44 protein-coding genes, 1 tRNA gene and 1 pseudogene are annotated in these 50,722 nt (G+C 27.3%); 15 read left to right on the plus strand and 31 right to left on the minus strand.

The genetic code is table 11. The features are described from left to right. Positions 1-51: 51 nt before the first annotated feature. The 6 genes from cdd to EGD97_RS08165 form a co-directional block, all read right to left on the minus strand. Positions 52-456 (minus strand): cytidine deaminase, encoded by a 405-nt coding sequence (gene cdd / locus EGD97_RS08140; protein ID WP_078682070.1) that lies wholly within the window; start codon positions 454-456, stop codon positions 52-54. Beyond that, a complete protein-coding gene (udp, locus tag EGD97_RS08145; protein ID WP_127837017.1) occupies positions 453-1,262 on the minus strand; it encodes a uridine phosphorylase in 810 nt (269 codons plus the stop codon). Before udp ends, cdd begins: the two co-directional genes overlap by 4 nt. Before the next feature lie 465 nt (positions 1,263-1,727). Then, on the minus strand, positions 1,728-2,462 hold the full coding sequence (locus tag EGD97_RS08150) for a GntR family transcriptional regulator (RefSeq protein ID WP_127837018.1): 735 nt from the start codon (positions 2,460-2,462) through the stop codon (positions 1,728-1,730). Between the two features lie 267 nt (positions 2,463-2,729). Further along, complete coding sequence (gene trpS / locus EGD97_RS08155) at positions 2,730-3,734, minus strand: tryptophan--tRNA ligase (protein WP_127837019.1); 1,005 nt, start codon at positions 3,732-3,734, stop codon at positions 2,730-2,732. A gap of 416 nt (positions 3,735-4,150) precedes the next feature. After that, entirely contained in the window at positions 4,151-4,525 is a 375-nt protein-coding gene (locus EGD97_RS08160) for a desulfoferrodoxin (RefSeq protein WP_127837020.1), read from the minus strand. 415 nt (positions 4,526-4,940) lie between these two features. Beyond that, complete coding sequence (locus tag EGD97_RS08165; protein ID WP_127837021.1) at positions 4,941-13,589, minus strand: GH36-type glycosyl hydrolase domain-containing protein; 8,649 nt, start codon at positions 13,587-13,589, stop codon at positions 4,941-4,943. A 227-nt stretch (positions 13,590-13,816) separates the two neighbouring features. Here EGD97_RS08165 and EGD97_RS08170 point away from each other — a divergent pair, with 227 nt between their 5' ends. The 7 genes from EGD97_RS08170 to EGD97_RS08200 all read left to right on the plus strand — a co-directional run bounded on the left by EGD97_RS08170 (position 13,817) and on the right by EGD97_RS08200 (position 20,798). Beyond that, positions 13,817-15,517, plus strand: coding sequence for a methyl-accepting chemotaxis protein (locus EGD97_RS08170; RefSeq protein ID WP_078682077.1), 1,701 nt, complete (start codon positions 13,817-13,819; stop codon positions 15,515-15,517). A gap of 337 nt (positions 15,518-15,854) precedes the next feature. Then, positions 15,855-17,180: an electron transport complex subunit RsxC gene (gene rsxC / locus EGD97_RS08175; protein WP_127837022.1), complete on the plus strand. Its 1,326-nt coding sequence runs from the start codon at positions 15,855-15,857 to the stop codon at positions 17,178-17,180. 19 nt (positions 17,181-17,199) lie between these two features. Then, positions 17,200-18,132 (plus strand): RnfABCDGE type electron transport complex subunit D, encoded by a 933-nt coding sequence (locus EGD97_RS08180; protein ID WP_078682079.1) that lies wholly within the window; start codon positions 17,200-17,202, stop codon positions 18,130-18,132. After that, complete coding sequence (locus tag EGD97_RS08185) at positions 18,132-18,692, plus strand: RnfABCDGE type electron transport complex subunit G (protein ID WP_078682080.1); 561 nt, start codon at positions 18,132-18,134, stop codon at positions 18,690-18,692. The genes EGD97_RS08180 and EGD97_RS08185 overlap by 1 nt, the downstream gene beginning before the upstream one ends. Positions 18,693-18,696: 4 nt before the next feature. Then, the gene (rsxE, locus tag EGD97_RS08190) at positions 18,697-19,383 is read left to right on the plus strand and encodes an electron transport complex subunit RsxE (RefSeq protein WP_078682081.1); all 687 of its coding nucleotides are present in this window, start codon (positions 18,697-18,699) and stop codon (positions 19,381-19,383) included. A 23-nt stretch (positions 19,384-19,406) separates the two neighbouring features. Beyond that, positions 19,407-19,985: an electron transport complex subunit RsxA gene (rsxA, locus tag EGD97_RS08195; protein WP_127837023.1), complete on the plus strand. Its 579-nt coding sequence runs from the start codon at positions 19,407-19,409 to the stop codon at positions 19,983-19,985. A gap of 12 nt (positions 19,986-19,997) precedes the next feature. After that, entirely contained in the window at positions 19,998-20,798 is an 801-nt protein-coding gene (locus EGD97_RS08200) for an RnfABCDGE type electron transport complex subunit B (protein ID WP_078682083.1), read from the plus strand. 294 nt (positions 20,799-21,092) lie between these two features. Here the strand turns inward: EGD97_RS08200 and EGD97_RS08205 are convergent, their stop codons facing one another. From EGD97_RS08205 to EGD97_RS08230, 6 genes are all read right to left on the minus strand, one after another. Further along, the gene (locus EGD97_RS08205) at positions 21,093-21,560 is read right to left on the minus strand and encodes a TspO/MBR family protein (RefSeq protein WP_127837024.1); all 468 of its coding nucleotides are present in this window, start codon (positions 21,558-21,560) and stop codon (positions 21,093-21,095) included. 68 nt (positions 21,561-21,628) lie between these two features. Next, positions 21,629-22,282 (minus strand): DUF3298 and DUF4163 domain-containing protein, encoded by a 654-nt coding sequence (locus EGD97_RS08210; RefSeq protein WP_127837025.1) that lies wholly within the window; start codon positions 22,280-22,282, stop codon positions 21,629-21,631. 249 nt (positions 22,283-22,531) lie between these two features. After that, positions 22,532-23,272: an elongation factor P 5-aminopentanone reductase gene (gene ymfI, locus EGD97_RS08215; protein ID WP_078682086.1), complete on the minus strand. Its 741-nt coding sequence runs from the start codon at positions 23,270-23,272 to the stop codon at positions 22,532-22,534. Positions 23,273-23,361: 89 nt separating this feature from the next. After that, positions 23,362-23,997, minus strand: a complete 636-nt coding sequence (gene trmB / locus EGD97_RS08220; RefSeq protein WP_127837026.1) for a tRNA (guanosine(46)-N7)-methyltransferase TrmB — start codon at positions 23,995-23,997, stop codon at positions 23,362-23,364. A gap of 334 nt (positions 23,998-24,331) precedes the next feature. Continuing rightward, positions 24,332-24,976: a site-2 protease family protein gene (locus EGD97_RS08225; protein WP_078682184.1), complete on the minus strand. Its 645-nt coding sequence runs from the start codon at positions 24,974-24,976 to the stop codon at positions 24,332-24,334. 136 nt (positions 24,977-25,112) lie between these two features. Beyond that, a complete protein-coding gene (locus tag EGD97_RS08230; RefSeq protein ID WP_078682088.1) occupies positions 25,113-26,489 on the minus strand; it encodes a PhoH family protein in 1,377 nt (458 codons plus the stop codon). 435 nt (positions 26,490-26,924) lie between these two features. Here EGD97_RS08230 and EGD97_RS08235 point away from each other — a divergent pair, with 435 nt between their 5' ends. Beyond that, positions 26,925-27,359 carry a transcriptional regulator PerR gene (locus tag EGD97_RS08235; RefSeq protein WP_078682089.1) on the plus strand — a complete coding sequence of 145 codons (435 nt, stop codon included), beginning with the start codon at positions 26,925-26,927 and terminating at the stop codon, positions 27,357-27,359. Between the two features lie 43 nt (positions 27,360-27,402). Here the strand turns inward: EGD97_RS08235 and EGD97_RS08240 are convergent, their stop codons facing one another. Further along, complete coding sequence (locus EGD97_RS08240) at positions 27,403-28,641, minus strand: ABC transporter substrate-binding protein (RefSeq protein WP_127837027.1); 1,239 nt, start codon at positions 28,639-28,641, stop codon at positions 27,403-27,405. A gap of 156 nt (positions 28,642-28,797) precedes the next feature. On the opposite strand from EGD97_RS08240, the gene EGD97_RS08245 reads away from it, so the two are divergent. Together EGD97_RS08245 and EGD97_RS08250 are read left to right on the plus strand one after the other, a co-directional pair. Beyond that, positions 28,798-29,742 carry an FG-GAP repeat domain-containing protein gene (locus tag EGD97_RS08245; RefSeq protein WP_164850185.1) on the plus strand — a complete coding sequence of 315 codons (945 nt, stop codon included), beginning with the start codon at positions 28,798-28,800 and terminating at the stop codon, positions 29,740-29,742. 227 nt (positions 29,743-29,969) lie between these two features. Then, a complete protein-coding gene (locus EGD97_RS08250; RefSeq protein ID WP_078682092.1) occupies positions 29,970-30,338 on the plus strand; it encodes a bactofilin family protein in 369 nt (122 codons plus the stop codon). A 54-nt stretch (positions 30,339-30,392) separates the two neighbouring features. Here EGD97_RS08250 and EGD97_RS08255 read toward each other — a convergent pair whose 3' ends face one another. The 11 genes from EGD97_RS08255 to EGD97_RS08305 form a co-directional block, all read right to left on the minus strand. Beyond that, positions 30,393-30,590 (minus strand): hypothetical protein, encoded by a 198-nt coding sequence (locus EGD97_RS08255; RefSeq protein WP_078682093.1) that lies wholly within the window; start codon positions 30,588-30,590, stop codon positions 30,393-30,395. A gap of 253 nt (positions 30,591-30,843) precedes the next feature. Beyond that, the gene (locus tag EGD97_RS08260; RefSeq protein WP_127837029.1) at positions 30,844-31,170 is read right to left on the minus strand and encodes a hypothetical protein; all 327 of its coding nucleotides are present in this window, start codon (positions 31,168-31,170) and stop codon (positions 30,844-30,846) included. A 65-nt stretch (positions 31,171-31,235) separates the two neighbouring features. After that, positions 31,236-31,505 carry a hypothetical protein gene (locus EGD97_RS08265; RefSeq protein ID WP_205693969.1) on the minus strand — a complete coding sequence of 90 codons (270 nt, stop codon included), beginning with the start codon at positions 31,503-31,505 and terminating at the stop codon, positions 31,236-31,238. Between the two features lie 74 nt (positions 31,506-31,579). Next, complete coding sequence (locus EGD97_RS08270; protein WP_078682095.1) at positions 31,580-31,912, minus strand: hypothetical protein; 333 nt, start codon at positions 31,910-31,912, stop codon at positions 31,580-31,582. Positions 31,913-32,043: 131 nt separating this feature from the next. Continuing rightward, entirely contained in the window at positions 32,044-32,634 is a 591-nt protein-coding gene (gene yihA, locus EGD97_RS08275; RefSeq protein WP_078682096.1) for a ribosome biogenesis GTP-binding protein YihA/YsxC, read from the minus strand. Continuing rightward, the gene (gene lon, locus EGD97_RS08280) at positions 32,624-34,954 is read right to left on the minus strand and encodes an endopeptidase La (protein WP_127837030.1); all 2,331 of its coding nucleotides are present in this window, start codon (positions 34,952-34,954) and stop codon (positions 32,624-32,626) included. Before lon ends, yihA begins: the two co-directional genes overlap by 11 nt. A 304-nt stretch (positions 34,955-35,258) precedes the next feature. After that, positions 35,259-36,941, minus strand: coding sequence for an ATP-dependent protease LonB (gene lonB, locus EGD97_RS08285; protein WP_078682098.1), 1,683 nt, complete (start codon positions 36,939-36,941; stop codon positions 35,259-35,261). Between the two features lie 209 nt (positions 36,942-37,150). Then, the gene (gene clpX / locus EGD97_RS08290) at positions 37,151-38,443 is read right to left on the minus strand and encodes an ATP-dependent Clp protease ATP-binding subunit ClpX (RefSeq protein WP_078682099.1); all 1,293 of its coding nucleotides are present in this window, start codon (positions 38,441-38,443) and stop codon (positions 37,151-37,153) included. Between the two features lie 61 nt (positions 38,444-38,504). After that, positions 38,505-39,089, minus strand: a complete 585-nt coding sequence (gene clpP / locus EGD97_RS08295; protein WP_078682100.1) for an ATP-dependent Clp endopeptidase proteolytic subunit ClpP — start codon at positions 39,087-39,089, stop codon at positions 38,505-38,507. A gap of 84 nt (positions 39,090-39,173) precedes the next feature. Then, positions 39,174-40,466 carry a trigger factor gene (tig, locus tag EGD97_RS08300; protein WP_078682101.1) on the minus strand — a complete coding sequence of 431 codons (1,293 nt, stop codon included), beginning with the start codon at positions 40,464-40,466 and terminating at the stop codon, positions 39,174-39,176. A gap of 226 nt (positions 40,467-40,692) precedes the next feature. After that, positions 40,693-41,520 (minus strand): hypothetical protein, encoded by an 828-nt coding sequence (locus EGD97_RS08305; protein WP_127837031.1) that lies wholly within the window; start codon positions 41,518-41,520, stop codon positions 40,693-40,695. Between the two features lie 379 nt (positions 41,521-41,899). Here EGD97_RS08305 and lepB point away from each other — a divergent pair, with 379 nt between their 5' ends. Next, a complete protein-coding gene (gene lepB, locus EGD97_RS08310; RefSeq protein ID WP_078682103.1) occupies positions 41,900-42,460 on the plus strand; it encodes a signal peptidase I in 561 nt (186 codons plus the stop codon). 57 nt (positions 42,461-42,517) lie between these two features. Here the strand turns inward: lepB and EGD97_RS08315 are convergent, their stop codons facing one another. From EGD97_RS08315 to tsaD, 4 genes are all read right to left on the minus strand, one after another. Next, the gene (locus tag EGD97_RS08315) at positions 42,518-43,117 is read right to left on the minus strand and encodes a manganese catalase family protein (protein WP_127837032.1); all 600 of its coding nucleotides are present in this window, start codon (positions 43,115-43,117) and stop codon (positions 42,518-42,520) included. Positions 43,118-43,139: 22 nt separating this feature from the next. Beyond that, on the minus strand, positions 43,140-43,412 hold the full coding sequence (locus EGD97_RS08320) for a spore coat protein CotJB (protein WP_078682105.1): 273 nt from the start codon (positions 43,410-43,412) through the stop codon (positions 43,140-43,142). Continuing rightward, on the minus strand, positions 43,405-43,713 hold the full coding sequence (locus EGD97_RS08325; RefSeq protein WP_164850186.1) for a spore coat associated protein CotJA: 309 nt from the start codon (positions 43,711-43,713) through the stop codon (positions 43,405-43,407). Before EGD97_RS08325 ends, EGD97_RS08320 begins: the two co-directional genes overlap by 8 nt. A 161-nt stretch (positions 43,714-43,874) precedes the next feature. Next, complete coding sequence (gene tsaD / locus EGD97_RS08330) at positions 43,875-44,894, minus strand: tRNA (adenosine(37)-N6)-threonylcarbamoyltransferase complex transferase subunit TsaD (RefSeq protein ID WP_078682107.1); 1,020 nt, start codon at positions 44,892-44,894, stop codon at positions 43,875-43,877. 99 nt (positions 44,895-44,993) lie between these two features. Between tsaD and EGD97_RS08335 the strand changes: the two genes are divergently transcribed. Then, entirely contained in the window at positions 44,994-45,623 is a 630-nt protein-coding gene (locus EGD97_RS08335) for a RusA family crossover junction endodeoxyribonuclease (RefSeq protein ID WP_127837033.1), read from the plus strand. A gap of 24 nt (positions 45,624-45,647) precedes the next feature. On the opposite strand, the gene EGD97_RS08340 is transcribed toward EGD97_RS08335, so the two are convergent. The 3 genes from EGD97_RS08340 to EGD97_RS08350 all read right to left on the minus strand — a co-directional run bounded on the left by EGD97_RS08340 (position 45,648) and on the right by EGD97_RS08350 (position 47,666). Beyond that, a complete protein-coding gene (locus EGD97_RS08340; RefSeq protein ID WP_127837034.1) occupies positions 45,648-46,919 on the minus strand; it encodes an NAD(P)/FAD-dependent oxidoreductase in 1,272 nt (423 codons plus the stop codon). 128 nt (positions 46,920-47,047) lie between these two features. After that, entirely contained in the window at positions 47,048-47,374 is a 327-nt protein-coding gene (locus tag EGD97_RS08345; RefSeq protein WP_078682110.1) for a DUF4870 domain-containing protein, read from the minus strand. Positions 47,375-47,453: 79 nt separating this feature from the next. Further along, the gene (locus EGD97_RS08350) at positions 47,454-47,666 is read right to left on the minus strand and encodes a hypothetical protein (RefSeq protein WP_078682111.1); all 213 of its coding nucleotides are present in this window, start codon (positions 47,664-47,666) and stop codon (positions 47,454-47,456) included. A gap of 341 nt (positions 47,667-48,007) precedes the next feature. Between EGD97_RS08350 and EGD97_RS08355 the strand changes: the two genes are divergently transcribed. The 3 genes and pseudogenes from EGD97_RS08355 to EGD97_RS08365 all read left to right on the plus strand — a co-directional run bounded on the left by EGD97_RS08355 (position 48,008) and on the right by EGD97_RS08365 (position 50,036). Continuing rightward, a tRNA-Trp gene (locus EGD97_RS08355) sits at positions 48,008-48,083 on the plus strand. Between the two features lie 686 nt (positions 48,084-48,769). Beyond that, positions 48,770-49,057 (plus strand): annotated as a pseudogene (locus EGD97_RS08360) (ATP-binding protein); the annotation flags it as partial. Between the two features lie 331 nt (positions 49,058-49,388). Further along, positions 49,389-50,036: a DUF4352 domain-containing protein gene (locus EGD97_RS08365; RefSeq protein WP_205693971.1), complete on the plus strand. Its 648-nt coding sequence runs from the start codon at positions 49,389-49,391 to the stop codon at positions 50,034-50,036. Positions 50,037-50,722 lie beyond the last annotated feature (686 nt).

Consider the following 50,722-nt stretch of genomic DNA (forward strand, 5'->3'; position numbering starts at 1 on the left):
TAATATTTCCTTTATAATTAATCTTTTATACATTAAAAATATATATTTAAATTATACATCTAAATCTTCTTTAGTAAATGACATAGGTAAAAGTTCTTCTATATTAGTAACCTTCTCTATTTCTCCATTAGATAAAACTATTGGTGTATCTTTATTAATAAGCTCTACTAAAACTTGTCTGCAAGCCCCGCAAGGAGTTGCTAAAGTTTTTCCTTTGCTTACAATTGCTATTGCTTTAATATCTTCTTTTCTATATCCATTTGAATAAGCTTGAAATATTGCATTTCTTTCAGCACAATTTGTTAAGCCATAAGAAGCATTTTCAATATTTGCTCCTATAAAATATTTATTATCTTTTGTTAAAACACAAGCTCCAACATTATAATTTGAGTATGGTGCGTATGCATTTTCGCAAGCTTTAAATGCTCTATCTATAATATCTTGATAATTAATCATTTTACCTCTCCTTCTAAAGTTTTATTATCTAATTTTTTTCTATCTGCTTTAATTAAATCTTTAATTGCTTGTATTGCAACTTCTATTGCTATTTCTGTATCATGTACTTGTATATTTTCTAACCCTGCTTTTTCACGTTCTTGATTTGCAATTGCTAAAAATACTGAGCCTACTCTTACTCTTAAATAACTTCCTACTACAAATAAAGCAGCAGACTCCATCTCAGAGGCAAGAGTTCCACATTTTAACCATGCATCCCATTTATTTATTAATTCATAACCAACTGGTTTTGTCTCTGGAGCATGCTGACCATAAAATGAATCTTTACATTGTACTACCCCAACATGATAGTTTTTATTTAAAGTTTTACAAGCTTCAACTAATGAATTTGCCACCTCAAAATTTGCAACAGCAGGAAATTCAATTGGTGCATATTCTTTGCTTGTACCTTCCATTCTAATAGCACCAGTAGCTACAACAACATCTCCACCTTTAACATTTATATCCATTCCACCGCATGTTCCTACTCTAATAAATGTATCCGCCCCACATTGTACTAATTCTTCTAATGCTATAGCCGCTGATGGTCCACCTATACCTGTTGATGTAACGCTTACTTTAACTCCGTCTAAATATCCAGTGTAAGTAACATACTCTCTGCTGTCTGCAACTAATTTTGGATCATCAAAATGTGCTGCTATTTTTGCACATCTCTTTGGATCTCCTGGAAGTATAACGTACTTTCCAACTTCCCCTTCTCCAACATTAATATGATATTGTTTACCTGAACCTTGTGAGTAAATCATATTACTACCTCCATTTATTTTCTACATAAATTATCTATACGTTTACAAATTAAAATTAAAATAAAAACATTTTATATACTTGTCTACTAACTTGTATCTTTGTCTTTATACAAAGTGTATCATGTCTGTTTTTCTATGTCAAGTATTTTTATTGTTCATTTTTAGAATTTTATATAAAGATTTTATATAAAATTTATCTTCTTGATATTATTTGTTATACATCGTATTAGTTGTTATACATCATGTTTATACATAATTTATATCTATTTAAATATATCCAAAACATCTGTAAACTAATCTATCAAAAGTCATTTATATATTTTCTCCTTATAATAGATATATAAGATAATGTAACCCATTATATACAACATAAAAAATAAACAACATAACAAATAAATATTTTTAAAATTAATTTGTTATAAAAAAAACAACCTGTCTAAAATTAATTGAAAAATATAATTGTTTTTACTTTTTTTGGTGAAGCTTTATAGAACTTGATTTTATTGGCAAATAATGCTTGTTATGAACTATAGGAAATTCTGAATTTTCATATATAGCTTCTTGTATAAGATAAAAATGATTTTCTTTTGAAATAGGAGAAACTTTTGCAGAAAAATTTCCAGCAGTAGAATATTTTATATCAATTAATGCATTAGTACATAATTCATAAATTTTTTTTTCTAAAAATTCCAAAATTTCATTCTGATTATTTAAATCCACATTAAATTTTGAAATAGTTTCAATTGGAATTAAAGTAAAAGAATAAGCTGCAGTATTACCTTGAGATTTATACCATCTATCTATAACTACTACAACAGGAGTTTTCTTTCCTAAAGTTTTATTAATATAATCTGTAGCAGCCTCTAGATGCATCTTCATTTTGACATCATCTATTGTATCAGTTAAACATTTATATATTGGATGGCCTATGGTTTCTAACCCAAAAGGTTTATCAAAATTAGATTTTATTATAAAATTTCCTTTCCCTCTAATATTTTTAACTATTCCATCATCTTGTAAAAGTGAAAGTGCCTGTCTTAAAGTAGTTCTACTAACTCCCATTAATTTTGCTAGTTCAGGTTCAGAAGGCAATCTGCTTCCTTCAGGGAATTCACCTTCACTTATCATTTTAAATAGCTTATTATAAACAGTTAAAAATTTGAATTCCTTTCCATTTTCAACAATATTATATTTATCCATTGAAGTAACACCTTTCTTATGAATATTATTTATATTTATCTAAACAAGTTTATTAAATTTTAAACAAGATTAACAAACTTGTTTAAAAAATATTGTCAATATTAATTATAACTATAATTCCTCAATTAGACAATAATATACCGTTAATTTAAAAAATTTTTATAACTGTTTTTTATATAGTACTTGTTTATTTTAAAACAACTAAAGCCATACAGTTAATTAACGTAATTTGCCCAACTTAACTGTATGGCTCATTAAAAAATTATTTTATTTAGATAGTGGTATAAAACCAATCTTTTTTTGCATTTTTCTAAGAGTTTTTAATGCTACATAATTAGCTTTTTCTGCTCCAGCTTTATATATGCTCTCAAGGTATACTTTATCAGCTAACAATTCTTTTATCTTTTTTTGAATAGGTTCAAGTTCAGATATTATAGCCTCTGCTACATCTTTTTTAAACTGAGCATAACCTTGGCCTTCATATTTCTTTTCTATTTCATCAATAGACATACCTGTCAATGTACTTAATATAGTCATTAAATTTTTTACTCCAGGTTGTTCATCTCTGTATTTAACAACACCAATACTATCTGTTACTGCTCTTGAGATTTTTTTCCTTATTACTTCTGGAGGATCCATAATTAAAATATAACTATTAGGGTTATCATCTGATTTAGACATTTTCTTTGTAGGTTCTTGAAGGCTCATTATTTTTGCTCCATTAGGTGCTATATAAGGCTCAGGAATTACAAAAGTTTCACTGTATGTATTATTAAATCTTTTTGCAATATCTCTTGCTAATTCTAAATGCTGCTTTTGATCACTTCCAACTGGAACTAAGTCTGTTTGGTATAGCAATATATCTGCCGCCATTAAAACTGGATAATTAAAAAGTCCTGCAGCAACAGATTCGCCATATTTTTGAGATTTATCTTTATATTGCGTCATTCTTCCAAGCTCTCCCATATATGTATAGCAATTTAAGAGCCATGCAGCTTCAGAATGTGCTGGAACATGAGATTGAATAAATATAGTATTTTTTTTAGGATCTATTCCAGATGCAATGTATGTAGCCATAACTTCTAAAGTTCTTGCTCTTAAATTTTTAGGTTCTTGTTTTACCGTTATGGCATGAAGATCAACTACACAAAAATAACATTCATATTCATCCTGGAGTTTAATCCAATTTTTTATAGCTCCTAAATAGTTTCCTAATGTCAGCTCTCCTGACGGTTGAATTCCACTAAAAATTACCTTTCTTTTTTCTTCCATATTAATCCTCCGTCATTAATAAAAGTTATTATAAAAAATTAAAACTTAGTTTAGATACTATAATACAAGTTAAATATACACTAAAAATTATTACTTAAAATTAAAACCCTACAGTTTACTAAAAAACCATAGGACGCTATTACACGCAGTACCACCTATAGCGGCTTTCATTTATATAAACTGTTACTTATATAATATGGCTTATACAAAATATTGTCAACTCTAATTGAAATTCTTTTACTTGTTTTGTCAATTTCATAATTATTTATTTATAATAATGCAAAAAATAATATAAAAGCCAAAATTTACTGTTTAAATATTATTGGCTTTTATATTATACATTATTATTTATTAATCTTAGCCTTTAAGTATATGAAATTTGTTAGGTGATTTATCGTTTATATACTTATTAATCTTTATGCTCTCCAAAGTCCGTGAAGATTGCAATATTCTCTTGCAAATAAAACATCTTCTTCAACTTTAAATAAAGCTTCTGGTTTTTCTCCTGGATTTAAGTATTTTCTATAAACCTTATTTGCTGTATGAATTTCTATCCATTCAATATAATGTGTTTCAATCATTGGATGTTCTACTGATCCCACTTTAACTAATACTCCACCGTCTACTTTTTCTATAACTGGAAGATGTTTTTCTTTAGCTCCATCTGAAGTATTTTCTGTTAAAAGAGTCATTGGTTGCCCACAGCATGTTAGTACTCCGCCTGATGCATGAACTACTTCAACTATATTCCCACATTTTTCGCATTTGTATATTTGTCTTAATTCTGTCATAATAATCCCTCCTATAATAAATATTTGTATTAGATAATAATTATTTATTATCATTTGTTTTATATTATTCTATAAAAGTTTATAAAATCCTTCTTATAAATAAAAAATGACAGAATTTATTTATTTTTTATTTATAATATAATATCACTATCCCACAAAAAGTATTTTTATTAAAAATTGCCCACTATATATCTATATAATAGTAATTTTTTAACTCCATAAATTGTATAATGGAAGTTAATTTATAGCTTATTGTGGTTTAATCATAATATTAAATATAAAATTAATGTAATAGTCTAGTAAAATAATAAATATTCTCTAATAAGATAAAATGTATTTTCTTTTTAGATTATTATTTTACTAGACTAAATTTAGTTTTTTATTGAATATATAATTGAATACATATAATACAGTATTATTTTATATATACTTCAACTTTATGTTCTCCTGATTTTAAGTATGGTATTAAGTTATTTTCTAAAATATTACCATCTAAATAAATTTTTGCTTCTTGATCTCTTTTAACTTTAATATGATAAGTAGCATTATCTTTTTTATATTGGATTTCATATTCCATCCATTCTTTAGGAATAGATGGTTCTATAGTAAATCCCTTACCTTCTTTTAATTTTAGTCCAAGAATTCCCTCTATACCTACTCTAAACATCCATCCTGAAGTTCCAGTATACCAACTCCATCCTCCTCTGCCTTCATGCCCTTGTGTATTATAAACATCTGCTGCCATAACATATGGTTCAATTTTATATCTTTCAGCTTCAAAATAAGTTTTTGAATGGTTAATAGGATTTATCATATTATATGTTCTCCATGCTTTATTCCCATATCCAAGTTTTGCCATAGCTAAAACTACCCAAGTAGCTGCATGAGTATATTGGCCTCCGTTTTCTCTAACACCAGGTACATATCCTTTAATATATCCTGGTTCAAGTTTTGAGTTATTAAAAGCTGGAGTTAAGAGTAAGACAATACCTTTATCCTCTTTTATAAGATGTCTTTCTAAAGCTTCCATAGCTTCTTCACTTCTTGAGCGCTTTCCTGCTCCAGATATAACAGACCAAGATTGTGCTAAAGAATCTATTTGACATTCATCATTTTCAATAGAACCAAGAGGAGTTCCATCGTCAAAATAAGCTCTTCTATACCATCCACCATCCCAAGCATTTTTTTCTAAATTTTCTTTTATAAAATTTTGCATTTCTTCATATTTATTAGCTCTTTCATTATCATTTTTAAATTTACATAGTTCTTTAAATTTATCTAATATACTATATAAAAACCACCCAAGCCATACACTTTCTCCTTTTCCTTTATTCCCAACAGTGCTCATACCATCGTTCCAATCACCACTGCCCATTAATGGTATATTATGAGGTCCAAATTTTAAAGATACATCTATAGCTTTTATGCAGTGTTCATATATGCTTCCTTTTTTAGCTGAAGGTGGAGTAACTTTATATCTTTCATCCTCTCCTTCTTTTAAAGGTTCTTCTTCTAAGTAATTTACTTCTTCATCTAATATACTGTAATCACCAGTATTTTTTATATAATCTATTGTTACATAAGGAAGCCATAAAAGATCATCAGAAAATCTTGTTCTTATTCCACTATTTACTACTGGATGCCACCAATGTTGAACATCTCCTTCTAAAAATTGTCTTGAAGCACTATAAATTATCTGATTTCTTGTAAACTCAGGTTTTAAATATCCTATAGCCATAACATCTTGAAGTTGATCTCTAAATCCCATAGCTCCACCTGATTGATAAAACGCTGTTCTTGCCCAATATCTACAAGAAATTGTCTGGTACATAAGCCACCCATTAAGCATTATATCCATAGTTTTATCTGGTGTTTTAACTTGTATTTTAGATAATAAATCTTTCCAGAAATTTTTAACTTCTGCAAGCTTTTTTTCTGCTTTTTCTATTTCATTAAATTCTTGAGTAATTTCTTTTATTTTTTCTAAATTTTCATTTTGTCCAAGTAGTATTATTAAATTTATTTCATCTAAAGGTTTTATACTAAATTTACTACTTGCTGCAAGACATGGATCATACCCTGAACCAGTTTTATTTGATAAGCTTTCATATTTTAAACTTTCCGGATTTTCTGTACTTCCACATCTTCCTAAAAATTCTGTTCTATCTCCTAAGAAAGATTTATTTAATCCATTTGCTATGGTTAAATAAGCATAAGCCTCACCAAAATGCTCACTATATGGATTTTTAGCATATATAAAATTTTTATCTTCATCTAAATATGTCGATATATACTGTGATGTTTGTTGTGGAACTACTCCAAGTACAAGCTGAGCATAATAAGTAAGAGATAGTTTCCTTTCTATGTCTGATATATTTTTAAGTTTTACTATACAGAATTTAACGCTTTCATCTAAAGCTGCAAAAGAAGTCATATGAGATACTATGCCATGAGATACATGTTCAAAAACTGAATATCCAAAGCCATGATGTATTCTATACTCGCCATCATCTCTAAGAGGTTTTGGTGTTATTCCAAAAATTTCACCACTTTCTTCGTCTCTTATATATAAAGCTTCAGTAATAGGATCACTTACAGGATCATTTGACCAAGTAGTTATTTTGTTTTCTCTGCTATTTTTATACCAAGTATAACTATTACCGCTTTCAGATATATGAAATCCAAATTCTCCATTTGATATTACATTTATCCAAGGCGCAGGAGTATTTTTGTAATCTTTTAAAATTATTACATATTCATTATTTTCTGTATCAAATCCTCCATAACCATTCCAAAATTCTAAATTTAAATCTTCAAACTTATAATCTTTTATGTTGTAATTTATATTTTTAGTATTTATAAGTTTTACTTGACCTTTTCCTTCATCTTCAGATTTAATTTGTTGAATTAAATTTCCTTTTTCTGAATCTATAACTAATCTTGATATAGAAATCAAAAAATCTATATCTTCTATAGGCATAATTTCTTTACTATAAAGGAAGATCCCTCCTGGTTTATTCATTTTATCTCTTGAAAAACTTGAAGATATCAAGTCCCTTATTGAATCTAAAAGGGGCTGCAAATAAATACTATTTTGAAGATTTAATATAACTAAATCAACTTTTAGCCCTTTATTGTTTAAATATTCATGACACTGTAATACCTGCCTTACTAAATCAATATCTTTTTCATCTCTTATTATAGTAAGAAATATTGGCAAATCTCCTGATATGCCATAAGGCCACAAAGCTGATTGATACTTTTTAATATTTTTTATATATTCTTCTCTTTCTTTTAGATTTGAATTAATAAAAATTAATTTAGAAGCTATATTTTGATATAAATTAGCTTGATTAGACTTTATACCAAAATATTTAAGTTCTTCTAAAGTCTGAGTAGAAGCTATCTCAAATACTTTATTTATATTATGCATTTCACTATATTTTTTAGCTAAATCAATTGCATCTTCTCTTGTATCACATACTGCTGTTGTATAAGCAATCTTAACTGTTTCTCCAGGGTTTATCTTTAGCCTTCTTCTTATACTTATAATAGGATCTAGAACTGCTCCTACAGTATTTTTTAATGGTGCATCATTATCCATAACTATAGGATTTGAAATTTCTCTTCCTCTTCCTAAAAAGTTTGCCCTGCTAGTTTCAAATTGTATAGTTCCTATAGCCTCTCCTTTTATAGCAGTTGTTTGCATTATATGCGGCTTTTTTTGACCTTTTGCTCTTGGCCTTCTGTTTGCTATTATACAAGATGGGTTATCTATGAATTCTGTTTTTATAAATAAATTGCTAAATGCAGGATGAACTATATCTGCATTATATGAAGCTAAAGTAACTTCTAAGTAACTTGTTATTTCTACTGTTCTTGAATGTTCACTATGATTAGTTATAGAAATCCTTCTAACTTCAGCATTATCTTCCTCTGAAACAGCAATTTCCATACGAGTAGTTAAATTCCCATCTTTTCTTTTAAATTCTGCTTTATCCAAAGAGAATATAACTTCATAATTTTCAGCCTCAGTTTTGCATGGTTCATATGCTGCACTCCAAAATTCATTAGAATTTAAATTTTTAATATAAAAAAACATACCACTGTTGTCTAATGTAACATCTTCTCTCCATCTATATACTGTCATATCGTCAACTTTTCCATATCCACTTCCGCTATTGGTTATCATCATAGAATAACTTCCATTAGATAAAATATTAGTCTTTGGATATTTAGTTTTTGCAGTATTAAATTTTCTTGAAATCATATTTTGTTTTTCAAAAGTTACATTAGAAGAAATTTCAAATTGCTGTTCTCTATCATATACAACCCTTCTTGGAACTTTTTCTTGAAGAAGAAGTTCTGTTGCTTTTACAGCAGGTATTCTATGAAATCTCTCTTGAAATATATTGTTATTTAATACATTATTAAGCGCCATCAAACTCATACCTTGATGATGTACCATAAAGCACTTAACAATTGCTTTCTTTTTACCTTTAGGAAGTCTTTCTTTTGTATAATCTACAGCTTCATAAAATCCATACTTACCTTCTAATCCTTCACATTTTAATCTTTTTATATTATTTATAGAACTTTTAAAATCTATTAAGAGCGCCATAACTGTTGAATAAGGTGATATTACAATTTCATTTACAAGTCCTCTTTTAAGCCCAATACCAGGTACTCCAAACGCTTTGTATTGATAATTTAAAGCAGGATCAAAAGAATAATAAGCAGATTCTGATATTCCCCAAGGTACTCTTCTTTCACTGCAATATCTTTTTTGCCCATCTATTACCGCTCTATAAGTTTCATTTAAAAGTGTATCAGGATAGTTTTTCATTATAAGAAGTGGCATAAAATATTCAAACATAGTACCACTCCAAGAAACCAATCCTTTGCTTTTTCCCATAAGAGTCATAGCTCTAGATAATTTAAACCAATGTTTTTGTTCAACATCTCCTTTGGCAATAGCTATAAAACTCGCCTGTCTTGATTCTGAAGCAAGCAAATCATAATAAGAATTACCTAAAGTATCTTTTTCAATATCATATCCTATAGCAAAAAGCTCCCTCTTTTTATCGTATAAAATAGAAAAATCAGTATCTTCTGCCATATTAATTAATTTTTGTCTTATATTCTTTATATTATTAATTAATTTAGCTATTTCAATTTTACTATTTTTTAAAAGTATGCTTAACTCATTTATATATTCTTTTTCTAATGATCCCAAAGTTCTTTTATTATAATCATTTTCTATAATTTTGCATAATTCTTCTATAGCATTTTCTAAATTTTCTAAAGATACATTAGTAGAAATATCTTTAACCTTTTGAGCTAAATCTTCTAAAGAGTCTGGTCTTTCTATTATTAAGTCTACCCAAGGGAAAAGTTTTTGCATTTCTCTTAAATTACTACTTATAAAATGACTGCATTTAGAATTCCAATATAAACTTTCACAGTTTTTTATTTTTTTAATTTCTATTGTTTTATTCCACACATTCATAAGTATATTTTTCCAATATACTATATCAATATCAGATTGTTTTATTTCATTAACAATTTGAGTATAAAAATTTTTTATTTTAACTTCATTTTCAATTTCTTCATTGCAAATACTTATCAAATCACAAAATCCATAAATCCTATTTTGACTTATTACAGGTTTTTTTAAATACTCATCTAAACTTTCTGATGTTAAATATAAATAACCTACTAAATTACCACTATCTACCGTTGATATATACCTAGGATGAAGGGGCTTCTTTGATATAGTATCGTACCAATTATAAAAATGCCCTTTATATTTTTCAAGTTCTTCCATACTGTTAATTATTTTCTGAATTTTTTCAGAAAGCTCAATTATACCAATATATCCTAAATCATAAGCTGCTAAATTAGAAGTAATGCCCATTCCCATATTTGTAGGAGAAGTTCTATGAGCAACTTTGTTAGGAGGATCTTCTTGAAAATTATCCGGTGCTAAATAATTATTTTCTTCATTTACAAAGTCTTCAAAATATGCCCAGGTTTTTCTAGAAAGTTTTCTTAATATTTCTTTATCTTCAGTACTTATATCTAATTTAGGAGGCTTTATATCTCTGCTTACATAATAAGCTATATATGGACTAAAAAACCAAAGCAGGCAAGAAGGCAAAATACAAATTCCACTTGTAATAGAATTATTAAAAGCTAAAATCAATATAAAAATTGAAATTAAGCTTCCAGGATACATTTCTCTTACAAAATTGCTTAATTTTTTGCCTAGTTTAGCTTCTACATCAGCAGCCGTCTGCCATTCTAAAAGTTTTTTCTTACTTATTGTCATTCTATATATTGTTCTTACTATAGCATCAAGCATTAAATAAGCATTATAAGGCAAAAAACAAAATATTAAAAATACTTGTTCTAAAGCCATTTTGGTATTATTTATTCTTCCTGATAGACTTATACCTTTAATAGGAGATACTACTGCCTCTGATACATCAAAGAATATTGGACAAAGTATGGCTAAAAATGCCGTTATAAGCCATTCATCACTGCGAGGTAATATTGAAAAAGATAATATTATTAAAATCATTATACATGGTGATAAAAGGCTTCTCCTTAAATTGTCAATTATTTTCCATCTAGAAAGCAAATTTATTGGAGATCTTTTAGTTATCCAGCTTATTATCTGCCAGTCTCCTCTTACCCATCTATGAAGTCTTTTTGAACTTGAATTATAATAAGCGGGATATCCATCTATAAGTTCTAAATCTGTAACAAGAGCTGTTCTTACATATGAGCCTTCTAAAAGATCATGACTTAATACCGTATTTTCAGGTATTTCATCCTTAAGCATAAAATTAAATACATCTATATCATATATACCTTTTCCTGTAAAAATACCTTCACCAAAAAGATCTTCATATACATCTGAAACAGCTGTAGTATACATATCAATACCAGTTTCCCCAGAAAAAATCTTTGAAAACATAGTTTTATTAGCTTCTACTGTACCTACGCTTACTCTTGGCTGCATAAGTCCATATCCTCTTATAACCCTTTTGTTATCATAATCTAATTTAGGCCTGTTAAGTACATGGCTCATGGCTCCTATTAATTTTTTGGCTGTGTCCCTTGGAAGCTGAGTATCTGCATCTAAAGTTATTACATATTTTACCTTTGAAAGTTTTTCTAAATCTCCGCTTATTATATTGTAGCTTGTGTTTTTATCTCCTCTTAATAAAGCATTAAACTCCATAATCTTTCCACGTTTTCTTTCCCACCCAAGCCAAATACCTTCTTTTTCATTAAATTGTCTATATCTGTTTAAAAAATAAAAAATCTCATCTCCATTTGTTGAATATTTTTCATTAAGAGCTTTTATATCATCTAATGCAGCTTTAATTATTTTATTATCATCTTCTTCATGTTCCCTAATGCTATCTTTAAAATCTCCAAGCAATGCAAAATATAAATTTTTTTCCATATTTGCAAGATAATAAACTTCCATATCAGCTATAAGATCGTGTACTCTATTTTCATTACTTAAAAGAGTTGGAATTATAACTACAGTACTGCATTCTTCTTTAATACCTTCTTTAAATTCCATCTTTGGAACAAATCTTGGAGAAGATAAATGATTTATACTCCAATTTAATATAGAAATAACTATTTCACTGCATGGAACTATTAATGCTATAAAACCTATAATAGTTTTCCAAAAAGAAATATTACTATTTGGGGAATAAATTGTACTTAAAATAGTTATATTTAAAATTACTGTTAAGATTAAAATAGATGAAATATAAATAACTACTTTTGATTTTTTATTAATTTTATTTAATCTAAAAATTCCTTTTTCTTTATAATTAATAACTTCTTTTAATGTGTTTAAACCATCATCTATAAGGTAATAACCTGTATGTTTTTTAAAATCTTCTTCTCCTCCATTTTCGGCACATTCTAAAGCTTTTTTTGCTATAAATATTTCTGAATTATTACTTCTTTTAGCTAATTTTTCCACGCTATGCCTATAATTATCTCTAGATTCAAAATCCATATTTTCATAAACTTTTAAGGGATCATTTTTTAATATTTTCTCTACAAAACTTAACTCTTCAAAAGTATTTCTCCAATTTATAGCTTCAATTTCTCTCATGCTTGTTATAGAATTTCCAATAGATATTTGAAAAGATGTTTGCCTTTTATGTTCTAAAATTATCATTTTTTCAGCAGTTAAATCTTGAAACTCTAATTTAGAATCAATCCATTTATAAATTTCTGTATTATCTATTCCACTATCTCTTAATGTCTTAAGAAATCTTTCTATAAAATGTATACTTAAATCTATATTTTCATTGGATATCTTTTTTATTTCTTCTTCTAAATTATTTTTATTATAAGCATTTATAAATTGTTCTGCTAATAAATCTCCTCGTTTTTTTTCTTTTAAAGAGTATATTATATTTCTTGATATTTTACTTATGTTTTGTACTAAAGCTATTCTTATCATTATAGGAAGTGCCCAAAGTTCTCCCATATTAAGTACAGCATTTTTTTGATAAGCATTTATAAATGTTTCTATTGTACTTTCATCTATTCTCCCGTCTGTATGAGATACCAATTCTACAGCTATATGATAAATTCTAGGGTATCCTTTTAAAATACCTTTATTTATTACAGGAAGTCCCCTGTAATATGAATCTGGCATGTTATTTTTTATATCTTTATATTCTTTTTCTATTAAATAAAGATTATCAAGCATCCACTCAGCCGCTGGTACTATATCTCTTTTGTTCTTTGTATCTTTATCTATGTACTCATAAGCTTTTAATATATCTTTATAGCTTTTATCTAAACTTTTCATAAGTTTTCTTCTGCAATTTGATTTTTTATGAAAATCATCATAATGCTGAGAAATTTGAACTGCATGGTTTTCTAACTCTTCTTTACTTACACTTACACTTGGAACATCCTCCATTAAATTATGTTCTTCTTCATTTTTATATTTCATAAATGCATATAAAATTGTACTTACTATAATTATTAAAGCTGCTATATAAAAATAGAACATTCTACACTCTCCTTTAAAACCTAATTATTAATAGCATAATTTAGTATTTCCAGAGAAATAAATTTTATAATAGATATTAAATATTTAAATTTTTAATTTATAGATAATTTACTCAATTATTTATAAAACATAATCTAAAGTTTAACTAAATTATTTCGATATATAAAGTTTGATTAAATTATTTCGATAATCAAAATAAGTATTTTATTACATAAGGAGATGACTTCATGAAAAAATTATTTAAAAATATTAAAATTTCAACTGCTATTTATACAATAAGCATTTTAGCAATAGTATTTATTATTGGAATAAGTGCTCTATCATTTTATGATATGGAAACTATTAAAGGTAACATGACTTCTATGTATGAAAATAGCCTTGAGCCTATTGTTAAATTAAGTGAAATCCAAGGAAATTTTTTAAATATTAGAGTAGAAGCTTCAACAGCTTTAAATGATTATGATTATACTTTAAATAGTAATATAGAAAATTATGCATCTAAAATAGATAAACAGTTAAAAGAATATATGAATTATAATCTTAGTAATTCTGAAAAAGAAACTATAAATCAATTTAAAGATTATTATGATAAATACTTAGAATTTTGGAGAAAAACTAACGAAAAGCTTAAAAACGGCGAAAGTTCTACTATGGATGAAAAAAGTACTTTATCTAGCTATGGTTATCTTGCAGAAGATAAACTAGCAAAGCTTATAGATTATAACAAAAACATGGCTGAAAATGTAATAAAAAATAGTAACGATGTATATAAATCTTCAATAATGTTAATGATTATAATTTTTTCTGTATGCATTATTATATTTTTGAGAATAAGCTATATAATTAGTGTAGTATTAAAAAAATCTTCACAAGATATGATAAAAACTATGGAAGAGGTAGCTAAGGGAAATCTTAATGTTAAAATTAATGTTAATAATCATAATGAATTTGGCATTATGAAACAGGCACTTAATAAAACAATAGAAAATATTTCATTTATAGTTAAAAATATAAAAGAAAAATCTATCAATATAGAATCTCAAGCAGAAAATCTTTCTGCTATATCAGAAGAAATGGCTTCATCTTCTGAAAATGTTGCTACTGCTATAAACGAAGTAGCAAAAGGTACAAGTTCTCAGTCTGAAAAACTTATAAATATTACAACTATTTTAAATGATTTTTCTTCTAAACTTGAAAAAATAGTAAATTCTATTTCAGAAGTAGATACAAGCTCAAAAAATATAAATTCTGCAGCAAATAAAAGCAATAACGAAATGCAAATTTTATCAAATTCAGTAGTAACAATTACAAATTCTTTTAAAGAATTTATAAATAAAATATCAAATCTTAAAGAAGATATAAACAAAATAAATGAAATAACTAATTTTATAAATAGTATATCAGAACAAACTAATCTTTTAGCTTTAAATGCAGCAATTGAAGCTTCAAGAGCTGGTGAAGCTGGAAGAGGATTTTCTGTGGTCGCAGAAGAAATAAGAAAACTTGCAGAACAAAGCAAATCTTCTTCTTTAAATATAAATACACTTATAAAAGGGATATCAAATAATTCATCTTATATATTAGAAACTACAAATGATATAAAATCTGAATTAGACAATCAAATTAATATCATAAATATTAATTTGAAATCTTTTAATAATATTATAAATTCAATAAACACTATAACTCCAAAAATTAATGAAATTAATAATTCTATATTAAATATCAGTAATGATAAAGATAATATATTATCAAAAATTGAAGAATCTGCTTCCATATCGCAAGAAATTTCTGCATCATCTGAAGAAATTTCTGCATCTTCTGAAGAATTAAATAGTTCCTCTGAAGAAGTAGCAGCTTCTGCTGAAATTTTAAATACTATGACTAAGGATATGATTAATATAGTTAATAATTTTAAGCTTAAATAATTAATACAGTTTTTTTAATAAAAGTGGATATTATCACAGATAGTATCCACTTTTATTAATTTGTTAAAATAGAAACAATATCGTTAAAAAAAAACCAAAATTGCGTATACAAAATTATTGATGTATAATTATATTAATACAGATAGTATGATGTGTTTAATTTTATTATTAAGCTTTACAGAGAATTAAACAAATATCATATTGTAACCATTTTCATCATAATTATACAGAATATAATATATTTATATAACAGAAGTTTTAGGTTATATAAATTTATATGAAACATACAAATTATTATTGTTATATGTTTCAAAAATTATATAGGAGGGATGTTTGTATGAAGCTTTTAACTTTTAAAAAAGGGGTTCTTCCTCCTCATGGTAAGCATTTTACTGAAAATAAAAAAATTGAAAATCTGCTTCCAAAAGGGGATTTAATTTTTCCTATGTCTCAACATATAGGTGCTCCTTGTGAACCTTTAGTAAAAAAAGGTGATAGAGTTTTAGCTGGTCAAAAAATTGGTGAGGCCAAAGGTTTTTTATCAGCTCCAATTTATAGCAGCGTTTCTGGTATTGTAAAAAACGTAACTTTAATGCCTCATGTAAATGGTTCAAAAGTAATGTCTGTAATAATAGAAAATGATGGACTTTATGAAGAATCTCCAGAATTAAAACCTAGAGAAAATTTTAATGATTTATCTAGAGAAGAAATTTTAGAAATAATTGCCAAATCAGGCATAGTAGGTATGGGAGGAGCAGCTTTTCCAACCCATGTTAAGCTTTCACCCCCGCCAGATAAAAAAATTGACACTATTATAGTAAATGGTGCAGAATGTGAACCTTATTTAACTTGTGATCATCGTCTTATGCTTGAAAATCCAAAAGAAATAATAGAAGGATTAAAAATTGTGCTTAAGTTGTTCCCTGGAGTAAAAGGATATATAGGAATTGAAAATAATAAAATGGATGCAGTTAAAGTTATTAAAGAAGCTGCTCATTCTAATCCAAATATTGAAGTTGCAGTTTTAAAAACAAAATATCCTCAAGGGGCAGAAAAACAGCTTATATATGCTATTACAGGGCGTGAAGTTCCTTCAGGAAAACTTCCTTCTGATGTTCACTGTATAGTACAAAATGTGGGTACTATATTTGAAATTTATAATGCTGTTGTATGTGGCAGGCCTCTTTTGGAAAGAGTTGTTACTGTTACAGGTGAAGCTATTAAAGAGCCAAAAAATTTAAGGGTTAAATTAGGTACTTCTTTTAAAGAATTAATTGAAGCCTGTGGTGGTTTTAAAGAAGAACCAGTAAAAATTATTTCAGGCGGACCTCTTATGGGTACTGCAGTAAGCACTTTAGATTTACCTGTAATAAAAGGAACTTCAGGAATTTTAGCTTTAACTAAAACAGAAGCTGTACTTCCAGAAGAAGAAAGCTGCATAAGATGTGGCAGATGTGTAGAAGCTTGTCCTATGAATTTAGTTCCTTCAACTTTAGATTCTTTAGTTAAACGAAGAGAATATGAACTTTTTGAAAAAAATAACGGCATGGATTGTATAGAATGTGGATGCTGTACATTAGTTTGTCCTGCAAAACGTCATTTAACACAATCTTGTCGTGAAGGTAAAAGAACTGTAATTCAAAATAGAAAAAAGGCTAATTAAAATAAGGAGGTCTATTTATATGGTTGAAACAATGTATACGGTGTCTTCTTCTCCTCATATTCGTTCAAATACAACTGTTCAGACAGTTATGAAAGATGTTTTAATTGCTCTTCTTCCAGCCGCAGTTGCTGGAATATACTTTTTTAAACTTCGAGCTTTTTTAATAATGCTTATTTCTATAATTTCGTGTATGGGTTCAGAAGCATTATGGCAAAAACTTACACATCAGAAAATTAAAGTATATGATTTAAGTGCTGCAGTAACAGGGCTTTTATTAGCATTTAATCTTCCTGTTTCTGTTCCTCTTTGGATTCCAATAATAGGAGGAATTTTTGCAATAATAATAGTTAAGCAATTTTTTGGTGGAATTGGACAAAATGTCATGAATCCAGCTCTAGCTGCAAGAGCATTTTTGCTAGCTTCTTGGCCTGTTCAAATGACTAATTGGACTGTCGATGGTGTATCTTCTGCTACTGCCCTTGGTATTTTAAAAGAAGGCAGCGGTAATTTACCTTCTTTTTCAAATGTATTTATAGGTAATATAGGAGGATGTATTGGCGAAACTTCTGCTCTTGCACTTCTTATAGGTGCAGCTTATCTTTTATTTAAGAAAATCATAAGCTGGCATATACCTTTTACATATATAGGTACAGTATTTGTGTTAAACCTTATATTAGGCAGAAATGGTTTTTCAATTACTAATTCTTTTTATGAACTTTTTTTAGGAGGTCTTATTCTAGGTGCATTTTACATGGCAACTGATTATACAACTTCTCCTATAACAAAAAAAGGTCAAATTATTTTTGCTTTAGGATGTGGTATTATAACTTCAGTTATTCGTATATATGGAGGATATCCTGAAGGTGTATCATATTCAATATTATTTATGAATTTATTTGTTCCATTAATAGATAAATTTATTAAGCCTCGTGCTTTTGGAGGTGGTAAATAATGAAAGAAAATTTTAAATTAGGCGGAATTCTTTTAATTATAGCTGCTACAGCTGGTCTTCTTTTAGGTGCTGCACATTCAATAACATTAAAACCTATAGCTAAACAAGAACAAATGTCAAAAGCTGCAGCTATGAAAGAGATACTCCCAGAAGCTTCTGAATTTAAAGTAAAAGAAGTTACTTTAAGCGGAACAATAAAAGAAGTTAATGAAGGTCTAACTTCTGGAAAGACATCTGGTTATGTTATTACAGTAACGCCTAAAGGATATGGCGGAACAATTCAACTTATGGTAGGAATTTCAACTAAAGGAAATGTTGAGGGCATAAAAATTCTTTCTCATTCAGAAACTCCTGGTCTTGGTGCTAATGCTCCACAGCCAAAGTTTTCTGGACAGTTTAAAGGAAAATCAATAGATAAAAAACTAGAAGTTGTAAAAAAAGCGCCCTCAAATTCTAATGAAATTGAAGCTATTACAGGTGCTACAATAACATCAAGAGCTGTTACAAATGGAGTTAATGAGGCTATTACATTTTATAATACCAATTTGAAAGGAGACTAAAATAATGAGTGTTATAATAGAAAGATTAAAAAATGGTATTTTTAAAGAAAACACCATTTTTGTACAAGTAATTGCTATGTGTCCTACTTTAGCTGTTACTACAAGTGCTACTAATGCTATAGGCATGGGCCTTGCTACTACAGCAGTTCTTGTTGGAGCTAATATTGTTATATCTGCTCTTAGAAAACTTATTCCTGATAAAATTCGTATACCTGCTTTTATAGTGATTATAGCTTCATTTGTTACTTTACTAGAATTTTTAATGAAAGGATTTGTTCCTTCTCTTTATAAATCCCTTGGATTGTTTATACCTTTAATAGTTGTTAACTGCGTAATACTTGGAAGGGCTGAAGCTTACGCTTCTAAAAATACTGTATTTGCATCACTTTGGGACGGTCTTGGAATGGGACTTGGATTTACTTTAGCATTAGTACTTCTTGGGACTGTAAGAGAAATTTTAGGTGCTGGTACATTATTTGGATTTAGAGTAATGCCAACTTCTTATAAGCCTGCACTAATTATGATACTTGCTCCAGGTGCTTTTTTCGCTCTTGGAATAATAATGGCAATTATTAATGCGGTACAAATATATAAAACAAAAGAGGCTAATTCAAGATTAGCTAATTATGATTGCAGCCACTGTGCTAATGCTGGAACCTGCAGTCAAGCTAAAATACTTGATAATAAATAAAAATAAAGAAAGGTTGATAAAGTATGAAAATTTTTTCTATATTTTTAGCAGGTTTATTAGTTAATAATTTTGTAATGTCTAGATTCCTTGGTATATGTTCTTTTTTAGGAGTTTCTAAAAAAGTGGAGACAGCAACAGGAATGGGGCTTGCAGTAACATTTGTTATGGCATTAGCTTCTTCTATGTCATATATGGTATATAAATTTATTTTAATTCCTCTTCATATTGAGTATTTATACACCATAGCTTTTATTTTAGTTATAGCAGCTTTGGTTCAATTTGTTGAAATGGTAATAAAAAAGATTTTCCCAGGATTATATAAAGCTTTAGGAATATATCTTCCTCTTATAACAACAAACTGTGCTGTACTTGCTGTTGCAGTTTTAAATATGACTGAAGGTTATAACTTTATTGAATCTGTAGTAAACGGATTAAGTGCTGCTTTAGGATATTTTCTTGCTATAGTTCTTTTAGCTGGCATAAGAGAAAGAATGGAGGCTAATGATAAAATGCCTTTAGCACTTCAAGGTCTTCCAATAACACTTATTACAGCTGGACTTATGTCTATAGCTTTTTTAGGATTTCAAGGCTTAATACATTAAGGGGGTATCTAAATGCCATTAAATGAAATTTTATTTCCTATTATAAGTTTAGGTGGATTAGGAGCCATATTTGGTATTCTTCTTGGTTATGCATCAAAAAAATTTGCTGTAGAAGTAGATGAAAAGATAGTTAAAATTAGAGAATGTTTGCCTGGTGCAAACTGTGGTGGATGTGGCTTTGCAGGCTGTGATGCTTATGCTAAAGCTGTTAGTGATGGAAAAGCTCCTGCTAATTTATGTACACCTGGAGGCCCTTCTGCTTCTAAAAAAATAGGGTCTATTTTAGGTATATCAGTAGAAACTTCTGAACCTAAAGTTGCTTTTGTAAAATGTAAAGGCAGTTGTAAAATAGCTAAAGAAAAATATAATTATTATGGCGTTCAAGATTGCAGGCAAGCAGTTGTAGCTCCTGGTGGTGGGGCTAAGGCTTGTGATTTTGGATGTTTAGGTCTTGGAAGCTGCGTTACAGTTTGTAAGTTTAATAGTATTCAAATAATAGATGGAATTGCAGTTATAAATGAAAACACATGTACAGGTTGTTCTGCCTGCATTCAAATATGTCCAAAAAATGTTATTGAACTAGTTCCTGCTTCAAAACATATCCGCATAGCTTGCAATTCTCACGAAAAAGGAAAATCTGTAAAAGATATTTGTAGTAAAGGATGTATAGGTTGTACAATCTGTGCTAAAAATTGCCCGGAAAATGCCATTACTATGATTGATAATTTACCAGTAATAGATTTTAATAGATGTACTCAATGCAAAGTATGCGTTGAAAAATGTCCTACTAAAGCCATACTAGATTTAATATAAAATTTTGTAAAATAAAAAACAATAATAATTCTTATGTTACTAAAAGCCCATCTGTATACAGATGGGCTCTTGGTTTAGCACATTCATTTTCAATTACTTAAATACAACACCGGTTTATTTGCTTTACATAGCTTACAAATTTATCATACAGCAAAAAATTTCTAGTGTCAACTAGTGTAAATAAATTTTTAAATTTTCTTGAAAGCGATTTAATATATAAAAATTATATTATAAATTATATAATGGCAGTTAAGCTATAATTTATGGGAATTATTCATATAATTTACGTTTTTATCACATATTATTAAGCATCCAAAATGTAAAATTTAATACAGCTGTAAAGCATCCCCAAATTATGTATGGAAGCATTAAAAATCCTGATATCTTATCTATTCTAAAAAATTCGAAAGTAGTAAGTAAAGTAAAAATAATTAGCATCATTATTTCAATAAATGCAATAGCTATGAGCCTAAATCTAAAAAAAATTATTGGCCATAAAAAATTTAATATAAGCTGTATTGTATATAAAGTTACAGCCCTATTAATATATACATTTTTTCTTTTAAGTAAAATTTTATACACTGCAATTGCCATAAGCATATAAAGTATAATAGAGATTACTATAAAAACCCAATATGGTGGAGTAAAATTTGGTTTAATAAAATCTTTATAATTTTCCCGATTTGCTAATCCTAAATACCCGCTTAGTATTCCTGTACCCTCTGCAATTATTATGTTTATAATAAGTATTAATATATTCATAAAAACCTCCCAATTATTATGTTTATTTAGGGTATAAGGAGAATTCTTTAAATAAAAACAGCAGACATTTATTGGTCCGCTGTTTTTTCTTCATCTTTTTTGTCTCTTAATAGTCTTCCAATAGGACCTTTATTATTTATAATTTCTATTATATCATTAAAAAATATTGTAAATTCAGGAAACCCATATTCAGGTTCAGTATATTCATTCATTTGGAAATATATAACTAATGCATCTTCTGTTAAATAATAATCCTGTTTTAACCAAATTCCTTTAAATTCTTTAGATAAATTTATTCCTTTAAATGATATCTGATTTCTAATTATATCGTTCAATATACTTATCCATTTAGATTTTTTTATTTTTCTAGAAAAAAGATCATCTAAATAATAAATTCTTGCATCTTTTAAACTTACATTAATAGTTTTTCTTACAGTATTCCTTTTTTCTTCACCTTTTACAAAAGAAAATACTTCTAAAAGTATACTTAAAGTTCCTCTTTTATTAAGTTTAACAGTATATCCTGCAGTAAATTTTTTACCTTCATCTACCCCATATCCTTCTTTATTAAGTAAACTATAGACCTCTTTTTTAATATACCTATTTATACTAGATTGTGCACTTTTATGCTTAAGTCCACTTACTTTAGGATATGTCAAATTAAGACTTGAGTTTTCTAATTTTACATCTGTTATAAGTGCCGGCTTTCGTTTATGCCCCATATATAAAACCCCTTTCGTAAAATTAGTTTAAATAAAAATTCTCATAAAATATATCTTCCCTTAGTATCTATACTATTCAAATATAAAATAATATGTACTTTTTTATTTTATTATTTAAGTATAAGTGCGAATAAAAAATTACTAATATATAGTATGAAAATAATAATATATATAATATATATATGATAAAAGATTGTATTATATAATTACATAGATAAGCCGACTGCAAATTAAATTTTAAATAAAAAACTAAATCATACCTCCATCTACAGTAATAATCTGTCCTGTTATATACTTCGAATTTTCACTTGATAAAAAAACTGCCAATTTAGCTATATCTTCTCCATCTCCAAATCTCATCATAGGTATTTCAAGTTTAAGTGCTTCTTTTTCATCTTTTGAAAGATTATTATTCATTTGTGTATCTATAACTCCAGGGGCTATAGCATTAACTCTTATATTAGATGGTGCTAATTCTTTAGCTAAAGCTTTAGTAAAACTATTTATAGCTCCCTTAGATGCTGAATATATTGCCTCACAAGAAGCTCCTGTATTTCCCCATATTGAAGATATATTTATTATGTTACCACTTTTTTTAGATACCATATGATTTAATACACAATGGCAGCAATTTATAACTCCTTTTAAATTTATATCTAAAAGCTCATTCCATTCATCTTCTGTCATATCTATAAACAATCCTGTTTTAGATACACCTGCATTATTTACTAATATATCTATATTTCCATATTTTTTAATAATTTTATAAGTCATAGAATATACATCATTATAATATCTTACATCTGCTTTTATACACTCACCATAACTTCCTGATTCTTTTATTAATTTTAATGTATCCATAGCTCCTTTTTCATCTTTTCTATAATTTACTATAACAACAGCTCCAGCTTTTGCTAATTCTAATGCTATGCTTTTCCCAATTCCTCTTGAAGCTCCTGTAACTAAAGCAATTTTACCACTTAAATTCATATATTAAACACTACCTTTACTAATTTATTATACAAAACGAAAAAGTTTGAAATATTTATTCCAAACTTTTATAAATTTATTTTAAGTATTTATTTAAGCTTTGCAATTAAAAACATTATTTTCATTCCCTTTGAAGCAAACTTTTCTTCATATTCAGTAACTGTATTTTCTTTAAATCCACTATTATGAAGATCATACGTTAAATATTTTATATCAAATCCACTTTCTTTAAAATATTCTATAGAATCTTCAAAAAGCCCTGTATCATCTGTCTTAAACCAAATCTCTCCTTGAGGTTTTAAAAAATTTTTATATTCTGATAAAAATTTCGTATGAGTCAATCTTCTTTTTTTGTGTCTTTCTTTTGGCCATGGATTACAAAAGTTTATATAAATTTTTGATATTTCATCTTTATCAAATATACCATCAATAAGCTGAATATTAAGAGGAATTATTCTTACATTTGTTACTTCAGATTTTAATATATTTCTAAGAGTATATATCAATACCTCATCTTTTAAGTCTATAGCTATATAATTAATATTAGGATTTTCTTTTGCTTTTTGACTTATAAACCTTCCTCTTCCACATCCAAGTTCTAAATGTATATCATTATTATTTTTAAATTCTTCTTTCCATTTTCCAAAATGTTCTTTAGGATTTGTTATAAAAAATGGACTACTTTCAAGTTCTGGTCTTGCCCACCACTTTTTTCTTAATCTCATGAATATCCTCCTAATTTTTATTATATAACAATTGTATAATTTTAGTTATATATCAAACATAAAGAATAAATATAATTTTTTAAAAATACTATAAGCATGAAATATTTTTTATTCTTAACAAAAAATATTATTATTTTACTAAATAATTAAATTGAATTTTAAAATTTTATATTTAAAATAAGTTTATTAATACTTTAATATTTTATGATTATATCACAAAAACTATTTTTTAGAATTAATCACTATATTTTAAAATAAATCAATAATAAGCATACTACTCATTGTGTAAGGAAAATTTATTTACAGCTTATTGTGGTTTAATCATTTTATAAATCTATATTACACCTACAACTGTGTATATAAATTTTTCAATAATTGAAGCTGGAACCCCAACTAATATGCTTGAAATAGGTGTTACAAAAAAAATTATCATAATAATAACCTGATAATTATATACTTTTTCAGCAAAGTTATAAAAAACTTTTGGAAATAAATCTCTCAAAATATGAAATCCATCAAATCCAGGTAATGGAATTAAATTTAAAACTGCAAGCCTGCAGTTAATATAAACTGAAAGCTTTAAAATAGTATATATAATAGCTAATACAGGCATATTTAAACTCATTTTTAATACTAATTTTTCAAATAATACTGCTAATAATGCAGAAATAAAAGCTACTACAACATTAGCTAAAGGTCCTGCTAAAGATACCTTTAAATCATCTTTATAATATTTTTTAAAAGCACTAGGATTAACTTGAACTGGCTTAGCCCATCCAAATTGAAAAATTAAAAGAGCTAAAAACCCAATTGGATCTATATGCGCTATAGGATTTAAAGTAAGTCTTCCTTGAAATCTTGGAGTTTTATCACCTAATTTATCAGCAACTAATGCATGAGCATATTCATGAAAAGTAAGCCCTGCTAAAATTCCAGGTATAATAAGTAAAGTAAAAAGTATTGTATTTGTCAAAAAAATCCCTCCGTCACTATCTATATTAGATATTGCAAAAATATATTTCAATTTATGTTTATTTTATTATATCAATAAGTTATATAATTTGCATCAATTTTCAAAATTAAAAAAGTAAGGCAATAAACCTTACTCTCTTTAATTATAATCTTTTAGCAGATTCATAAGCAAGTGGTGATCTTTCACATTCATCATATTTTAAAGTTACTTGACAGCAAAGCTCACTTCCTTTCATTTTTTCTGCTGCATAGCATAATCCATTAGACCTAGAATCTAAAAAAGCATGATCTATTTGTTCTGGATCTCCTATTAATATAAGTTTAGTACCCTCACCTACTCTTGTTATTATAGCTTTTACTTGTTTTGGAGAAAGGTTTTGTGCTTCATCTATTATTACCCAGTTTTTTACTATAGAACGTCCTCTTAAATAAGCAACAGCTTCAGTATTTATTATTTTTCTATCAAAAAGTTCTCTAACTTTATCGTCTAATTCTTTTTCATTTTTATATCTTTCTTTTTCATCAGAATCTACTAATATTTGAAGATTATCAAAAATAGGTCTCATAAAAGGAGATATCTTTTCTTGTTCGGTTCCTGGTAAAAAACCTATTTCTTCGTCCATTGTTATATTAGGTCTACATACAAGTATCTTTCTATATTGTCCATTATTTTCTTCCATAATTTTTTGAAGTCCTACAGCAAGAGAAAATAAAGTTTTTGCTGTACCTGCTGGTCCTTTTACTATAACAAGAGGAACTTTATCAGCTTCTAAATATAAAGCTTCAAGCATAAATTTTTGACCAACATTTCTTGGAGCAATTCCCAAAGGTGTCATATCTTTAAATAATAATGGTACAACTTTTTTACCATCAAATCTTCCTAATGCTGTTTTTTTGGGATTTAAAATGTTATGAATTATTAAAAATTCATTTACAAAAAGTTCTGGAGCTGAATACTCATCTAATTCATTAGAGTAATATAATAAATCTTTAACTTCAATACATTTTTTTTGATAAAATTCATCTAATTTTTCAGGAGAAGTATATACATCAATTCTTCCAGTATATTGACTTTCATATTCTGGAACCATTTTTTCATAAAAATCTTCTGATTCTATATCCATAGTATCTGCTTTTATTCTCTCAAAAATATCCTTTGAAACAAGAACAACATCTTCTCCTTGCTTTTTAAGTCCATTACATACTTGAATTATTCTATTATCAGCTTTATGACTATTCCATACTTTTGGTATTTCTGCATCAAGATGATTCATTTCTACTCTAAGTTTTCCTCCACCTGGAAGATCAACACCTTTATTTAATTTTCCTTTTTTTCTAAGATTGTCTAAAATTCTTGCTGCTTGTCTAGCATTTGAACCTAAATCTGTTTTATCTTTTTTAAAAGCATCTAATTCTTCTAATACTACCTCAGGTATTACTACATCATTATCTCCAAATGAAAATATAGCACTAGGCAAATATAAAATAACATTAGTATCCAAAACATATGTCTTCTTCAAGGTATTATCCCCTTTCTTAGCTGAATTTTAAGATATAAAAATTTAATTTAAAACTTTATATTTTTAATTTATAAATATTTAAAGTATATATATTTCTTTATTCAAATTAAGTATTTTTCTAGTTTTAAAGTTTTTAAATATAAATTTATTTTTAAATATATTTACAATATGTTTATTATTATATTATGATTTAGTATGGTAAATATATTATTAATAATTATAAAAATATATTATATAGTTTTAGTCATAAATATTTTAGCAGATTTAATAGTATATTAATTTTTATATAATATTTATTGTTTAATTTTTCCATATATAGTTTTTTGACAAATAATAATTTTTATTATATAATTATTATTAATATATGATAATATTAGCCCTATTATATAATGATGTATTAAAAAATTTAAATATTTATAATTTAGGATGGTGAATATGAATAATTTAACAGAAATTTTTAAAGAAAAAAAACTCAAGCTTACTCCTCAACGCATCGCAGTATATAAATATCTAAAATCAACAAAAGAACATCCATCTGCAGAAACTATTTATAAAGCTCTTCAGCCTGACTATCCTACAATGAGTCTTGCTACTGTATATAAAGCTTTAAAAACTCTTGTAGAAGTAGGATTAGTTCAAGAACTGAATGTTGGTGAAGGAAATTTTAGATATGATGGAAATACATGCCCACATTCTCATATACAATGCTTAAATTGCGGACGTGTAGATGATATTGAAGGATTTTGTTTATCAGAATTAAACGAAAAAATAAGTGCTTATACAGATTATGCAATTTTAACAAATCAAGTTTATTTTTATGGTTTATGTAAGGACTGCCAGAAAAACACAAATGATGATATTGATAATTAAAATATAAAAGGATATGCTAGTTTTAAGCTAACATATCCTCTTTTTATTTATAAATTTCATTTAATATTTCATTCCACTCATTTTTGCTATAATTTCCCAATAAAATATTATTTATTTTATAACTTATAATTTTATTAAAATTTTTTGGGAGGTTATAAATATATACAATGCTATTTTGATTTGCATTAGAAAGTTTTGTTACAATATTTTCTCCTAATCCTTGAATTTCTGCATTAGCCTTTTTATTACCAGTTATATAACCTTTTTTAACAAGTTCTTCTTGAGTTTTTTCATCTAATACAAATTTAATAAATTCACTTGCTTCTTCAGAATTTTTACCATTAATGGGCAAAGATAAAATTGTATCTACTAAAACTGGTATATTAACTTTTATATTATTAGTAATTATTATATCATTTATTGTTTCAATATTGCCATCTTTTAATTTATCATAGTAATAAGAAGTACTTATAATAAATGGTGTACTACCATTTATTAAAGAAGTAAATGTACTTTCATTACCAATTTCAAAAGAATTTTTATTTATTATGCCCTCTCTTACAGCAGTATTTATATCATCAAATATATATTGCATTTCTTTAATATTTTTATATGAATTTTTATTATCATAAGCCCCATCTAAATCTGATATTTTTACTCTATTACTTGCAATCATTGAAGATAAAACTATATTTATATCTAAGTCTTCAGGAACAATAACAGGAATTCTTATATTATTTTCTTTAAATTTTTTTAAAATTCCTAATATATCTTCTACATTTGCCATCTTAGATATTCCTAATTTGTTAATAGCATCTTTATTATAAAAAGCTGTAATTACATAAGGAATTATACTTATTCCATAATATTTATCTTCAAATCTTCCATAAGAGGACATTATATTATAATATTTTTCATTAATTTTGTTTTTATCATAATACTGAGACATATCACTTAAAAGACCTTTTTTAGAAAGTTCGATCATAGTGTTTCTAGATGTTAATATTAAATCAGCTTTATCTCCTTTACTTATTTCTTCTACTATATTGCTCTCAGTCTCTAGCACATCATTTATCTTTAATTTTACTTTTGTATTTTTTTTCATATATTCTTCAGTTAAAAATTTTATTATACTCAAAGAGTTTTTATCTTTAATATCTACATACACTTTTAATTCTTTTTCTTCTTTATCTTGATCTTGTGAATTTTTCTTTTTGCAAGAACATAAACTTATACATAAAAAAATAGATAAAATTATAGAAAATTCCCTTTTTATTTTCAATTTTATCACCTCCCTATTTATATAAAAAACAAATTTGATAATTTTTTGTATTAATTATTAATATAAATATACAAATATATAAAATCTTTTAATTTTATTGTATGTAAATTAATTAAATATAAACTTAAATCATATAATTAAATGGAGGTGATTTATATGAAATTTAGGATAATATTTCTAAAGAAAAAACATATTTATTATGCAGTACTTTCGTTAATTATTATTATACTTTTAGTTGTTTTACTTTTAACTAAAAAAAGCGTTTCTACTTTTAACACTTTAGTTGATAACAACAAAATTATTCAAGCTGACTTAACAGGTGACGGCAAAAAAGATATTCTTTATATAAAAGTAGAAAATGGTAAATACTATATGGAAGTAAACGATGGAAAAAATAATTATTATTTAGAAACATCTAAAAATCTTCCTACAGCAGGATTGTATGATGCTAATAATCCTATGAAAATTACACTTATGGATATAACAAGAGATAAAGTACCAGAAATATTTACACAATCTTCAGAAAATGGTAAAGGAGTCCAGCATGTATTTATTTATAGTGATGGAATTTTTAAAGATATGTTCTGTGATTCCAATAAAATAATAGGATTTGTTGATGTTAGTAATAACAAAACTCCTAAATTTTTAACAGGAAAAATAACTAACAAAAATATAGAACTTTCAAATTACATATTTTTACCTGATCAAAAAAAATTAGAAAATTTTTCATATAATTATAAAGATAATTATATGGGAAAAGATAATGTATATTCGTTTATAAAACTCATTGAGGGACTTCCTCAAAGTGCCTCTAATAAATTAGAAAATATTTTTTATCCAGGATTAACTGAAGAAAATATATCTGTAATTGAAAGGCTAGCTCAAGATAACAATACTTATGTTTTTCAAAATTGTGTTTTTAAAGATATAAAATCTGATAATAATGGAGAAATAAGTGAAATACTTTGGACAATTAATTTCAAAGGAACATCAATTTCAGATAAAAATAAAATAAAAAATTATACTTTAAATCTGCTGCTCAAACCTTCAAATAAAACTGAGGATAATAAAGCTTTTAAAATATATTCTATAAGCTTTTAAGTATTAAAAATATTAATAATTAAAACAAAAGGGACCGCTACTAACGGTCCCAAGGGGGATGGGGGGTTCTAGCATTAAATGAAAGAATTAAACTTTCATTATATGCTTTGGAGACTAATCTCCAATCACATTATTAATATTGACTAATAATTGAACTTTTATACATATATATAAAATTTTTTTATATTTAATATAAAAGTAAAGAAATAAAAAGGAGCAACACTATAATGTTTAATGAAAAAGAAAAAAATAATAGAATAGAAACCCTTATTGGTGATAAATGTACAGTTATTGGTTCTATTCAAGGTGAAGGCTTAATGAAAATAGATGGAACTATTGAAGGAGATATAAATTTACAAGATGATATTATAATAGATATAAATGCTTTATGTAAAAGCAACATAAATTGCAAAAATGCTACTATAAATGGCAAAGTTGAAGGAAATATAATATGTGAAAATACTCTTACTATAGAAAGCTATGGAAAAGTAACTGGAAATATAACTGTTAAAAATTTGGTAATAAAAGAAGGTGGTATATTAGATGGAAAATGTACCATGGTCATGTCAAAAGAACCAAGTGAAATTTTATCATAACAAAAATAATTAGGAGGTCTAATTTTAAGACCTCCTGTTTATTTTTTAATTATTCTATCTTTTGCATGGATTGCAGCAGGATAGGTAGAATAAAGCTATTATAAATAATATGCCATTATCTACTGAATTTGAAATACCGCCCATTTCTCCAACTTTATCCATTGGTTTTCCACCTTTATTAAATTGAAGAAGTATAAGAATTAATATAACTAAAGTTGGGAAATTACAGCAGCATTTATCCTTTTTATTCATATGAAACCCCCCTTTCTTGGGCACTGGTTTAATGTAATCTATCTTTTATCATTTGCTTTTTTAAGGGCATAAGTTTTTGAAACAGCTTATCTATCTGTGTATTAGGGATATATGGATTTCTGCTGTTTCTATAGGCTTTGAAATCATTTGTTTATACTATATACTATTCTTATAAATATAAATTTGTGATATAGAATTGTATATTTTTTTATAAATTTTATAAGTGCATATAATATATAATATTAATTTATGCTTATCTTTTCATAAGTCTAGTTATATTATAAATTTGCAAAATTGAATCTATTAATTTAGACTTATCACTATCTACTAACGGTTTCATTGCATTTAAAATTTCAATCCTTTTATCCATTTCTTTAAAAGATACATTATTTTCAGTTTGCTCTCCACTCATAAAATTTTGCACCATAGAAGATAATTGCCTTAAATCTACATTGTTAAGTAATCCTGTTAGCTGATTAGGATCCATATTACTAAATAAATTCCCTATTTGATTTATATCAAAATTATTATTTCTATCCTCATCATGATATCTTTTTTGTTTTTTACTGTGCTTAGACATACATTCACCTCCATATATTTTTGCATTATGTTAAGAGGGCTGATAAAAAACAGCCCTCAAATTTTTTATTTTCTGCAAGGAGTACAGCAAGAAAGGAAATACAGTGCAATTATAAACAATATACTGTTATCTATTAAATTTCCTCCACCAAAGAACGTAGGTACTACAGATGATTGAGTATCACATGAATCATCTGACACTACAGATCTAAAACCACCATAGCTGCCTTTTTTATTGAATTGAAGAATTATCAATATCAATATTATTAATGTTGAAAAATCACAGCAGCAAGAATTAGCTAAAGATGTATTTTCTTTTTTATTTTTTTTACTCATAAAATATATCCTCCTTTTCATTAAGAGCTTTCCTTAAAGCCCAAGCTTTTTTATTTTCTATCTTTTGTTAAAATTTAGCAATCATCATCTGTATCTAAATTGATAATATTAGTGTTTTCACTACTGTCATTACATAAAATCAATATTGCGAATATGATTAATATAAACCATCCATTTTCACTAAAGAAGTTGTCTGTATGTCCATGATGATGATGGTGGTGATGGTGGTGTTTTCTATCACAATCGCATCCATAGCTGCCAAAGCCACAACCGTCTCCATTGCATAAGCAGAATATTATTATAATAATTATCACCCAAATTACTAGGTTATCATTTTTTCTTCTCCTTACTGCTCCGGGAGCTCCAATTTGTCTTGCAGCTGCAATTTCTTTCGATACACTGTCCATCCAATCACTCCTCCCTCTCAGAAAATTTTTCTATCATTTGTTTTCTACTATATACTATTCTAATAAATATCTTTTGACACAAAAAAAACTGAGTTTAAATAATTTTAAACTCAGTTTTTTTAATCAATTTTTTAATTTTCCTCAAATTCACCAAATAAAATATCTAAAATTTCTTCTCTGCCTTCTTTTGTTAAAGAAGAATAAAATAATATTTTTTCTTCGCTTTTTAAACCCAATGTTTCTTTTATAATTTTTTCATTTTTTGCAATTTCACTTTTTTTGAGTTTATCTTTTTTAGTTGCTATTATAACTGTATTATAATTATAATGTTTAATCCAATTATACATAAGAATATCATCATCACTTGGTTTATGGCGACTGTCAACTAATAAAACTACCTTTTTTAAAACTGGTCTATTTAAAAGATAATTTTCAATTATCTTTCCCCAGCTTTCTTTTTCAGCTTTTGAAACTTTAGCATATCCATAACCTGGCAAATCTACAAGATAAAATTTATTATTAATAAGAAAAAAATTTACTAGTCTTGTCTTACCTGGAGTGGAACTTACCTTTGCAAGACTTCTTCTATTAGTAAGGCTATTTATAATTGAAGATTTACCTACATTTGAACGTCCTACAAAAGCTATTTCAGGCCTATTATCAGTAGGATATTGATTAGGCTTTGCTGCAGAAGTTATAAATTCAGATTGTTTAATTAACATTTTTCCCTCCACTAACTAATGCATTTGAAAGTACATCATCTATTTTTTCAGCTAATATAAACTTTAATTTATTTTTAATAGTTTTAGGTATTTTATCCATATCTTTTTCATTATCCTTTGGTATTATAACAGTATCTATACCCGCTCTATAAGCTGCAAGACATTTTTCTTTTAATCCACCAATAGGTAAAACTCGTCCTGTAAGAGTAATTTCTCCTGTCATAGCTACATTATGTCTAACACTTTTTAAACTTAGTGCAGAAACCATAGCAGTAACCATTGTAACACCAGCAGATGGACCATCCTTTGGTACAGCCCCTTCTGGAGCATGTATATGTATATCTTTTTCTTTATAAAAGTTAGGATTTATACCATATTTTTCAGCATTAGCACGTATATAACTATACCCTGCTCTAGCAGATTCTTTCATTACATCTCCAAGCTGACCAGTTAATTCAAGCTTTCCATTTCCTGGCATAACACTAACCTCAACTGGCAAGGTATCTCCACCATATCCCGTCCATGCCATTCCCATAACTACGCCAATTTTATCAATTTTATCTGCTTTATCATAAGTATATATAGGTGGTCCAAGATACTTTCTTACATAGTTAGAATTAATATTAATTTTCTTTTTATCTTTTTCTACCATCTCAGCTATACTTTTTCTTATTACAGTAGCAATTTTTCTTTCTAAATTTCTTACTCCCGATTCCCTTGTGTAATTTTCAATAATATTGTATATAGCATTATCTGTAAAATTAATAATGTTTTCTTCTATATTATGTTCTTTAAATTGTTTTGGAATTAAGTGTTCTTTAGCAATATGAAATTTTTCTTCATATGTATATCCAGAAACTTCTATTATTTCCATTCTATCTAAAAGTGGTCTTGGTATAGTATCTAAACTGTTAGCAGTAGTAATAAAGAGCACTTTAGATAAATCAAAATCCAATTCTAAATAATGATCTCTAAAAGTACTATTTTGTTCTGCATCAAGAACTTCTAAAAGTGCATCAGCAGGATCTCCTCTAAAATCATTGCTCATTTTATCTATTTCATCTAATAAAAATAATGGATTTTTTGATTTTGCCTGTTTCATGCCATATATTATTCTTCCTGGAATAGCTCCTACATAAGTCTTCCTATGGCCTCTTATTTCTGCTTCATCCCTCACGCCACCTAAAGACATTCTTACAAAATTTCTATTAAGTGCATTAGCTATAGATCTTGCAATAGAAGTTTTACCAACACCTGGAGGGCCTACAAGACATAATATTGGACCTTTTAAAGATTTACTCATTTTCCTAACTGCTAAATACTCTATTATTCTATCCTTAACATCTTCTAACCCATAATGTTCTCTGTCAAATATTTCTCTAGCTTTTTTAATATCTAAATTATCTTCAGTTTCATTATTCCAAGGTAAATCTAGTATCCAATCCAAATAAGTTCTTATAACTCCTCCCTCTGGAGAAAAAAAGCCGCTGTTTTTTAATCTATCAAGCTCATAAATAGCTTTTTCTTTAACAGGCTTTGGAAGTTTTGCTTTGTTTATTCTATTTTTATACTTGGATATTTCTTTTTTATCTTCGTCTTCTTCACCAAGCTCCTCTTGAATTGCTTTAAGCTGCTCTCTTAAATAATAATCCTTTTGAACCTTATCAAGTTTACTTTTTACTTTATTGCCAATCTTTCTTTCAATATTCAATATTTCAATTTCGTTATTTATAACTACTAAAAGTTTTTCAAGTCTTTCTATTATATTATAAGCTTCTAATAATTCTTGCTTTTTTTCACTTCTTAACATTAAATATGAACTTATTACGTCTGCAAGTCTTCCCGGACCTTCAATATCTTCTAATGATATTAATATTTCTTGTGGAACATTTCCAGATAATCTTATATATTCATCAAATGACTTTTTAACTGATCTAGTTAAAGCTTCACATTCATTATCTGAGATATCTTCTTCCTTTAATATTTCAATTTCTGCCTTTAAAAATTTCTCTTCCTCTATTAAAGAAATTATTTTGGCTCTATTTAATCCTTCTACAAGAATACGTACTGTATCATTAGGAAGTTTTAGTATTTGCTTTATAATACAGATAGTACCTATATCATATAAATCCTCTTTAACTGGTTCTTCAATTTTAGCATCTTTTTGTGAAACTAAAAAAATCTCTTGATTGTTAAGCATTGCTTCTTCTAAAGCATTAATAGATTTTTCCCTGCCGACATCAAAATGCATTACCATATATGGGAATATTGTAATGCCTCTTAAGGGAATTAGAGGAATAATTTTTATGTCTTTTTCCATTTTTATCCCCTCACTTAAATTTATTTGAATTCAATTATTTTTGTAATTAAAATAATCATAATTTATTTAGACTTTATATATTATACTCATAAAACAATCCTTTTTCAATCATTATAGAAATTTTTAAATGTATATTCAAAATCATAAATTAGTATAATGTTAAGTTAGGGGAGTATTAATACTCCCCTAACTTAAAGTCCTTATATCCTCTATCTTAAACCTATGAGGTTTTGTGAATTTGATTATATAAAATATATTTTTATTTTTTTAAAATTTCTAATGTTATATTATACATAATTAAATTTTATGAATAAAGAGATTTTGCTGTAAGTATGCTATTGTTTGAATCTATGATTATACTTTCATTCTTTTCATTTTCTTCTTTTATAAGTGATATCTCTAAAACTTCTTTTATATGGCTTACTGGTATAATTTTAGCTTCTTTTATGTTAGAGAAACTATCCTGCCAGTTTTCTTTAGGAATAATAATCTTTTTTGCTCCAGCTTTAATTGCTGCAGCAATTTTAGCATTTACTCCTCCAATAGGTTTTACATTCCCATAAAGAGATATTTCACCTGTCATAGCAACTTCATTATTTACAGGTATGTTATTTATGGCACTATATATAGCAGTTGTAATACTTATTCCTGCAGATGGACCATCTACTGGTGAACCCCCTGGAAAGTTTACATGTATATCATATTTATCACAATTTAATTCATAAACTCTTTCAAGAACAGTCATTACATTTTCTACAGAACATCGAGCCATACTTTTTCGTATAACTTTTCTATTAAAACTTGTTATCTCTTCTTCTTCTACTATTCCTGTTATTTTCAATTCTCCTTTTCTAAATCTGCTCTTTTTAGCACTTGCTTCAATTTCCATAACAGCTCCCATATTGGCTCCATATACTGCAAGTCCGTTTACAAATCCGACCTGTGGTTTATTGTTAATTTTATTTTCTGGTCTAGGAGAATATTGACCATTCTCTATAACCCATTCAACATCTTCTGCTGTTATTATATTTCTATTATCATTTATAGCAATACCACATGCAAGCTGTACTAAATTAATTGCATCTCTTCCATTAGATGCATACTTACCAACTAATATACGCCCCTTTTCTTCTAACTTTAGCCCTAACTTATCAACAGAATTTTGTGCAATTTCCTCTATTTCCTCACAAAGCAAAGGTCTAAAAAATATCTCTACACATCTTGATCTAATAGCAGGAGTTATTTCCTCTGGACTTCTTGTAGTTGCACCTATTAATCTAAAATCAGCTGGAAGTCCATTTTCAAATATATCTCTTATATAAGTAGGCATATTACTATCTTCAGAATTATAGTATGCACTATCTAAAAAAACTTTTCTATCTTCTAAAACTTTTAAAAGTTTATTCATTTCAATTGGATGTAACTCTCCTATTTCATCTATAAATAAAATACCTCCATGAGCTTTAGTAACTGCTCCTGGTTTAGGTTGTGGAATTCCTGCAACTCCTAATGGTCCAGCTCCTTGATATATAGGATCATGTACAGAACCTATCAAAGGATCTGCAATACCTCTATCATCAAATCTTATGGTAGTAGCATCTATTTCCACAAATTTTGCATTTGTTTTAAAAGGTGAATTTGCCCTTTTTTTAGCATCTTCTAGTACTAGTCTGGCAGCTGCCGTTTTACCTACTCCCGGAGGACCGTATATTATGACATGCTGTGGATTAGGACCACAAAGTGCTGCTTGAAGAGCTTTTATACCTTTTTCCTGCCCTATAATCTCTTCAAAAGTACTTGGCCTGCTTTTTTCTGTAAGTGGTTCTGTAAGACTTATATTCCTCATTTTCTTAAGATTATCCATTTCTTTTTTATTTTCTTTATCAATAGTTACCTTATTTGTTTTATGATCTTTTAAAGCATTATAAAAATACAATCCCATAATAATAGTAACTAAAAGCTCAATAAAAATTAAAAAATTCGTCATAATATTTCCCAATTTTATATTTTGTCATAAAAATATAAAATTAGTAAACCTCCCTTCCATAGTAAAATTATAGTAAATTTATCCTTTTTTTATTATGTACAATTACTTCTTAATTTATTCCACTATTTTCTATATTTTTTATATTGAATAATTATATTAAAAATGGTAAATAAAAAAGAGCAGATTACTGCTCTTTTTTATTTACCATTTTAAGCTGTTTCTATTCCTTTTCTTCCTCTTCCTTTTCTTGATGGCTTAATAGGTAATCTTTTTTCACCTTCTGCCATTATAAGTTCAGGTTTTTTAGTTTTTATAGTTTCTTCATTTATTATTACCTTTGCAATAGCTTCATTAGAAGGTACTTCAAACATTACATCACGCATAATATCTTCTATTATTGCTCTTAATCCTCTTGCACCTGTATTACGCTTAATTGCTTCATCAGCAATAGCATTTAAAGCCTCTTTTGAAAATTCAATTTCTACATTATCCATTTCAAAAAGCTTTTTATATTGCTTTACAAGAGCATTCTTAGGCTCAGTTAATATTTTTATTAAAGCTTCTCTATTTAAAGCTTCTAATGTAACAACTATAGGAAGTCTTCCAACAAACTCTGGTATAAGTCCAAATTTTAGTAAATCTCCTGGCATTATATCCTTTAAAAGTTTGCTAATATCTTTTTCTTTCTTTGATTGAATTTCAGCACCAAAGCCCAAAGCACTAGCTCTAGTTCTTCTCTCTATGATTTTTTCAATTCCATCAAAAGCTCCACCACAAATAAATAATATATTTGATGTATTTATTTGTATGAATTCTTGATGAGGATGTTTTCTTCCTCCTTGTGGTGGTACTGAAGCTATAGTACCTTCTAGTATCTTTAAAAGAGCCTGTTGTACTCCTTCACCAGATACATCTCTTGTTATAGAGGGATTTTCAGATTTTTTTGCTATTTTATCAATTTCATCGATGTATATTATACCTTTTTCAGCTCTTTCAATATCATAATCTGCATTTTGAATTAATTTTAAAAGTATATTTTCAACATCTTCTCCTACATATCCAGCTTCTGTTAACGTAGTAGCATCTGCAATAGCAAAAGGTACATTTAAAAATTTTGCTAAAGTTTGTGCAAGAAGTGTCTTACCTGAACCTGTTGGTCCTAAAAGCAGAATATTACTTTTTTGTAATTCTATATCATCATTATCTATATTAGAATTTATTCTTTTATAGTGATTATATACAGCTACAGACAATGCTTTTTTAGCTTCATCTTGGCCTACAACATAATTATCAAGATATGCTTTTATCTCAACAGGCTTTGGAAGTGAATCAGTTTCTATTTGAATATTATCATCAAATTCATCACTTATTATTTCTGAGCAAAGTTCAATACATTCATCACATATATATACTCCCGGCCCAGCAATAAGCCTTCTTACAGCATCTTGATTTTTGCCACAAAAGGAACATTTTAGCTGTCTTTTATCATCATTCTTTGCCATTATCTCACCTCACTTTGCATAATTTGCAAATGCAAATTATGCAAGTTTATTTCTTTTAAGTTTATTTCTTTTTAGTTATAACTTCGTCAATTAAACCATAAGCTGCTGCTTGCTCTGCTGTCATAAAATTATCTCTTTCAGTATCTTGTTCAACCTTTTCTAATGGCTGACCTGTTCTTTCAGATAATATTGTGTTTAATCTTTTCTTTATCTTTAAAATTCTATCTGCATGTATTCCTATATCAGTTGCTTGACCTTGGAAACCTCCTAAAGGTTGATGTATCATAATTTCACTATTAGGTAATGCAAATCTTTTACCCTTAGCACCAGCTGCTAAAAGAAAAGCTCCCATAGATGCTGCCATTCCTATACATATAGTAGAAACGTCTGGTTTTATATATTGCATTGTATCATATATTGCCATTCCTGCTGTTATAGATCCTCCTGGACTGTTTATGTAAAGATATATATCTTTATCAGGATCTTCTCCTTCAAGGAATAAAAGCTGAGCAACTACTAAGCTTGCAGTAACATCGTTTACCTCTTCACTAAGCATTATTATTCTATCTTTTAAAAGTCTAGAATAAATATCATAAGATCTTTCTCCTCTATTTGTTTGTTCAACAACTACTGGAACCAAACTCATAAAATCTCCTCCTTTTTATTTTTATGTAATATCTCTAATTATAATTAATTGCCAGATATATCTGGCAATTAACATCATTTTATTTTATGCAACAGCTTTGCTATTTTCTACTAATAGCTTTATAACTTTTTCATTCTTTAATTCATTAGATATGTAATCTTTCTGAACATCAAGAAGCATCTTAGCAGTTTTTTCAATATCATTTTCACCATATTGTTTAGCAATTTCTTCTGCTCTATTTTGAAGTTCTTCCTCAGTTACTTCAATATTTTCAATTTGGCTTATTTTTTCTAAAACTAAATCAGTTTTTACTCTCTTTTCAGCACTCTCTTTCATAAATTCTCTAATACTTTCTTCAGTGCTGTTTGTATATTCATAATATGTTTTAAGATCAAGTCCTTGATATCTTAATCTCATTTCTAAATCTCTAATCATATTATCTATTTCTTTATTTATCATAACTTCTGGAATATCTACAGAAGCATTATTAACTGCAGCATCTATAACTGCTTCTTCATATTCACGAGTTGCCCTTAAATCATTAGTTTCTTGAAGTTTCTTTCTTATATCAGCTTTTAATTCTTCTAATGTATCAAATTCTGATACTTCTTTAGCAAATTCATCATCTAATTCTGGAACTTCTTTTGTTTTTATTTCTTTTACAGTAACTTCAAAAACTGCAGGCTTACCATTTAATTCTTCTCTTCCATATTGTTCAGGGAAAGTTACATTTACATTTTTAGTTTCTCCTATAGCCATACCTACAAGCTGATCTTCAAAATTATCTATAAATGAACCTGAACCTATTTCTAGAGAATAATCTTTAGCTTCTCCTCCTTCAAAAGGAACACCATCAATAAAGCCTTTAAAATCTATAACAACTATATTACCTTTTTCTACAGTTCCTTCAGCCTTAGTTTCAATTCTAGCATTTTTTTCTGCCATAGATTTTAATTGAGCATCTACTTCTTCATCAGTAACAGGATATTCTACTTTCTTAACTTCTAATCCTTTATATTCTCCAAGTTCAACTTCAGGATATACTGTAACTTCAGCAGTGTATATAAAATCTTTCCCTTCTTCTATTTGAACTAAATCTATTTTTGGATAATCTACTGGTTTAATATCATTTTCCTTTATAGCTAAAGGATATGTTTCATCACAGCAAATGTTGATAGCATCTTCAAAAAATACGCCTTCTCCATAATATCTTTTTATGATATTTATTGGAGCTTTTCCTTTTCTAAATCCAGGTATATTAAATTTTTTTGCATTTTTAACATAAGATTTTTGAAGTGCTTCCTTGAATTTTTCAGCTTCTACGCTTACTTCAAGTTTTACAGTGTTCTTTTCTATTTTTTCCACTTTAACGTTCATTATACTTTTCCTCCTATAAATAAATTCACCGGAGCACATAAATGTGCTAATGCATTTTAACCATAATATTATACCATATATTCATAAATTTACAAACATTATAATAAAACAAAACAACATTATAATAAAATTCTTTAAATAAAAATTTATAAAAATAAGAACTTCTAGTATTTTATATTATATCTCAAATACTTGATATTTTACAAGAATTATTTTTATTAGAAATTTATTGGCTTATAATTATATTTCCATTATTCACCTTTACAAATTTTGATGTTCCATTATCCATTATTATCTCCAGTCCTTTATCTTGTATATCTCCAAATTTTAAATTTTCTCCTTTTATACTTGTTTTACTTTTATGACTATTTTTATTTTTAACATTTACTGTCCATAAATACTTTGTAGCTGAATTACGTATATATGGTAGCTGAGAAAAATATGCTATATTTTCATCATCTATAAATTTAGGCAAAGTACACCAAACATAATTAGGTCTTTTTTTAAGAACAGTATCTCTTTTATATGATTTATAACTCAAATCCGAAATATTCTCAACTTTTCCATCTATATTTATAAACCATATACCTTGAGAAATACCATCAAAAATAACTATACCTGTATTGGAAGGATTTAAATTAAATGAAATATTAGGATTATCAGTACTTATATGTTTAAATTTATTTGTTCCTTCACTATATTCATACACAGCTTTTAATTTTATTCCATTATCTAAAGTAATGTCATATGATTTTTCTTCAATTTCATCTTTTGAAGTTTTTTCCTCTGTATTTGCATTTTCTATGTTTATATTTTCTATATTTGTATTCTTTGTATTTTCTTTTTGCTGTGAAGATACTATTTCTTTGTTGTTTTTTTCAGTTTCATCTGTATTTTTTTGATTGTTATTAATTAAAATATTTTTCAAATTGCCTTTTAAAGCAAATAAAACTCCAAATAATATTATAAAAATAATTATTGTTACAGTTATTTTTATTCTACGTCTTTTTTTATATTTTTCATATTCCTTACTAAAAATACTTGGTTTCCCCACTTTTAAATTCTCCTTCCCATTATCTATTGTATAACCTGTATATTATAACTATATAAGTCATATATTATTTCAACATAAATCATATATTATTTCAATCCATCCTTATTATACCTCAATAATATAAATCTTACTATAAATAATCTATATTACCTATCTATTTTAAATAATATTTAATAACATTTTCAATTAAATTTAATAATATTTATTAAATTTATATAACATAATAATCTTACAAAAAATCTTTTTATTAAATATTAACAATTATGTATAACTGAAGCAACACTATTTTATAATAACATAATTTGACATTCAATTAAAAAATTATTAAACTTATTTATAATGAATTCTTTATATGAATAAAAAATAACGGAGGCTTTTTATGAAAAATCAAAAGATAGAAAAAAATAAAAGTTTAAAAAATACTTTACTAGACTACGTTATTTCAATTGCTGCAGCTTTTATTATTGCCTTAACATTTAGAAGCTATGTTTTTGCTAGAGCTGATGTAGATGGTGAATCAATGATGTCAACTCTTTATGATAAAGATGTTATATTTGTGGAAAAAATAAGCAAATTAACTCATAATTTTAAAAAAGGTCAAATTGTAATTTTTAACTCGAAAAATTATAATGAAGATATATATGTAAAAAGAATAATTGCTACTTATGGTGATGAAATAGAAATAAAAAATGGAAAAGTATTTTTAAATGGTTTTGAACTTGAAGAACCTTATTTAGACAAAAACACTGTTACTAATCCAGGTCCATTTATGACAAAAAATAAAAAGTATAAATTAAAGGAAGATGAAATATTCGTCTTAGGAGATAATAGAGAAAATAGTGTAGATAGCAGAATTTTAGGGCCTATTAACATTAAAGATATAGAAGGACATGTAATATTTAGAATATATCCTTTTAATGAAATAAAAATTTTTAAATAAAGAACTTACAGTATTTTATTACTGTAAGTTCTTTATTTATTATTTATTTCTTCATATTTATTTCATAAAATTTGGTTTTGGCATTATAAATAAGTTAGGTTCCTCAAGATAATCCTGAACTATTCTAAGTGCTTCTCCAAATCTTTGATAATGAACTACTTCTCTTTCTCTTAAAAATTTTAATGGTTCTATTACGTCTGGATCATCAGCCATATTTATCAGCCATTCATAAGTTGCTCTTGCTTTTTGTTCTGCTGCTAAATCTTCAGTAAGATCTACAATTGGATTACCCTTTACTTGTATATATGCTGCATTAAATGGAACTCCTGTTGGATTTGATGGATAAATCCCTTTATCATGATCTACATAATAGCTGTCTAATCCTGCTTTTTTTATTTCTTCTAAGCTTGCACCTTTAACTAATTGATTTACTATAGCTCCAACAATTTCTAAATGAGCTAATTCTTCTGTTCCAATATCATTTAGTGTTGCAATAGCTTCAGGCGTAACCATTGAAAATCTTTGACTTAAATATCTAAGTGAAGCCGCTAATTCCCCATCTGGACCGCCATATTGAGTAATTATTAATTTTGCCATGGCCGGATTGGGATTTTTTATTTTAACTGGATATTCAAGTATTTTATCATAATTCCACATAATATATCTCCTTCCTTTTACTTTACAGCTTATAATTTGCTTCATATTCCCAAGGCCATGGCTCTTCTATCCATTCCCAAGGATATGCACTAAGGGAGTCGTTTTGATTTATCATATCAAAAAGCTTATCATATTCACTTCTAAGAGTTTTTAGCTGCTTTACATAGCTATTTCGCTTTGCTAAAGCATTTTTATCCATAGGATGAGTATTAAGATAAAGCTGAAGATCTTCTAACATAAATTGTACTTGAGCGATTTGCTTTTTAAGTTCCATTTTATTTATATTTTCATTCATTACTGTGCCCTCCCCCCTTAGTCAAAATCTGGTTCATTATAATATTCTCTATTTTTTTAACTTTTGATTTGTAAACAGCCTGTGGATCATAAGGCGCCTCAAATTTACTGTAAAGTTCTGGAAAGGCAGTCCCTCTTTTTAAAGCTTCTAAAGGCTTGAAAAGTTCGCATAAATTCTGATAAGGAACATATGCAGTAGCCAATCTTACATTTTTTATAACCATCTCCTGTGGTATACATTCCTGCATAGGAATACAAGGTTCATTATAAATCCCATCTTCGGGTTTTAGAATATAAGCCATATAATAATTTATCCTCCTTAAAAGTTACTCACATAGTTTTAATATATGTTTTATCAAAATATTTGCTACATAAAATTTTTAAAAAAAATAACTTATACATAAACCATAAAATATAGGTATATGTATAAGTTAATTAACAATAAAATATTAATTGTATTTATCTATCTTTCTCCTAACTTAAGATTTGGTACTGCATTTAAATTTAAATCTGCAAATCTTCCATTTATATATTCAAAATATGCTGCACTTCCTATCATTGCGGCATTATCTGTGCAAAGTATTGGAGATGGAAATAACACTTTAATTCCTCTTTTATTTCCTTCTTTTATTAAAGTTTCTCTTAAAGTAGAATTTGAAGCTACTCCACCTGCTATTGCTATTTTATCTACTTTTTTTATTTTGCAGGTTTTAATTGCATTATCTACAAGAACATCTATTAATGCCTTTTGAAAAGATGCTGCAACGTCTGCTTTATTTATTTTTTCTCCTTTCATCTCCATATTATTTAAATAATTTAAAACAGCTGATTTTAGTCCACTAAAAGAGAAATCTAATGTTTCATCATGAAAATTAGCTCTTGGAAATTTTATTGCATCTGGATTCCCTTCTTTTGAAAGTTTATCTATTTTAGGCCCTCCAGGATAGCCAAGTCCTATGGCTCTTGCTACTTTATCATAAGCTTCACCTGCTGCATCATCTCTAGTTTCTCCAATTACTTCAAATACCCCATAATCTTTCATATATACAATAAAAGTATGTCCACCAGAAACTACAAGACATATAAAAGGCGGCTCTAAATCTTTATGCTCAATAAAATTTGCACAAATATGTCCTTCAATATGATTTACTCCTATTAATGGTTTGTCTATAGCATATGCTAAAGATTTTGCATACTGCATACCTACTAATAATGCTCCTACAAGTCCTGGACCATAAGTTACACCTATAGCATCTATATCTTTTAAAGTTAAATCAGCCTTATCTAAAGCTTCTTTAACAACACTGCTTATAACTTCAATATGCTTTCTTGAAGCTACTTCGGGTACAACTCCTCCAAATTTTTTATGTATGTCTATCTGTGATGCGATAATATTAGATAAAACTTCACGACCATTAACGACAACTGCTGCTGCTGTTTCATCGCAGCTAGATTCTATAGCAAGTATTTTTATATTTTCCATAACATTACCTTCCTACTTAAAAATCTATGATAAACTTTATTATACACAAAAATCTATGTTATAATCAATTATGTATAATTAAAAAAGAAGGAGTTAATTATGTCTGATACTTATGCAAAAGTTATAGTAAAAGGTTCTCCAATTTCAAAATCTAATTTTAAACTTTTTAATATAAAAGGAAGAGCCATACTTCCATATAATTCTGGGAAATATCATGATAGGTATGCTTTATATGAAGAAGAAATAGCTTATGAAGCAAGAGCACAAAATCCAAATACTATATTAAATGAAGCATTAATTGCTGTTCTTAAGGTATATTACAAAAGTCAAAAAAGGCATCCTGATACAAATAATATAACAAAAAGTATTTTTGATGGTATAGAAAAGAGCGGACTTATAGTTAATGATGCTCAAATAAAAAAACTTATTATAGAAGAATTTTATGATAATAAATTCCCGCGTTTTGAATTAGAGCTTTTTGCTGAAAGTTCTTATTGTATGAATTACAATATATCTCCAAAAAAAGTTAAAGATACTCCCGTAATTTACGAACCACCAAGCAATAAAAAAAACTTATACATAAAAAATACTAAAGCAAAAACACATTCTAAAAATAGTACAAACACCATATGTCAAATATGCAATAAATCTATAAATAAAGAAAATTCTATAAGTGCAAACAATGGCAAAATAATAATTTGTAAAGATTGCTTTACAAAATTATTTTAATTAAAGTAAAAACAGAGGGTAAATTTATTCCTCTGTTTTTATATCTTCTAATTTTATTGTAATTTTATAACAATCTTTCTTATTTTTTAAAATATCTTTTGGAATTTTTATAGTTTCTATTTTACTTGGAATCATTTTATCTTTATTAATTTTTACTTCTAATTCATTATCAAAATACACATTAATAGATTTTTTTTCATAAGGCTTATTTATTCTAAATTTTATATTTAAATAATTTTCTATATTATTTAAATTGATAAAATTAGGCACAGCATAACTTATACCATCTGCGCATATTATTTCAATATTTTTTTCATTGTATCTTTTTCCAAATATATAATAAGCTGCATTTATTCCTGCTTGAAAAGCTTCATCTACTATATCACTAGCTGAATCGTGTAAATACAATACATTACCACATGCAAATATACCATCTAAGTTTGTATGCATGCTTTCATCTATTTCAGGTCCTTTTGTTGAATTTAAAATTGTTACTCCAGCTTTCCTTGAAATTTCATTTTCGGGAAGTAAATCCACAGAAAGTACTAAAGTATCACAAACTATATATTCCTCTGTCCCAGGAATAGGAACTTTTTTTTCATCAACTTCTGATATTGTTACTCCTTCTACTCTATCTTTACCATTTATATCTACTACTGTATGATTAAATTTAATAGGTATATTAAAATCAGTTAAACACTCTTTTATATCTTCTTCTTTACAATTTGGATAAGACATAAGTTCTATTACTGATTTAACATTCCCTCCTTCTATAGTCATTCTTCTTGCCATAGCAACTCCTATATGTCCTGAGCCTAATATTACTATTTCTTTCCCTGGCAAGTAACCTTCTAAGTTTATAATCTTTTGTGCTGAACCAGCTGTAATTATACCTGCAAGTTTACTTCCCGGCACATTTATTGCTCCTCTTGGTTTTTCCCTGCTCCCCATAGCTAATATTACTGCTTTTGCTTTATAAAATTCTATTCCATCTTCGCTTACAACCTTTATTTCTTTATTCCCATTTAATTCTATAACAGCAGAATTACATTTATATTCAATTTTAAGTTCTTTTATTCTTTCAATAAATTTATATACATACTCTGTACCTGTAAAAAATTCATATTCCTGCTCTTTATCTCCAAATCCAGTATGTATGCATTGATTTAATGCCCCACCTAAAACTTCTTCTCTTTCTAATATCAAAACTTTTTTTACTCCTTGTTCTCTTGCTCCTATAGCTGCTGAAAGCCCAGCTATACCACCACCAATAATTATTACATCGTATTCAACCATAAATTAATCCTCCTTGTAAGGCTGCAAGATGCAAATACTAACATATATCGAAGTATATTTTACCATAGTAAATTTTTTTATCCTATATTTTTAATAAAAAAAAAGCCAAAAATTTGGCTCTTTATAATCTAAATGTTTCTTGCCCATTTGCTTGATACAGGGTAGCTATAATCTTTGCCATTTAAAACATTTACTATAGCAATTATAGGAAATACAATACCTGCTATACTAAAACCTATAATTCCAATAATTCCTATAAAAATTATTGTAAGTATACCTGATGCTATTAATGACAAAATAATTAAAATTTGAAACATAAGTGCTTCTTTTGCTTGAGTTTTAACATAATCATCTTTTGAAATAAGCATTACTATAAGTGGAATAATTATAGGTGCTCCAAAAAAAATACCTCCATGGCAAATAGCAGCCAAAATTTTTTGTTCAGTAGTAAGCATTTAAATCCTTAAATCCTCCTTAAAATTAATCTTTATATAGCATATTCATTTTATTGTAAATCTGATAATAAGTATATAATTATTTTTTGTTTAAAAGTTCTTTCATTCCAAATTTAATCAATATAAATGAAATTACAAATGGAAAAAATTTATATAGTAAAGGATTTAAAAGGCTTTGTGCATTTTTAGCATTATAATAATCTTTTATAATAGATACAACAGTAACAACGAAAATTATAATTCCACAAATAAAAAAAATTAAAGAATGTTTTTTTAAAATACTCTTTTTCATAAGTACACTCCTTTGAATATGCTATATAACATTCTACTATATATTCTATAATTTTATTATACAATGTTTAGATATCTTTTTCAAAAATATCTAAACCATTTTAAAAAATTTCTTGAAAATTTTATACTATTAGTGCCAGTAAAACTGGTATCTTTTTAATTATTTTTTTCCAGTTATCAAGATAAATTGTGATACATTATGACATTATCATAAATCAATCATAAAAATCAACAGAATTTTAAAAATTATGCTTGACTGATTAAGCTTTCTGCTTTATAATATTTTTTGTCGGTAATCGTTACAGTAGAAATACTGAAAAACGACAAAACATTAATAAATAAAGGGGTATAGCTCAATTGGTAGAGTAGCGGTCTCCAAAACCGTTGGTTGCGGGTTCGATTCCTGCTGCCCCTGCCATTTTTATTACTGTGGACTTAACAGTAATATTTTCAAGGGTTTAAAGTAGTTGATAGCGTTCTCAGCTACTTTTTCTGTTTTTTGTCCGTTGTATTGTTCTGTGAATGTGACCGTTAGAATTTCAGAGGGGAGCGGTTCAGCCCTTCTCTACTTACAGGAGGTTACGCAGAATGACAACAAATCAAGCGGTTACAAAGGGTAGAGGTTCAAGGAAGAAACTAACAATGGATGGCAGTTTACCAGACATTAGACCGTTAGAATGAAATGAGATAAAAACTGGCACTATTTCTATTAAGGAATTTATAAGTAAACAGAAGGAATTTCTTTTAACTAAAAAACTTGAAGGCTTGGCAGAACGCACCTTGAAGGATTATGAGAAACATTTCCAGTACCTAAATAGCTGGATATTACAGGAATATTGCGAGGAAACGGATACTTCAAACCGCTACACGGAAAAAGGCTTATTTATGGCTTATGTAGGATATATGATTTCACAGTTTAAGCCAGCTACAGTTAATATCAGATTAAGGACACTGAAATGTTATCTCAATTGGTTACACAGTGATGACATAGTAAAAGAGGATATAGCAAGTAAGTTGAAGTTAGTTAAAGTGCAAAAAGATACAATACAGCCATTATCTACAGTTTGGTGTTAGTATAATATTGTAGACACAGAAAGCCGAACACATTTTAGTAAGTATAAACTGTTGATAATTGACGAGATAGGTTATTTGCCAATTGGCGAACAAGAAGCTAAAATGTTTTTTCAACTTATTGATAAACGCTATGAGCAAAAGAGTACAATAATTACCAGTAACATAAATTTATCAGATTGGAGTCAAATATTTGTAGATAACATGCTAGCTAGCGCTATTCTTGATAGACTTGTTCATCACTCTAGCATTGTAAACATATTAGGCAATTCTTATAGAACAGCTTCTGCTCTCTCTAAGATTTCTAATAAAGATACTTAGCACAATTGTACATAAAAATATTGGCACAATTGTACAAAATAATCTTAACATTAATAATAAAATACGACTTTGTAGAATAATGAGGAAACTCGGAAGTTAGTAAATAAATAAAATGAGTAGTGTTGTTTGGGGTAAATACTGCGTGTACACAAAGGATACCTTATATAACAAGGATTACAACAATATTAATAACATATTATCTCTATACATAGAAGTTTTAGGAAAGTTGTAATAATAACCAAAAGTTTTGTAATTATAAATCGTTATATTGCATTACTTCCATAAATGTAATATAATTGGATAGAAAATGAAAAAACGAGGGGGATTAGTCATGAGTAATCTTATAAACTGTAAAGCGTGTGGTAAAGAAATTGCAAAGGGAGTAAAGAAATGTCCACATTGTGGTAAAGACCAAAGAAATTTCTTTATGAAGCACAAAATTATTACAGGAATTTTAGTTTTAGTTGTAATAGGAATTATTGGTTCATTAGGAAGCAATGGTGGTGGTAACAGCTCTGCTACAAATGATACAAGTAAACCTGCTACATCTTCAAGTGCAAAGCAGGCTGATACAAAGAAGGAAGAACCAAAGGAATTTTATGCTGTTAATGAAGATGTAAAACTTAATGACGCAGTAGTAAAAGTTACAAAAGTAGAAAAGTCCAATGGTAGTGATTATGATAAGCCAAAAGATGGAATGGAATTTATAATTGTAACAGTTTCAATAAAGAACGATGGAAAGAATGAGATTTCATATAATCCATTTGATTTCAAAATGCAAAACAGTAAAGGACAAATTACAGATCAAGCATTTACAACTGTAAATACCAGCACACAGTTAAACAGCGGAAACCTTGCGGCTGGTGGAGAAGTTACAGGAACAATTGCTTTTGAACAACCTAAAAATGATAGTGCATTAGTTTTAAAATATAAGGGAAACATGTTCAGCAATAAGGAAATTAAAATAAAACTAAATTAAATAGTTCGTAATACTATATAATTGAGATTAAGTACTGGCTTATTTGCTGGTACTTTTTTCTTAAATACACATTTAGACAAAGTTTCAATTTTATGAAACACTTTAATAATAGATAGGGGCAGAGATTAGTTGTACAAAGACTTTTCTGTGTTCCTTATTTTATTGTTGTTTACCTTTACTTACCTGTGAAACCTTCTGTCTTAACTCTATTTTTTCTTATTTATTAGTTATTAGGAACAAATCAAAGGAGGAAACAAAGATGTTACCAGAAAATAAAAGTGGATAAAGGTATATGAAGGGCTATATTCAGTCAATAAGAGGGCAAAGTGTATAGCTGAAACTGTAAAGAAGGAATATATAAAATGTAGATAAGTATATATAAGTAATTGCTGTAAAGGAACATAAGAATTACAGACATGGAGGAAACTTTGTTAGGGTATATGCTGTAAAATAACTTTGCAGGGGCATAGTTTGCCTTGCTGTATATGAATTACTGCATGGACTTCTGTTAAATATTTCTGTGGGTTTACCGTTAGTTGACTGTATGATATAATAGATACATAACCGTTACATCAAACAGAACATTAAGGGCTTTAAAGCCTTGAAATAACAGGGATTATGTATAAATGTCAAGATTAAAATGTAACTTTTTGATCATTTAAGAATGTAGCTTTTTTACTCATCCT

The sequence above is a fragment of the Clostridium prolinivorans genome (genome assembly GCF_004011155.1).
In the GTDB taxonomy this organism is placed as follows: domain Bacteria; phylum Bacillota; class Clostridia; order Clostridiales; family Clostridiaceae; genus Clostridium_AT; species Clostridium_AT prolinivorans.

Coding starts and splice junctions, on each gene's coding strand:
- cdd (WP_078682070.1), bottom strand. CDS start 456: ATGATTAATTATCAAGATATTATAGATAGAGCATTTAAAGCTTGCGAA.
- EGD97_RS08200 (WP_078682083.1), top strand. CDS start 19,998: ATGCCATTAAATGAAATTTTATTTCCTATTATAAGTTTAGGTGGATTA.
- EGD97_RS08265 (WP_205693969.1), bottom strand. CDS start 31,505: ATGAGTAAAAAAAATAAAAAAGAAAATACATCTTTAGCTAATTCTTGC.
- trmB (WP_127837026.1), bottom strand. CDS start 23,997: ATGAGATTAAGAAAAAAGTGGTGGGCAAGACCAGAACTTGAAAGTAGT.
- EGD97_RS08325 (WP_164850186.1), bottom strand. CDS start 43,713: ATGGCTTATATTCTAAAACCCGAAGATGGGATTTATAATGAACCTTGT.
- EGD97_RS08205 (WP_127837024.1), bottom strand. CDS start 21,560: ATGAATATATTAATACTTATTATAAACATAATAATTGCAGAGGGTACA.
- EGD97_RS08260 (WP_127837029.1), bottom strand. CDS start 31,170: ATGTCTAAGCACAGTAAAAAACAAAAAAGATATCATGATGAGGATAGA.
- EGD97_RS08150 (WP_127837018.1), bottom strand. CDS start 2,462: ATGGATAAATATAATATTGTTGAAAATGGAAAGGAATTCAAATTTTTA.
- EGD97_RS08185 (WP_078682080.1), top strand. CDS start 18,132: ATGAAAGAAAATTTTAAATTAGGCGGAATTCTTTTAATTATAGCTGCT.
- EGD97_RS08170 (WP_078682077.1), top strand. CDS start 13,817: ATGAAAAAATTATTTAAAAATATTAAAATTTCAACTGCTATTTATACA.
- clpX (WP_078682099.1), bottom strand. CDS start 38,443: ATGGCAAAGAATGATGATAAAAGACAGCTAAAATGTTCCTTTTGTGGC.
- EGD97_RS08350 (WP_078682111.1), bottom strand. CDS start 47,666: ATGAAAAAGAGTATTTTAAAAAAACATTCTTTAATTTTTTTTATTTGT.
- tsaD (WP_078682107.1), bottom strand. CDS start 44,894: ATGGAAAATATAAAAATACTTGCTATAGAATCTAGCTGCGATGAAACA.
- EGD97_RS08365 (WP_205693971.1), top strand. CDS start 49,389: ATGAGTAATCTTATAAACTGTAAAGCGTGTGGTAAAGAAATTGCAAAG.
- lepB (WP_078682103.1), top strand. CDS start 41,900: ATGAAAAATCAAAAGATAGAAAAAAATAAAAGTTTAAAAAATACTTTA.
- lon (WP_127837030.1), bottom strand. CDS start 34,954: ATGGAAAAAGACATAAAAATTATTCCTCTAATTCCCTTAAGAGGCATT.
- EGD97_RS08210 (WP_127837025.1), bottom strand. CDS start 22,282: ATGGGGCATAAACGAAAGCCGGCACTTATAACAGATGTAAAATTAGAA.
- EGD97_RS08345 (WP_078682110.1), bottom strand. CDS start 47,374: ATGCTTACTACTGAACAAAAAATTTTGGCTGCTATTTGCCATGGAGGT.
- yihA (WP_078682096.1), bottom strand. CDS start 32,634: ATGTTAATTAAACAATCTGAATTTATAACTTCTGCAGCAAAGCCTAAT.
- EGD97_RS08270 (WP_078682095.1), bottom strand. CDS start 31,912: ATGGACAGTGTATCGAAAGAAATTGCAGCTGCAAGACAAATTGGAGCT.
- EGD97_RS08340 (WP_127837034.1), bottom strand. CDS start 46,919: ATGGTTGAATACGATGTAATAATTATTGGTGGTGGTATAGCTGGGCTT.
- EGD97_RS08335 (WP_127837033.1), top strand. CDS start 44,994: ATGTCTGATACTTATGCAAAAGTTATAGTAAAAGGTTCTCCAATTTCA.
- EGD97_RS08235 (WP_078682089.1), top strand. CDS start 26,925: ATGAATAATTTAACAGAAATTTTTAAAGAAAAAAAACTCAAGCTTACT.
- trpS (WP_127837019.1), bottom strand. CDS start 3,734: ATGGAAGAAAAAAGAAAGGTAATTTTTAGTGGAATTCAACCGTCAGGA.
- EGD97_RS08245 (WP_164850185.1), top strand. CDS start 28,798: ATGAAATTTAGGATAATATTTCTAAAGAAAAAACATATTTATTATGCA.
- lonB (WP_078682098.1), bottom strand. CDS start 36,941: ATGACGAATTTTTTAATTTTTATTGAGCTTTTAGTTACTATTATTATG.
- EGD97_RS08180 (WP_078682079.1), top strand. CDS start 17,200: ATGGTTGAAACAATGTATACGGTGTCTTCTTCTCCTCATATTCGTTCA.
- EGD97_RS08320 (WP_078682105.1), bottom strand. CDS start 43,412: ATGAATGAAAATATAAATAAAATGGAACTTAAAAAGCAAATCGCTCAA.
- EGD97_RS08315 (WP_127837032.1), bottom strand. CDS start 43,117: ATGTGGAATTATGATAAAATACTTGAATATCCAGTTAAAATAAAAAAT.
- ymfI (WP_078682086.1), bottom strand. CDS start 23,272: ATGAATTTAAGTGGTAAAATTGCTTTAGTTACAGGAGCTTCAAGAGGA.
- tig (WP_078682101.1), bottom strand. CDS start 40,466: ATGAACGTTAAAGTGGAAAAAATAGAAAAGAACACTGTAAAACTTGAA.
- EGD97_RS08255 (WP_078682093.1), bottom strand. CDS start 30,590: ATGAATAAAAAGGATAAATGCTGCTGTAATTTCCCAACTTTAGTTATA.
- udp (WP_127837017.1), bottom strand. CDS start 1,262: ATGATTTACTCACAAGGTTCAGGTAAACAATATCATATTAATGTTGGA.
- rsxC (WP_127837022.1), top strand. CDS start 15,855: ATGAAGCTTTTAACTTTTAAAAAAGGGGTTCTTCCTCCTCATGGTAAG.
- rsxA (WP_127837023.1), top strand. CDS start 19,407: ATGAAAATTTTTTCTATATTTTTAGCAGGTTTATTAGTTAATAATTTT.
- EGD97_RS08250 (WP_078682092.1), top strand. CDS start 29,970: ATGTTTAATGAAAAAGAAAAAAATAATAGAATAGAAACCCTTATTGGT.
- EGD97_RS08160 (WP_127837020.1), bottom strand. CDS start 4,525: ATGACAGAATTAAGACAAATATACAAATGCGAAAAATGTGGGAATATA.
- clpP (WP_078682100.1), bottom strand. CDS start 39,089: ATGAGTTTGGTTCCAGTAGTTGTTGAACAAACAAATAGAGGAGAAAGA.
- rsxE (WP_078682081.1), top strand. CDS start 18,697: ATGAGTGTTATAATAGAAAGATTAAAAAATGGTATTTTTAAAGAAAAC.
- EGD97_RS08165 (WP_127837021.1), bottom strand. CDS start 13,589: ATGTTCTATTTTTATATAGCAGCTTTAATAATTATAGTAAGTACAATT.